This is a genomic window from Achromobacter sp. D7-1, from assembly GCF_059760445.1.
Map to the genome: position 1 here is coordinate 1 of NZ_JCBAMT010000038.1, position 54,854 is coordinate 54,854.

55 protein-coding genes (1 of these 55 running past the window's edge) are annotated in these 54,854 nt (G+C 67.0%); 37 read left to right on the top strand and 18 right to left on the bottom strand.

What is annotated here, in order from left to right:
• The first annotated feature begins 129 nt into the window (after window positions 1-129).
• Window positions 130-1,233, top strand: a complete 1,104-nt coding sequence (locus tag AC6LKD_RS17260) for a hypothetical protein (protein WP_013393457.1) — start codon at window positions 130-132, stop codon at window positions 1,231-1,233.
• A gap of 37 nt (window positions 1,234-1,270) precedes the next feature.
• Here the strand turns inward: AC6LKD_RS17260 and AC6LKD_RS17265 are convergent, their stop codons facing one another.
• Complete coding sequence (locus AC6LKD_RS17265) at window positions 1,271-2,113, bottom strand: bifunctional transcriptional activator/DNA repair enzyme AdaA (RefSeq protein WP_013393458.1); 843 nt, start codon at window positions 2,111-2,113, stop codon at window positions 1,271-1,273.
• A gap of 102 nt (window positions 2,114-2,215) precedes the next feature.
• The gene (locus AC6LKD_RS17270) at window positions 2,216-2,953 is read right to left on the bottom strand and encodes a glutamine amidotransferase (RefSeq protein ID WP_013393459.1); all 738 of its coding nucleotides are present in this window, start codon (window positions 2,951-2,953) and stop codon (window positions 2,216-2,218) included.
• Between the two features lie 169 nt (window positions 2,954-3,122).
• Here AC6LKD_RS17270 and AC6LKD_RS17275 point away from each other — a divergent pair, with 169 nt between their 5' ends.
• From AC6LKD_RS17275 to AC6LKD_RS17285, 3 genes are all read left to right on the top strand, one after another.
• Entirely contained in the window at window positions 3,123-3,557 is a 435-nt protein-coding gene (locus tag AC6LKD_RS17275; protein ID WP_013393460.1) for an NfeD family protein, read from the top strand.
• A gap of 99 nt (window positions 3,558-3,656) precedes the next feature.
• Window positions 3,657-4,583, top strand: coding sequence for an SPFH domain-containing protein (locus AC6LKD_RS17280; protein WP_041655510.1), 927 nt, complete (start codon window positions 3,657-3,659; stop codon window positions 4,581-4,583).
• 25 nt (window positions 4,584-4,608) lie between these two features.
• Entirely contained in the window at window positions 4,609-5,796 is a 1,188-nt protein-coding gene (locus AC6LKD_RS17285) for a GGDEF domain-containing protein (RefSeq protein WP_013393462.1), read from the top strand.
• Window position 5,797: 1 nt separating this feature from the next.
• Here AC6LKD_RS17285 and smpB read toward each other — a convergent pair whose 3' ends face one another.
• Window positions 5,798-6,271, bottom strand: a complete 474-nt coding sequence (gene smpB / locus AC6LKD_RS17290) for an SsrA-binding protein SmpB (RefSeq protein WP_013393463.1) — start codon at window positions 6,269-6,271, stop codon at window positions 5,798-5,800.
• 104 nt (window positions 6,272-6,375) lie between these two features.
• On the opposite strand from smpB, the gene AC6LKD_RS17295 reads away from it, so the two are divergent.
• From AC6LKD_RS17295 to AC6LKD_RS17325, 7 genes are all read left to right on the top strand, one after another.
• Window positions 6,376-6,810 carry a type II toxin-antitoxin system RatA family toxin gene (locus AC6LKD_RS17295; RefSeq protein WP_006223413.1) on the top strand — a complete coding sequence of 145 codons (435 nt, stop codon included), beginning with the start codon at window positions 6,376-6,378 and terminating at the stop codon, window positions 6,808-6,810.
• Entirely contained in the window at window positions 6,800-7,144 is a 345-nt protein-coding gene (locus AC6LKD_RS17300) for an RnfH family protein (RefSeq protein WP_013393464.1), read from the top strand. The genes AC6LKD_RS17295 and AC6LKD_RS17300 overlap by 11 nt, the downstream gene beginning before the upstream one ends.
• Window positions 7,145-7,339: 195 nt before the next feature.
• Window positions 7,340-8,494 carry an acyl-CoA dehydrogenase family protein gene (locus tag AC6LKD_RS17305; protein ID WP_013393465.1) on the top strand — a complete coding sequence of 385 codons (1,155 nt, stop codon included), beginning with the start codon at window positions 7,340-7,342 and terminating at the stop codon, window positions 8,492-8,494.
• Entirely contained in the window at window positions 8,491-9,666 is a 1,176-nt protein-coding gene (locus tag AC6LKD_RS17310) for an enoyl-CoA hydratase/isomerase family protein (protein WP_013393466.1), read from the top strand. Before AC6LKD_RS17305 ends, AC6LKD_RS17310 begins: the two co-directional genes overlap by 4 nt.
• 15 nt (window positions 9,667-9,681) lie before the next feature.
• Entirely contained in the window at window positions 9,682-10,653 is a 972-nt protein-coding gene (gene mmsB / locus AC6LKD_RS17315; RefSeq protein ID WP_158307676.1) for a 3-hydroxyisobutyrate dehydrogenase, read from the top strand.
• Window position 10,654: 1 nt separating this feature from the next.
• The gene (locus AC6LKD_RS17320; protein ID WP_013393468.1) at window positions 10,655-11,092 is read left to right on the top strand and encodes a PaaI family thioesterase; all 438 of its coding nucleotides are present in this window, start codon (window positions 10,655-10,657) and stop codon (window positions 11,090-11,092) included.
• Between the two features lie 75 nt (window positions 11,093-11,167).
• Window positions 11,168-11,857, top strand: a complete 690-nt coding sequence (locus AC6LKD_RS17325) for a VIT1/CCC1 transporter family protein (protein WP_013393469.1) — start codon at window positions 11,168-11,170, stop codon at window positions 11,855-11,857.
• Between the two features lie 84 nt (window positions 11,858-11,941).
• On the opposite strand, the gene ygfZ is transcribed toward AC6LKD_RS17325, so the two are convergent.
• Complete coding sequence (ygfZ, locus tag AC6LKD_RS17330) at window positions 11,942-12,943, bottom strand: CAF17-like 4Fe-4S cluster assembly/insertion protein YgfZ (RefSeq protein ID WP_013393470.1); 1,002 nt, start codon at window positions 12,941-12,943, stop codon at window positions 11,942-11,944.
• 152 nt (window positions 12,944-13,095) lie between these two features.
• Between ygfZ and mltG the strand changes: the two genes are divergently transcribed.
• The 5 genes from mltG to AC6LKD_RS17355 all read left to right on the top strand — a co-directional run bounded on the left by mltG (window position 13,096) and on the right by AC6LKD_RS17355 (window position 17,750).
• A complete protein-coding gene (gene mltG / locus AC6LKD_RS17335) occupies window positions 13,096-14,265 on the top strand; it encodes an endolytic transglycosylase MltG (protein ID WP_498116922.1) in 1,170 nt (389 codons plus the stop codon).
• The gene (gene tmk / locus AC6LKD_RS17340) at window positions 14,262-14,885 is read left to right on the top strand and encodes a dTMP kinase (RefSeq protein ID WP_498116923.1); all 624 of its coding nucleotides are present in this window, start codon (window positions 14,262-14,264) and stop codon (window positions 14,883-14,885) included. The genes mltG and tmk overlap by 4 nt, the downstream gene beginning before the upstream one ends.
• On the top strand, window positions 14,882-15,973 hold the full coding sequence (holB, locus tag AC6LKD_RS17345; RefSeq protein ID WP_498116924.1) for a DNA polymerase III subunit delta': 1,092 nt from the start codon (window positions 14,882-14,884) through the stop codon (window positions 15,971-15,973). Before tmk ends, holB begins: the two co-directional genes overlap by 4 nt.
• A 68-nt stretch (window positions 15,974-16,041) precedes the next feature.
• The gene (locus AC6LKD_RS17350) at window positions 16,042-16,812 is read left to right on the top strand and encodes a TatD family hydrolase (protein WP_498116925.1); all 771 of its coding nucleotides are present in this window, start codon (window positions 16,042-16,044) and stop codon (window positions 16,810-16,812) included.
• A 38-nt stretch (window positions 16,813-16,850) separates the two neighbouring features.
• Window positions 16,851-17,750 (top strand): ankyrin repeat domain-containing protein, encoded by a 900-nt coding sequence (locus tag AC6LKD_RS17355; protein ID WP_498116926.1) that lies wholly within the window; start codon window positions 16,851-16,853, stop codon window positions 17,748-17,750.
• 44 nt (window positions 17,751-17,794) lie between these two features.
• Here AC6LKD_RS17355 and AC6LKD_RS17360 read toward each other — a convergent pair whose 3' ends face one another.
• A complete protein-coding gene (locus AC6LKD_RS17360) occupies window positions 17,795-18,493 on the bottom strand; it encodes a GntR family transcriptional regulator (RefSeq protein WP_498116927.1) in 699 nt (232 codons plus the stop codon).
• Window positions 18,494-18,658: 165 nt separating this feature from the next.
• On the opposite strand from AC6LKD_RS17360, the gene gabT reads away from it, so the two are divergent.
• The 17 genes from gabT (at window position 18,659) to AC6LKD_RS17445 (ending at window position 36,378) form a co-directional block, all read left to right on the top strand.
• The gene (gene gabT / locus AC6LKD_RS17365) at window positions 18,659-20,017 is read left to right on the top strand and encodes a 4-aminobutyrate--2-oxoglutarate transaminase (protein ID WP_498116928.1); all 1,359 of its coding nucleotides are present in this window, start codon (window positions 18,659-18,661) and stop codon (window positions 20,015-20,017) included.
• Between the two features lie 10 nt (window positions 20,018-20,027).
• A complete protein-coding gene (locus AC6LKD_RS17370; RefSeq protein WP_498116929.1) occupies window positions 20,028-21,008 on the top strand; it encodes an aminopeptidase in 981 nt (326 codons plus the stop codon).
• On the top strand, window positions 21,005-21,778 hold the full coding sequence (locus AC6LKD_RS17375) for an enoyl-CoA hydratase/isomerase family protein (RefSeq protein WP_013393479.1): 774 nt from the start codon (window positions 21,005-21,007) through the stop codon (window positions 21,776-21,778). Before AC6LKD_RS17370 ends, AC6LKD_RS17375 begins: the two co-directional genes overlap by 4 nt.
• A gap of 29 nt (window positions 21,779-21,807) precedes the next feature.
• Complete coding sequence (locus tag AC6LKD_RS17380; protein ID WP_498116930.1) at window positions 21,808-23,007, top strand: CaiB/BaiF CoA transferase family protein; 1,200 nt, start codon at window positions 21,808-21,810, stop codon at window positions 23,005-23,007.
• Between the two features lie 119 nt (window positions 23,008-23,126).
• Entirely contained in the window at window positions 23,127-24,362 is a 1,236-nt protein-coding gene (locus AC6LKD_RS17385) for an ABC transporter substrate-binding protein (RefSeq protein WP_498116931.1), read from the top strand.
• Between the two features lie 27 nt (window positions 24,363-24,389).
• Window positions 24,390-25,265, top strand: coding sequence for a branched-chain amino acid ABC transporter permease (locus tag AC6LKD_RS17390; RefSeq protein ID WP_498116933.1), 876 nt, complete (start codon window positions 24,390-24,392; stop codon window positions 25,263-25,265).
• A gap of 3 nt (window positions 25,266-25,268) precedes the next feature.
• On the top strand, window positions 25,269-26,165 hold the full coding sequence (locus AC6LKD_RS17395; RefSeq protein ID WP_013393483.1) for a branched-chain amino acid ABC transporter permease: 897 nt from the start codon (window positions 25,269-25,271) through the stop codon (window positions 26,163-26,165).
• Between the two features lie 3 nt (window positions 26,166-26,168).
• Window positions 26,169-26,930, top strand: coding sequence for an ABC transporter ATP-binding protein (locus AC6LKD_RS17400; protein WP_013393484.1), 762 nt, complete (start codon window positions 26,169-26,171; stop codon window positions 26,928-26,930).
• Window positions 26,927-27,688, top strand: coding sequence for an ABC transporter ATP-binding protein (locus tag AC6LKD_RS17405; protein WP_013393485.1), 762 nt, complete (start codon window positions 26,927-26,929; stop codon window positions 27,686-27,688). Before AC6LKD_RS17400 ends, AC6LKD_RS17405 begins: the two co-directional genes overlap by 4 nt.
• A gap of 81 nt (window positions 27,689-27,769) precedes the next feature.
• Complete coding sequence (locus AC6LKD_RS17410; protein WP_498116935.1) at window positions 27,770-29,134, top strand: amidase; 1,365 nt, start codon at window positions 27,770-27,772, stop codon at window positions 29,132-29,134.
• A gap of 183 nt (window positions 29,135-29,317) precedes the next feature.
• On the top strand, window positions 29,318-30,064 hold the full coding sequence (locus tag AC6LKD_RS17415; RefSeq protein ID WP_498116936.1) for an IclR family transcriptional regulator: 747 nt from the start codon (window positions 29,318-29,320) through the stop codon (window positions 30,062-30,064).
• A 71-nt stretch (window positions 30,065-30,135) separates the two neighbouring features.
• Complete coding sequence (locus tag AC6LKD_RS17420) at window positions 30,136-30,879, top strand: transporter substrate-binding domain-containing protein (RefSeq protein ID WP_013393488.1); 744 nt, start codon at window positions 30,136-30,138, stop codon at window positions 30,877-30,879.
• Complete coding sequence (locus tag AC6LKD_RS17425) at window positions 30,876-31,544, top strand: amino acid ABC transporter permease (RefSeq protein WP_013393489.1); 669 nt, start codon at window positions 30,876-30,878, stop codon at window positions 31,542-31,544. Before AC6LKD_RS17420 ends, AC6LKD_RS17425 begins: the two co-directional genes overlap by 4 nt.
• Before the next feature lie 47 nt (window positions 31,545-31,591).
• The gene (locus AC6LKD_RS17430; RefSeq protein WP_162470892.1) at window positions 31,592-32,350 is read left to right on the top strand and encodes an amino acid ABC transporter ATP-binding protein; all 759 of its coding nucleotides are present in this window, start codon (window positions 31,592-31,594) and stop codon (window positions 32,348-32,350) included.
• Window positions 32,347-33,294, top strand: coding sequence for a formimidoylglutamase (gene hutG / locus AC6LKD_RS17435; protein WP_498116938.1), 948 nt, complete (start codon window positions 32,347-32,349; stop codon window positions 33,292-33,294). Before AC6LKD_RS17430 ends, hutG begins: the two co-directional genes overlap by 4 nt.
• Before the next feature lie 298 nt (window positions 33,295-33,592).
• Window positions 33,593-34,882, top strand: a complete 1,290-nt coding sequence (locus tag AC6LKD_RS17440; protein WP_013393492.1) for a Glu/Leu/Phe/Val family dehydrogenase — start codon at window positions 33,593-33,595, stop codon at window positions 34,880-34,882.
• Window positions 34,883-35,268: 386 nt separating this feature from the next.
• A complete protein-coding gene (locus tag AC6LKD_RS17445) occupies window positions 35,269-36,378 on the top strand; it encodes a porin (protein WP_013393493.1) in 1,110 nt (369 codons plus the stop codon).
• 197 nt (window positions 36,379-36,575) lie between these two features.
• On the opposite strand, the gene AC6LKD_RS17450 is transcribed toward AC6LKD_RS17445, so the two are convergent.
• From AC6LKD_RS17450 to AC6LKD_RS17475, 6 genes are all read right to left on the bottom strand, one after another.
• A complete protein-coding gene (locus AC6LKD_RS17450; protein WP_207467550.1) occupies window positions 36,576-37,394 on the bottom strand; it encodes an RsiV family protein in 819 nt (272 codons plus the stop codon).
• A 34-nt stretch (window positions 37,395-37,428) separates the two neighbouring features.
• The gene (locus tag AC6LKD_RS17455; RefSeq protein WP_498116939.1) at window positions 37,429-38,205 is read right to left on the bottom strand and encodes a lipoate--protein ligase family protein; all 777 of its coding nucleotides are present in this window, start codon (window positions 38,203-38,205) and stop codon (window positions 37,429-37,431) included.
• On the bottom strand, window positions 38,202-38,477 hold the full coding sequence (gene lplB, locus AC6LKD_RS17460; RefSeq protein WP_013393496.1) for a lipoate-protein ligase small subunit: 276 nt from the start codon (window positions 38,475-38,477) through the stop codon (window positions 38,202-38,204). Before lplB ends, AC6LKD_RS17455 begins: the two co-directional genes overlap by 4 nt.
• Window positions 38,478-38,507: 30 nt before the next feature.
• A complete protein-coding gene (locus tag AC6LKD_RS17465) occupies window positions 38,508-38,972 on the bottom strand; it encodes a GNAT family N-acetyltransferase (protein WP_498116940.1) in 465 nt (154 codons plus the stop codon).
• 10 nt (window positions 38,973-38,982) lie between these two features.
• Window positions 38,983-39,684, bottom strand: a complete 702-nt coding sequence (locus tag AC6LKD_RS17470) for a glutathione binding-like protein (RefSeq protein ID WP_013393498.1) — start codon at window positions 39,682-39,684, stop codon at window positions 38,983-38,985.
• A gap of 140 nt (window positions 39,685-39,824) precedes the next feature.
• Entirely contained in the window at window positions 39,825-40,730 is a 906-nt protein-coding gene (locus AC6LKD_RS17475; RefSeq protein ID WP_498116941.1) for a DMT family transporter, read from the bottom strand.
• Window positions 40,731-40,853: 123 nt separating this feature from the next.
• Between AC6LKD_RS17475 and AC6LKD_RS17480 the strand changes: the two genes are divergently transcribed.
• The gene (locus AC6LKD_RS17480; protein ID WP_498116942.1) at window positions 40,854-41,321 is read left to right on the top strand and encodes an Lrp/AsnC family transcriptional regulator; all 468 of its coding nucleotides are present in this window, start codon (window positions 40,854-40,856) and stop codon (window positions 41,319-41,321) included.
• A gap of 7 nt (window positions 41,322-41,328) precedes the next feature.
• Here the strand turns inward: AC6LKD_RS17480 and AC6LKD_RS17485 are convergent, their stop codons facing one another.
• Both AC6LKD_RS17485 and AC6LKD_RS17490 read right to left on the bottom strand, forming a co-directional pair.
• Entirely contained in the window at window positions 41,329-41,820 is a 492-nt protein-coding gene (locus AC6LKD_RS17485) for a glutathione peroxidase (RefSeq protein WP_498116943.1), read from the bottom strand.
• Window positions 41,821-41,834: 14 nt separating this feature from the next.
• Window positions 41,835-43,040 carry an MFS transporter gene (locus AC6LKD_RS17490; RefSeq protein ID WP_498116945.1) on the bottom strand — a complete coding sequence of 402 codons (1,206 nt, stop codon included), beginning with the start codon at window positions 43,038-43,040 and terminating at the stop codon, window positions 41,835-41,837.
• 272 nt (window positions 43,041-43,312) lie between these two features.
• Here AC6LKD_RS17490 and AC6LKD_RS17495 point away from each other — a divergent pair, with 272 nt between their 5' ends.
• The gene (locus tag AC6LKD_RS17495) at window positions 43,313-43,645 is read left to right on the top strand and encodes a tetratricopeptide repeat protein (RefSeq protein ID WP_013393503.1); all 333 of its coding nucleotides are present in this window, start codon (window positions 43,313-43,315) and stop codon (window positions 43,643-43,645) included.
• Between the two features lie 48 nt (window positions 43,646-43,693).
• On the opposite strand, the gene AC6LKD_RS17500 is transcribed toward AC6LKD_RS17495, so the two are convergent.
• A complete protein-coding gene (locus AC6LKD_RS17500) occupies window positions 43,694-44,665 on the bottom strand; it encodes a PAS domain-containing protein (protein WP_498116946.1) in 972 nt (323 codons plus the stop codon).
• Window positions 44,666-44,808: 143 nt separating this feature from the next.
• Window positions 44,809-46,227, bottom strand: coding sequence for a deoxyribodipyrimidine photo-lyase (phrB, locus tag AC6LKD_RS17505; protein ID WP_498116947.1), 1,419 nt, complete (start codon window positions 46,225-46,227; stop codon window positions 44,809-44,811).
• A 282-nt stretch (window positions 46,228-46,509) separates the two neighbouring features.
• Here phrB and AC6LKD_RS17510 point away from each other — a divergent pair, with 282 nt between their 5' ends.
• Window positions 46,510-47,958: a CoA transferase gene (locus tag AC6LKD_RS17510; protein WP_041653478.1), complete on the top strand. Its 1,449-nt coding sequence runs from the start codon at window positions 46,510-46,512 to the stop codon at window positions 47,956-47,958.
• 325 nt (window positions 47,959-48,283) lie between these two features.
• On the opposite strand, the gene AC6LKD_RS17515 is transcribed toward AC6LKD_RS17510, so the two are convergent.
• On the bottom strand, window positions 48,284-48,523 hold the full coding sequence (locus AC6LKD_RS17515; protein ID WP_498116948.1) for a hypothetical protein: 240 nt from the start codon (window positions 48,521-48,523) through the stop codon (window positions 48,284-48,286).
• 97 nt (window positions 48,524-48,620) lie between these two features.
• Between AC6LKD_RS17515 and AC6LKD_RS17520 the strand changes: the two genes are divergently transcribed.
• A complete protein-coding gene (locus tag AC6LKD_RS17520) occupies window positions 48,621-52,907 on the top strand; it encodes an Ig-like domain-containing protein (RefSeq protein ID WP_498116949.1) in 4,287 nt (1,428 codons plus the stop codon).
• Window positions 52,908-52,985: 78 nt separating this feature from the next.
• On the opposite strand, the gene AC6LKD_RS17525 is transcribed toward AC6LKD_RS17520, so the two are convergent.
• Window positions 52,986-53,522, bottom strand: a complete 537-nt coding sequence (locus AC6LKD_RS17525; protein ID WP_013393508.1) for a peroxiredoxin — start codon at window positions 53,520-53,522, stop codon at window positions 52,986-52,988.
• A gap of 98 nt (window positions 53,523-53,620) precedes the next feature.
• Window positions 53,621-54,854: the 3' portion of an adenylate cyclase gene (locus AC6LKD_RS17530; protein ID WP_498116950.1), read on the bottom strand. Its footprint extends 68 nt past the window's final position; only the last 1,234 of its 1,302 coding nucleotides appear in the window; its start codon lies beyond the right edge, outside the window; its stop codon occupies window positions 53,621-53,623.

A 54,854-nucleotide genomic window follows, 5' to 3' on the forward strand; every position in this document is an offset into this window, starting at 1 on the left:
CCCCGCGTCCGAGAGGACGCGGGGTTTTTTTATTCGGGTTTTTGCTGGCTCACATGGGGCTTGGCAAGCCCGAGTCCGGGTAGGACAATCTTTGCCATTACCGGCTTGCGCAGTCCGCCGGATCCGTAAATGCTGAATTTGGCCGTGGCAATGCCACGAAAAGGGGAAAGCATGAAAACGGCATCTGTAGTTGCTGCGCTTTGCCTGGGAGCGTCGCTGCTGGGGGACTCTGCCTTGGCAGCCGATGTTTCAGGGGGCGCGACCATCGTGCCCATTGCTGGCGGCCTGCCGGCGGGATCTTTCGATATCAAGACCGATGCGGCGTCAATCTTCCTGGAGCGTGCCGTCCTGTTCAAGGAAAACGGATGGTTCACCAAGGACAAAGAGGTGGCCATTACGGCGAAGATGAGCATAAATTCCAGGAAACGGAATAGTTCATCCACGACGCTGACCATTAGCCGCGTCTACAAATTCGACGTTAAGACCTATGACGATGGACGGGTCGAAATCCCGATCAAGAGTCTCCCTCTGTTGGATACTTTCAACTTGAGCGGGGAAGATTATCTGGTGACCAGCATCGTGATGGATCTCTTTCTCAGCAAGAAAAAGGAAAAGACCGATTTCACCAAGACGCTGGAAACCGTTATTGAGGTCAGCAAGAGAATCCCCATTCCTGTCAATCCGTACGCGGAGTACGCATCTGTCTTCGGCGATTCATTCAGTCAAGTCGTCGAGCGCGCAATTCAGGAGGGAGCGGATACGGTGCCGTTCGCGAGTTTCGGGTTGCGCTTTCTGCAGGGAAGCACATCCGCTGCCTATACTGAAAAACCGGGTATTCATGCCATCGTGATTGCGGGCAAGGCGCAGGAGCCGGGGGTGCTGCCGCTGGAAAAACTCGACGGCAAGAGCCTGGCTTACGACGAGATCGCCGGATTGTCCTACGCAGGAAATCGGGTCAAGAATAATCACATCATCGTCAGGGTCACGGCCAGCACCGACCCCTGGAAATCCCTGGCGTCTTCCAAAGACACATTGGAACGGCTGTATGCCGAAGGCAAAGGCGCGCTCGATTTCTCGAAAGCGCAGGGCATATCGGCACCGAATCTGGCGGCGATCATCAAACGCCAGGACGCGTCGGACACTTTCATACTGTCCTCGGCCGAGACGGCGCAGTTCGAATCCGCGATCAAGGAATTCAACAACATTCGTGCATCTTCGGTCTTTCAGTTTTGACGACTGTCGCCAAGGATGCCGAGGGCGCTGGCAGGCTTTATGCCGCCAGCGCTTCGCGCGCAATCAGTTCGCGCTTGCGGTCTATGCCCCAGCGGTAGCCGGCCAGCGAGCCGTCGGTGCGGACCACGCGGTGGCAGGGGATGGCCAGCGCGATGTTGTTGGTGGCGCAGGCGCGCGCCACGGCCCGCACGGCGCGTGGCGAGCCTATGCGTTCGGCGATGTCGGTGTAGGTGGCGGTCTCGCCCACGGGGATCTCGCGCAGCGCTTGCCACACCTGGCGCTGGAAGGCGGTGCCGCGCACGTCCAGCGGCAGGTCCAGGCCACGCGAGGGATCTTCGACGAAGCCGACCACGGCCGCGACCCAGCCTTCGAACTGCGCGTCGGCGCCGATCAGGCGGGCGGCCTTGAAGCGGTCCTGCAGGTTGCGCACCAGTTGCTCGGGATCTTCATGCAGGGCGATCTCGCAGATGCCGGTGTCGCTGGCCGCCACCAGCAGTGCGCCCAGGGAGCATTGCGCCACCGCGAAGCGGATCTCCACGCCCTGACCGTTCTTGCGGAAGGCGGTGGGGGTCATGCCCAGGATGGCGGGGGCGGCTTCGTAGAAGCGGCCGCTGGAATTGAAGCCGGCGTCGTACATGGCGTCGGTGACACTGGCGCTCTGCTTGAGCTGCTGCCGGGTACGGCCGGCGCGCAGGGCGTCGGCGTAGGCCTTGGGGGTGATGCCGGTGGCCGCCTTGAAGACGCGGTGGAAATGGAAGCGGCTCATGCCGGCCTGCTCGGCCAGCGTGGACAGGTCCGGCGGCTGCTCGGCTTCCAGGGCGCGGCAGGCGCGTTCGATGGCGGCGGCGTGCTGTTTGCTCAGGGCGGCGGCTTGGTTCATGGAAAAGCTCCTGTTGCGCGTGGATTTGCGCGCTTGGACTTATCGTCTCAAAAGCCTGCCGCCGCCGCACTCCGTATATTGCGCGGCGGCCGCGCGGGGCGGCTACGCGGGCGCGTAGGCGTCGAGGAAGCGCCGCAACAGGCCGCCGGCCACGGGGGTGGCGCGGACATTGGCGGACAGCCCCGGGACGTCCAGGTTTTCAGCCGCGTAGCGGCGGCCGAAGCGTTCCAGGTGGGCGCGGATGAAGTCAGGACCGAATTCGGGGTGGAACTGGGTCGAGAACACGTTGCGGCCGATGCGGATCATCTGGTGCTCGTCCAGGTCCGAGCGCGCCAGTACGGCGGCGCCGGGGGGCGGTTGCAGCACGGTCTGCGCGTGCAGCATCTGGGCGGGAAAGGTGGGCGGCAGTCCGGCCAGCAGCTTGTCGCCGGCGGCGGGCGGCAGCAGTTCGACCGTCTGGGTGCCGACCTCGCGTCCGGCGGGGTTGTAGCCGACCTTGCCGCCCAGGGCGTAGGCCAGGAGCTGGTGGCCGTAGCACACGCCGAACATGGGCAGGCCGGCCGCGGCGGCTTCGCGCAGCCAGGCGGCGGTGTCCTCGCTCCAGGGTTCCTTGTCGGTCACCATGGCGGGCGAGCCCGTGATCAGGGCGGCGCGATAGCGGGCGGGGGCCTGCGGCCGCTTGCCTTCGTGCACGGGCACGATTTCCATGGCCTCGGCGCTCAGGCCGGCGGCCTGCGCGAGTTGTTCGGCATAGCCGCCGAACTGGCTTTTGAGCGTATCGTCCGGATCGCCGGTGTGCAGGATCAGGACGGGTAGAGCGGAGGGTATTGCAGCGGTCATTGGAGGCTTGTGCGTAAAGGATGCGGGCGCCGGGTTCCACAGGGATTTCCACCGCCAGCGCACATCATAATCCAGCGCTCCGGTCCGCGACTCAAGCGCCTTTCCCGTTCCGTCCCGGAAATACGTACAATTCCGCTCACATACTCATCCTTTCGGGCGAACAAAGACTATGTGGATCTGGCTGGGACTGGCCGCGCTGGCCCTGATCGGGGAACTGGCGACGGGGACTTTCTATCTGCTGCTGGTGGCCCTGGGCCTGGCGGCAGGCGGCGTGGCCGCATGGTTGGGCGCGGGCCTGGAGTGGCAACTGGTGGGCTGCGGCATCGTGCTGCTGCTGGGCCTGCTGGTCCTGCGCAAGACGCGCGTGCTGAAAAAGCGCGAGGTCGATTCCGCCCGCAATGCCGATGTGAACCTGGACATCGGCCAGACCGTGTCGGTCGAGGCCTGGTCCGACCAGGGCACCGCGCGCGTCTGGTACCGCGGCGCGCACTGGCAGGCGGAGCTGGCCCAGGGCCAGGCGCCGGTGGCTGGCGAACAAACCATCATCGAAATGCGCGGCTCGATTCTGGTGCTGGCCCCCAGGGGCACGCCGGGATCGGCCTGATCAGCGCCGACCCGCCGCGGGCGGGGCCGGCAGCGGGCGTCCGTGTTTTCGGGCTATTCCCGCGAGTGTATTTACCAGAAGGAGAGGCTCCGAATCATGATGATCGATACATCCACCATCGTCCTGCTTGTCATCGTCGCGTTGGCGATACTGATAGTCATCAAGGCCATCGCCATCGTGCCCCAGCAGCACGCCTGGGTGGTCGAGCGCCTGGGCAAGTTCGACCGGGTCTTGTCGCCCGGCGCGGGCTTTGTCATCCCGTTCATCGAGCGCGTGTCGTACAAGCATTCGCTCAAGGAAATCCCGCTGGACGTGCCCAGCCAGGTTTGCATCACGCGCGACAACACGCAGCTGCAGGTCGACGGCGTGCTGTACTTCCAGGTGACCGACCCGATGCGCGCCTCCTACGGTTCGTCGAACTACATCTCGGCCATCACGCAGCTGGCGCAGACGACCCTGCGTTCGGTCATCGGCAAGATGGAGCTGGACCGCACCTTCGAAGAGCGCGATTCCATCAACAGCAACATCGTCGCTTCGCTGGACGAGGCGGCGCTGAACTGGGGCGTGAAGGTGCTGCGCTACGAGATCAAGGACTTGACCCCGCCCAACGAGATCTTGCGTTCGATGCAGGCCCAGATCACCGCCGAGCGTGAAAAACGCGCCCTGATCGCGGCCTCCGAAGGCCGCCGCCAGGAGCAGATCAACATCGCCACCGGCGAGCGCGAAGCCGCGATTGCCCGTTCCGAAGGCGAAAAGCAGGCGCAGATCAACCAGGCGCAGGGCGAGGCCGCTGCGGTGTTGGCGATTGCCGAGGCCACCGCCAAGGCCATCACCCAGGTGGCCGACGCCGTGCGCCAGCCCGGCGGCATGGAAGCCGTGAACCTGAAGGTCGCCGAGCGCTACGTCGAGGCGTTCGGTAACGTCGCCAAGGAAGGCAACACGCTGATTCTGCCGGCGAACCTGGCGGATGTGGGCGGCATGATTGCTTCCGCCATGACCATCGTGAAGTCCACCCGCAACAGCTGATAACCGCGTCTGGCGGCGCCTGGCGATGATCGCTCCCGTTAACTTGCTTTTGATAGCGGCATTGGCGGGAGTGCTTGCGCTGTGCGTGCTGGGGTCCCTGGCCCGCAGCGGCATGGCGGGCATCAAGGAGGCGATACGCGCCAACCTGCTGACGCTGGCGGCGTTCGGGCTCTATGCCTTCCAGGTCACCGAGGCGCCGTTGTGGGTGTCGGTGATCGCCAGCAATACCGCCGTGGTCCTGGCGCTATGCGCGTATTACACGGGATTGCGCCGGCTGGTGGGCCTTACCGTGCCCAGGCGCCTCATGGCGCTGGCTTCCAGCGCAACGTTGCTGGTGCTGGCGTTCTACACCTACATCGAACCCGAGGTCGGACCTCGCATGGTGGTCATGTCCGGGCTGATGTTCGGGTTCATGGCGGCCATCGCCATGACGGTCAAGCGCGGCATGCCGATGAACCGGTCCCGCTACAGCTACCATTTCGTGCGCGTGGTGGCGCTGGTGTCCGCGGCGGTGTGCGCGGCGCGCGCCGCCGTCTACCTGTTCGATATCGCGACGGCGCAGGCCCTGCTGCAGCCCACGGCGTGGAACATCGCGTTCATGACGCTGGGCGTGCTGACGATGCCATGCCTGACCCTGGGCACCATCATGATCATCCACGACCGGATGCTGGCGGACCGCGAACAGGAGGCCAGCACGGATTTCCTGACGGGCCTGATGTCGCGCAAGGCGTGGTGGCTGCAGGCCGAGCGCTATTGCGCCCAGGCCTTGCGCACGCGGCGGCCGCTGACGCTGCTGTTGCTGGACATCGACTATTTCAAACGCATCAATGATACTCACGGCCATGCGGCCGGCGACGCGGTGCTGCGGCATTTCGGCCTGCTGGCCACCGCCACGCTGCGCACCGGCGACCACGTCGGGCGGGTCGGCGGCGAGGAATTCGCGGTGCTGTTTCCCGACATGCGCAGCGATGCGGTGATGGACGTGGCGGAGCGCCTGCTGGATTCGGTGCGGCGCACGCCCTGTGCGCACGGTGGCAGCACTATTTCCTATACCTTCAGCGCCGGCGTGGCGGACTGGATGCCCGGGGAGAGCCTGCAGGCATTTTTCGAACGTGCCGACCGCAAGCTGTATGCGGCCAAGGCTGCAGGGCGCAACCGCATCACGGGCCCGGGGCAGGAGGCTGAGCGCCAGCCGTTGCCCGAGGCCGCCTGAATCAATCGTCCTTGCTCTTGCGCGGGGCGCGGGTGTCGTGCTTCATGATGCGTTCCTTTTCGCGCTGCCAGTCTTTTTCGCGCGCGGTGTCGCGCTTGTCGAACATCTTCTTGCCGCGGCCCAGCGCGAAGTCCAGCTTGATGCGCCCGTTCTTGTAATGCAGGTTGAGCGGCACCAGCGTGTAGCCGCGCTGCTCGACCTTGCCGATGAGCTTGCTGATTTCCTCGGCCTTGAGCAGCAGCTTGCGCGTGCGCATGGCATCGGGGTGGATATGGGTGGAGGCCGTGGGCAGGGGGCTGACGTGCATGCCCAGCAGGTACAGCTCGCCGTCGCGCACGATGACGTAGCTTTCCTTGAGCTGCACGCGGCCATCGCGGATCGCCTTGACTTCCCAGCCTTGCAGCACCAGGCCGGCCTCGTAGCGGTCTTCGATGAAATAGTCGTGCGTGGCCTTGCGATTGTCGATAATGCTCATAAAGCCCTTGTGCCTGGGTGCCGCAGCCTGCCGCGAGGCGTGTTCTGGCCCCAGGTCGTGTTGTGCCGGTAAAATCGTGCCATTCTAGCCATTTGCGATAGTCGATGCACAAAGTACAACGATCCGTCCTGGTGCCTTACAGCGCCGCCCAGATGTTCGATCTGGTCGCCGACGTGGAGAAGTACCCCGAGTTCATGCCCTGGTGCGGCGGCGCCGAGGTGCAGACCCGCGACGAGCACGGCATGCAGGCCTCCATCCTGATCAGCTTCGCGGGCATGAAGCAACGCTTCACCACCCGCAACACCCATGTCTATCCCGACCGGATCGACCTGGAGTTGGTCGATGGGCCGTTCTCCAGCCTGGTGGGGCACTGGGAGTTCCAGCCCCTGGCCGAAGACGCCTGCAAGGTCCTGTTCACCATGGAGTACGCGTTTTCCAACCGGGCGTTGGAAATGGTGGTGGGGCCGGTCTTCAACCGCATCGCCACCAGCTTCATCGATTCCTTCACCAAGCGCGCGCAGGCCAAGTATGGCGAATGAGCCGTCCGTGGCGCAGATCGGCGTCAGCGTCTGTTATGCCTTGCCGGGCCACGTCTGGCTGCGTGAATTGCGCCTGCCCGATGGCGCCACCGTGGCCGATGCGCTGGCGGCCAGCGGCTTTGCCCAGGCCTTTCCGGTGGTGCAACCCTGGACCCGGGGCGTGGGCATTTTCGGCCACGCCACCGAGCCGCAGGCCAGGCTGGCCGACGGCGACCGCGTGGAAATCTACCGCGGCCTGAGTTTCGATCCCAAGGAATCGCGCCGCCGCCGCGCCGAACACCGCCGCGCCAAGACGGCGAAGAACGGCAGGGTCCGCCCGGCCGGGCTGCTGTAGGGCAGCGCTCCGAGGGGCGGCGTGCCGCCCCGCACAATGTCGCAAATAGGACAAATTCTGCTGCCGCTTCCGGCGTAACATAAGCATCGTCACGCATTTACGTTTACGTCAACGTCATGTCAAAATCGACGGGCTGGCGTTCACGAGACGGCAGCAACGCCAACAGACAATACTCAGTACAACAGGAGACAGGCTGTGGACTTGGAACTGACCGACGAGCAACGCGCTTTTGCGCAGGCGGCGCGCGACTACGCCGAGGGCGAACTGGCGCCCAACGCGGCGCGCTGGGACGCCGAGGGCATCTTCCCGCGTGAAGCCTTCGCGCGGGCGGGCGAGATGGGCTTTTGCGCCATCTACGCCAGCGAGGACATCGGCGGCCTGGGGCTGCCGCGCCTGGACGCCACCTTGGTATTCGAGGAAATGGCGGCGGTGGACCCGTCGACCACGGCCTTCCTCACCATCCACAACATGGCTACCTGGATGGTCGGCAACTGGGGCCAGCCCGCGCTGCGCGAGGCTTGGGGACCCTTGCTGGCCAGCGGCCAGAAGCTGGCCTCCTACTGCCTGACCGAGCCGGGCGCGGGTTCGGACGCCGCGTCCCTGTCGACCCGGGCGCAGCGCCAGGGCGATGACTACATCCTCAACGGCGCCAAGGCCTTCATTTCTGGCGGTGGCGACACCGACCTGCTGGTGGTCATGGCGCGCACCGGCGGCGAGGGCGCGGGCGGCATCAGCGCCTTCGCCGTTCCGGCCGACAGCGAGGGCATAGGCTACGGGCGCAAGGAAGAGAAGATGGGCTGGAACAGCCAGTCCACCCGTCCCATCACCTTTGAAAACGTGCGCGTGCCGGCGGCCAACATGCTGGGCCAGGAAGGCGAGGGCTTCAAGATCGCCATGAAGGGCCTGGACGGTGGCCGCATCAATATCGCCACCTGCTCGGTGGGCGCGGCGCAGGGCGCGCTGGACGCCGCCCGGCGCTACATGGACGAGCGGCGCCAGTTCAACCGCCGCCTGGCCGAGTTCCAGGCCCTGCAGTTCAAGCTGGCCGACATGGCGACGCACCTGGTGGCGGCGCGCCAGATGGTGCGCCTGGCGGCCTGCAAGCTGGACGCCGGGGCGCCCGACGCGGCGACCTACTGCGCCATGGCCAAGCGCTTCGCCACCGACATGGGTTTCCAGATCTGCCTGGATGCGCAACAAATCCACGGTGGCTACGGATACCTGCGGGACTATCCCTTGGAGCGTCTGGTGCGCGATACTCGCGTTCATCAGATTCTGGAAGGGACCAACGAGATCATGCGCGTGATCATCGCCCGCCAATTGTTGGAAAAAGGAGCCGACATAAGATGAATGCACCGGTGCTGTTCGAAGAAAAAACCGCTGCCAATGGAGTACGGTTCGGGATCGCGACGCTGAATTCGCCGCAGACCCTGAACGGCCTGTCGCTGGAAATGGTGGACCTACTGGCCGAGCGGCTGGATGCCTGGGCACGCGATCCCGGCGTGGCCCTGGTGGTGCTGCAGGGCGCGGGCGAAAAGGCCTTCTGCGCGGGCGGCGACCTGCACGGCCTGTACCGCAGCATGACTGAAAACGCCGGCAAGCCGGGCTGGAACAACGCCTACGCGCGCCGCTTCTTCGAGCACGAGTACCGCCTGGACTACCGCATCCACACCTATCCCAAGCCGGTGCTGTGCTGGGGCCATGGCATCGTCATGGGCGGGGGCATCGGCCTGATGATGGGCGCCAGCCACCGCGTGGTCAGCGAAGCCTCCCGGCTGGCGATGCCGGAGGTCACCATCGGCCTGTTCCCGGACGTGGGCGGCAGCTGGCTGCTGAACCGCATGTCGGGCCGCCTCGGCCTGTTCCTGGCGCTGACCGGCGCGCAGTTGGGCACGTCGGACGCGATTTTCGCCGGTCTGGCGGACTTCCGCCTGGACCACGCGGATTGGCCCAAGCTGCTGGCCTCGCTCGAGGAGCAGCCCTGGGCTGGCCAGGGGGCGGACGCGGCGGAGGACGCCATTCCCCCGCGCGCGATCAACGACGGCCTGCTGCGCCGCGCCCTGACGGCGCTGGAACCCAAGACGCCGCTGGCGCCGGGCAGCCTGCGTCATCACTCGTTCCTGATCAACAGTCTGTGCAACGGCAACCGCCTGGACGACATCTACGAAGAACTGGCCGCGCTGAAGGACCACGAGGATCCGTGGCTGGCGCGCGCGGCGCAGACCATGCTGGCCGGCTCGCCCGGATCGGTGCGCCTGTCGTTTGCGCTGCAGCAGCGGCTGCGCCTGCGTTCGCTGGACGACGTGTTCCGCGCCGAATACATCGCGGCGCTGGCCTGCACCGGCCATGGCGACTTCGCCGAAGGCATCCGCGCCTTGCTGATCGACAAGGACAAGAAGCCGCGCTGGAATCCCGCCGTGATCGACATGGCGACCGACGCCTGGGTGCAGAAATTCTTTGACGAGCCCTGGCCCGAGGGCGAACCCCATCCGCTGGCGGACCTGGGACAGGAAGGGCGCTAGGGCCCGCGGCGGCGGATCCGCCGCCGCCCGCCGGCACGGCAACGCAGTACACGATGGTTTCACACCTATAGCAATAGCAACAGGAGACAAGACATCATGAGCAGCATCGCGTTTATCGGTTTGGGCAATATGGGCGCGCCCATGGCATTGAATCTGGTCAAGGCCGGCCATAGTGTGACGGTCTTCGACCTGATGCCGGCGGCCGTGAAGATCCTGACGGACGCCGGCGCCAAGGCCGCCGCGTCCGCTTCGGAAGCGGTCAAGGGCGCCGAGGTGGTGGTCTCGATGCTGCCGGCCAGCAAGCACGTCGAAGGGCTGTACCTGGGCGAGGACCTGCTGGGCAAGATCCCGTCGAGCGCGCTGGTCATCGAGTGCAGCACCATCGCGCCGGACTCGGCGCGCAAGGTCGCGCAGGCAGCCGAGGTACGCGGCATCGCCATGATCGACGCCCCGGTTTCCGGCGGCACCGGTGGCGCGGCCGCGGGCACGCTGACCTTCATCGTCGGCGGCCAGGCCGCGGCGCTGGAGCGCGCCCGTCCCGTCCTCGAAAAGATGGGCAAGAACATTTTCCACGCGGGTCCGGCCGGCGCCGGCCAGGTGGCCAAGATCTGCAACAACATGCTGTTGGGCATCCTGATGGCGGGCACCTCCGAAGCGCTGGCGCTGGGCGTGGCCAACGGCCTGGATCCCAAGGTGCTGTCGGACATCATCGCCAAGAGCTCCGGGCGCAACTGGGCCACGGAACTCTACAACCCCTGGCCCGGCGTGATGGAGCATGCGCCGGCCTCCAAGGGCTATGCGGGCGGTTTCGGCGTGGACCTGATGCTGAAGGACCTGGGCCTGGCGGCCGAGGCCGCCTTGTCGGCGCGGGCCTCGATCCCGCTGGGCGAACTGGCGCGCAATCTGTATTCGCTGCACAGTTCCGGCGGTTCGGGCAAGCTGGACTTCTCCAGCATCGTCAACCTGGTCAAGCGCGAGCAGGACTGACATGGCGCCATCGCAAGCGCAGCTGGACCCGGCCGCGCGGGTCCAGGAGAGCTTCGCCCGGCAGAGCATCATGACCTTGCTGGGCGCGGCGCTGGACGTGGTCGAGCCGGGCAGGGTGGACATCGTGCTGCCTTACCGCGCCGACCTGTGCCAGCAGAATGGCTTTCTGCATGCGGGCATTTCCACGACCATTGCCGACAGCGCCGGCGGCTATGCTGCCTATACCCTGTTCGCGCCGGGCGAGGACGTGCTGACCTCGGAGTTCAAGATGAACTTCCTGGCGCCCGCCAAGGGTAGCCGCTACGTCGCCAGCGGCCGCGTGGTCAAGCCTGGCAAGCGCCTGTCGGTCTGCCAGGTCGAGGTGCATGCCTACGACGGCGAGCAGGCCACGCTTTGCGTGATAGGCTTGCTCACCGCGGTGCGCGTGACGCCGCGTTGAATTCCGCGCGCTGCGGGTCCCGCCTGGTCGGCGGATCCGCGGCGCGTTCATCGCGCGGTGCATGGGTTTCTGGCAATGCCTCCAAAAGAACATCATCGGATTTTCCGCAGCAACTGGCTGCGCGCGGCCGTGCTGGGCGCAAACGACGGCATCGTGTCCACCGCCAGCCTGATTACCGGCGTGGCGGCGGCCCAGGCTACGCATGATGCCATCCTGACTTCGGGCGTGGCCGGCCTGGTGGCCGGGGCGCTGTCGATGGCGGCGGGCGAGTACGTGTCGGTGCGGTCGCAGGCCGATACCGAGGCCGCGGACCTGCGCCTGGAGCAGCGCTCACTCAAGCGCAATTCCAGCGAAGAACTGGCCGAACTCATCGACATCTACGTGGCGCGCGGCCTGACCCGCGAGCTGGCCGAACAGGTGGCGCGGCAATTGACCAGCCACGATGCGCTGGATGCGCATGCTCGCGACGAGCTGGGCATATCAATGCATAACCGCGCCCGCCCGGTGCAGGCCGCCGTGGCGTCGGCGGCATCGTTCGCCGGCGGCGCGGCGCTGCCGCTGGCAGTGGCGGCGACGGCGCCCATGCCGCAATTGATCGTCTGGGTCATTGGCGCGTCGGTCGCCTGTCTGGCCGGCCTGGGCGCCCTGGCGGCGGGCGCGGGCGGCGCGCCCAAGGGACCGGCCGCGTTGCGGGTGACGATCCTGGGCGGTCTGGCGATGGCGGCGACGGCGGGCGTGGGCGCGCTGTTCGGCGTGGCGGTCTAGTACCAGCCAGCGCGAGCGCGCGCCGGCAGGGGCGCGCCGCGACGGCTTGGGAACCGCGCCAGCGCGGCCTCGCGGACCGTGGGCTTACGGCGTGATGGAATAGGGCAGCGGAACCGCCCCAATGCGCGGACCGTCCGCGGCGCCCAGGCGCAGGTCGCCTTCGGGCAGCGCCGCCAGCGTGGTTTCGAACAGCACCGATACAAGGCCGTGTTCGCCGGCCGCGTCCACGACGCGTCCGATGGGCTCGCCGGGCTGCGTGGCGTCATAGACGTCCACGCCGGCCAGCGCCTGATCCTGGACGGCAGTATCCGCGATGGTGCCGTAAGCCATGCGCCGCTTGACCGTGCCGCGATAGTGGCTGCGCGCCACCACTTCCTGGCCCGGATAACAGCCCTTGGTGAAGCTGACGCCCTGGATCAGGTCCAGGTTGACCGTTTGCGGGATGAATATGTCCTGCGTGGCCGCTGTGATCCACGGGATGCCCGCGGCCAGGTCGGCGGTATGCCATTGCGCGGCTGGCGCCAGGCCGAGCGCGCCGGCCAGTGCGGCCGACTGGGCCAATTGTTCGTCGGAGGCGATCCACCACCAGCGCAGGCGCGCATCGGCGGACGGCGCGGCGATCCAGGTGCCGGACGGCAGATCGACGCGTTGCCAGGGCGCACGCGGCAGCGCGCCGGCCGCGGCTTCCAGCGCGGCGGCTTCGGCGGCCGAGGCCGTCACGCCCGCCACATGCAGCGGCGTGGCGGCGAGCTTGGCCTTGGCGCGCAGCACGAACATCGACAGACGCTTGAGCAGCGCCTGGGACAAGTCCTGGCGCACCAGGCCGTAGAGTTGGGGCGCATCGTCCGCGCCGCCGGGGGCGCCGCGCCACATCACCAGGGTGGCCAGCAGGCGGCCCTTGGCGGTGCAGTAGCCGGCCAGGCGGGCGGCGTCCTGGGGCAGCCCGGTGACGTCCTGCGTGAGCTGGCCGTGCAGGAAAGTGAGCGCGTCCGCGCCGGTAGCCGCGAAGATCAGGAAATCGTCCAGCGGCGCGACTTGCGCGCAACCTTCCGCGCGGGCGGGAATCGAAGAATGGAAAGCGTGCATGGAGGCGGTGTTATCGCGTCATCAAAGTGCTGATGATAGCCGTGTTCCCCTCCGGGCTGGGCCATGTCCCCGCCGCGCGCAGGGGCGCGCACGACGTTCTGCCCCTCTTTAGCCGCGACAGGTCCGCGCGATCAATTAAACTTCCGACACTTATGAAGAAGCGACTCTTTTTTTTCGTCCTGTGGTTCTCCCTGTTGATCGCGCTGGCTGCCGCCGCAGCCGTGGGCGGCGCCTGGTATTGGGCGCACAAGCCCATGCAGCTGAAAGCCGACAGGATAGATTTCGTGGTGGATCCGGGCAGCAGCCCGCGCACGGTCGCGCGGGCGCTGAACGAGGCCGGCGTGCCGGTCTGGGAACCCGGTTTCATCTGGATGGCGCGCCTGTCCGAACGCGACAAGCAGATGAAGGCCGGCGGCTACCAGGCCATCAATGGCGACTCGCCCTGGCAGCTGCTGGAACGCCTGGCGCGCGGCGACATGACGCAGCGGCAGATCACCTTCCTGGAGGGCTGGACCTACCGCCAGATCCGCCAGGCGCTGCGCGCGAATCCCGACGTCAAGCAGACGCTGGGCGAGACCACCGATGAAGAATTGATGGAACGCCTGGGTTCCGACATCAAGCAGCCGGAAGGGCTGTTCTTCCCGGATACCTACATTTTCACGCCGGGCAGCACCGATTACGACCTGTTGCGCCGCGCCTACCAGGAAGGCCAGCGTATCCTGCAGGACACCTGGGCCAAGCGCCAGCCGGACCTGCCGGTGACCACGCCCTACGAGGCCCTGGTGCTGGCTTCCATCGTCGAAAAGGAAACCGGCCACGGCCCGGACCGCCGCCGCGTGGCCGGCGTGTTCACCAACCGCCTCAAGATCGGCATGCTGCTGCAGACCGATCCGACGGTGATCTACGGCATGGGCGACGCCTACCAGGGCCGCATCCGCAAGCGCGACCTGCAGACCGACACGCCCTGGAACACCTACACGCGGCCGGGCCTGCCGCCCACGCCGATCGCGGCGCCGGGCCGCGCGGCGCTGCTGGCGGCGGTGCAGCCCGAGACGCACAAGTTTCTCTTTTTCGTTTCCCGCGGCAACGGCACCAGCGAGTTCTCGGTCAATCTGAACGAGCACAACCGCAACGTTTCCCGCTATATCCTGGGCCAGGGCCAGAACGCCGCGCCCAGCCCGGCATCGGGCCGCGGCGCAGCCAATGGCAATCCGGCCAACGGCACGCCCGCAGCCGCGCCGAGCGCAAGCCCGGCGCCGACGCCGGAAGCCGCGCCCGAGCCGGACCAGGGACAGGCACAAGCACAAGGACAAGACCAATGACCACGCGCGGACGCTTTATCACGCTGGAAGGCGTGGACGGCGCGGGCAAAAGCACGCATACCGTCTGGATCGCCGATTTCCTGCGCGCGCAGGGGCTGGACGTGGTGTCCACCCGCGAACCCGGCGGCACGCCCTTGGGCGAGAAGTTGCGCGGCTTGCTGCTGACCGACCCCATGGGGCTGGACACCGAGACGCTGTTGATGTTCGCCGCCCGTTGCGAACACCTGCATCAAGTCATCGAACCGGCGCTGGCGCGTGGCGCGTGGGTGGTCTGCGACCGTTACACCGACGCCACCTACGCCTACCAGGGCGGCGGCCGCGGCCTGGGCGCCTCGCGCGTGGCCGCGCTAGAAGACTGGATGCAGGCCGGCCAGCCCGACCGCACCTGGCTGTTCGACGTGCCGCTGGAAGTCGCGCGCGCCCGGCTGGCCGACGCGCGCGAACCTGACCGCTTCGAGCGCGAGGGGGCGGCTTTCTTCGAACGTACCCGCGAGGCCTACCATGCGCGCGCCGCGACTGATCCGAAGCGCATCCGCATCGTCGATTCGACCCAATCCATCGCCCAGATCCGCGTGGAACTCGAGGCGGGGCTGCTGGAACTTCTAGGGCAGCAGGCATGAACGCGACCCGCGCCGCCAAAGAGGAGGACGCCACGGCGTCCAACGCGCCGCAATTCCTGCCTTGGCAGGCCGAGACGGCGCGCACCTGGCTGGGCAACCGCGACCGCTTCGCCCACGCCTGGCTGATTCACGGACTGGCCGGCATCGGCAAGCTGGACTTCGCGGTCGCCGCGGCAGCCAGCCTGTTGTGCGAGACCCCGGACAACGGCCTGGCCTGCGGCCGTTGCGCCGCCTGTGCCTGGTTCGCCAGCGGCAACCATCCCGACCTGCGCCGCATTCGGCCCGAAGCCGTGGCCGTGGAGGAAGGGGCGGACGCCGCCGAACCGTCGGAAGACGCCGAGCCGGCCACGGGCACGGCCAAGCGCGCGCCGTCCAAGGAAATCCGCATAGACCAGATCCGCTCGCTGGAATCCTGGTTCAACACCGCCACGCACCGCGGCGGCTGGCGCGTGGCGTTGCTGTATCCGGCCCATGCGCTGAACGTGGTCTCGTCCAACGCCTTGCTCAAGGTGCTGGAGGAACCGCCGCCACACACGGTCTTCTTGTTGGTCGCGGACGCGCCGGACCGCCTGCTGCCCACCCTGGTGTCGCGCTGCCGCCGCCTGCCGCTGCCGGCGCCGGATCCCGACACCGCGCTGCAATGGCTGCGCGGACAGAACGTGGAGCCGGCCCGCGAATGGCTGGCCGCCGCGGGCGGCGCGCCGCTGGCGGCGCTGCGGCTGGCGCAGTCGGGCGAAGCCGCTTGTCCGCCCTGGCTGACCCAGCTGGTCGGGCCGCTGTCCCAGGGGCAGTCGCCCGACGTGGGCACCTTGGCCGAGGCTCTGGAAAAGGTGGCGGCCACTGAGTGGATCGACGCCTTGCAGCGCCTGTACACCGACCTGATGCTGGCCAGCGCGGGCGCGCCCGCGCGCTATTTCCCGGCCCTGGGCGGCGCGGTCGCGCAGGTCGCCGCGCGCATGAACCCGGCCAAGGTGGCCGAGGCCGCGCGCTGGCTGACGCGTCAGCGCGCGCTGGCCACCCATCCCCTGAACGCCAAGCTCTTCGCCCACGCGACCTTGCAGCGCGTGGTGCTATCCTGCCTGGCGTAAGCCCTTGATCCGGCGGCGCTTCATCCGGCAACGGGTGCAGCGCCGCGGCACTTGTATCCAGACTCATCATGTACGTCGATTCCCACTGCCATTTGAACTTTCCGGAACTGGCCGCCGATCTGCCGGCCATTCTTGACCGGATGGCCGCCAACCAGGTCACGCACGCGCTGGTCGTCAGCGTCAACATGCCGGAATGGCCCGGCCTGATGTCCCTGGTCGAACCACAGGCCAATCTGTGGGCCTCGGTCGGCGTGCACCCCGATTACGAAGACACGCCCGACCCCACGCCCGAAGAGCTGGCGCGCCTGTCCGAGCACCCCAAGGTCGTGGCGATCGGCGAGACCGGGCTGGACTATTACCGCCTGTCCGAACCGCTGGACTGGCAGCGCGAACGCTTTCGCCGCCACATCCGCGCCGCGCGCGACACGGGCCTGCCCCTGATCGTGCACACGCGCTCGTCCGCCGAGGACACCGTGCGCATGCTGCGCGAAGAGCAGGCGGCCGAGGTCGGCGGCGTGATGCATTGCTTTACCGAAAGCTGGGAAGTGGCACAGGCCGCGCTGGACCAGAACTTCTATATTTCGCTGTCCGGCATCGTGACCTTCAAGAATGCCCAGGTCGTGCATGAAGTGGCCGCCAAGGTGCCGCTGGATCGTCTGTTGATCGAGACCGACTCGCCGTATCTGGCGCCGGTGCCGTATCGTGGCAAGCTGAACGACCCGTCCAAGGTGATCCATGTCGCGGAGAAGATTGCGGATCTCAGGGGTATACCGGTGGCCGATGTGGCCAAAGCATCTACGGATAATTTCTTCCGTCTTTTCAATAAGATAAAGAAATAATCTAATCTAATTTATTTAAAGTAATTTATAGGAAATCCATGGCCGCCCGCAACGCTTCCGTCCAGAACACCCTCTTGTCGTGTTGCCGTGGAGCGCTGCTGGCGCTGGCCATCGGTGTGGCGGTTCCGGCCGCGGCGCAGGCGGCCAACCCCGGAGATTGGTGGGTCTATGTCGCCAACGACTATCCGGACGACATCAAGGAACTGCTGGCGCGCGGTGAGGATCCCAACGTGCGCTACAAGAATGGCCAACCGGCGTTGATGCGCGCGGTGGTCGACGGCGCCTGGAAGGTATTCGACGTGATTGCCGCCGACAAGCGCACCGACGTCAACGCCGAGAACCCGGCAGGCGAGACGCCGTTGATGTACCTGGCCATTGCCGGCCAGACCGAGCGCGCCAAGAAGCTGATCGCCCGCGGTGCCCAGGTCAACCGCCTGGGCTGGACGCCGCTGCACTACGCGGCGTCGAAGGGGCAGCTGGAAATGGCGCGCTTGCTGCTGGCGCACCAGGCCATGGTCAACGCACCCGCGCCCAATGGCGAAACGCCGCTGATGATGGCGGCGCTGTCGGGCCGCAAGCCCATGGTGGACCTGCTGCTCAAGGCGGGGGCGGACGTCGGCTCGCGCGATACCAAGGGCCAGACCCCGGCCGATTGGGCCAGGACGGGCAAGTCCACGGCGGTGGCGGCCGAATTGGACAAGCTGATTGCGCAGCAGGAGGAGTCCCGCCGCAAGCTGCGCGCGTCGCGTCCAGCCGAGGAAGGCGTTGAGGCGGGAGCAGGGGCGGGCGCCGCAGCAACGGTGCCGGCGGCTCCGGACCAGGGCGCGCCAGCGGCACAGGCTCCGGTCGCCGAAAAGAAAGCCCCGGCCGCGTCGTCCGCGGTCCAGGGCGTTTCGGGCGTGAAGCTCAACAACTACGACGAGCCCGCCGCGCCCTGAGGCGCGGGCTTGCCCGAGGCCGGCCCGCAAGGGGCCGGCCCGATTCAGATCACGTAGTTCTTGTAGCGCTCGATGTAGTCGCGGGCGCTGCCGTTCAATTCGCGCACGCAGCGCTCGGCCTCGTCGGCGTCGCCGCGGACCATTGCGTCCAGCAGGGCGCGATACTGCTTGATCCCCATCTCTGAACGACCCGGCAACAGGGCCACGCGGCGCATCGACACGCGGGTGCGGTCGTAGATGCGCTCGATCATGTCGCTCAGTACCGGATTGCGCGCCAGTTCCTTGATGTGGTTGCGGAACTGCTCGATCGTGGCCACGTGGGCCTCGATGTCGCCGCTCTTCAGGCTGTGCTCGAAGGGCTCTCCCAGCAGGGCCTGCATCGCTTCCCAATCGGCGGGCGTGGCATTGGCGATGGCCAGGCGCACGGCCAGGCCGTCCAGTGCCTCGCGCACCTGGTACAGCCGATAGGTCGTTTCCATGTCCACCAGGGCCACGACGGCGCCCTTGTTGGGCACCCGTTCCACCAGCGCGCGGTCTTCCAGCGTCGCCAGCACTTCGCGCGCCTTGGCGCGAGGGATGTCGTAGGCCTGGGCCAGGTCTTCTTCCGGCACGCGGGTGCCGGGCAGCAAGGCCTGCGACGCAATACGTTCCCGCATATCCAGTATGACTTCGTGGGTGGAAGCCGCCTTGCGTGTTTCCTTGGCGGCGGCGTCAGCTGAGGCAGTCGCGCGTTTATTGGGCATGTAGGCACCTGGGTTGAATGGCGGGAAGCATAGCATTTTTTTGAACTCAAGATTGTGCACAATTTAGAATGCATAGTTGTAAATCAGCATTGACACAATAAAACGCACAAGAATATAGTGGCTGCACTTCGTCGCCGTACCCACGCATCCAAGGAGCCCAGGGCAATGAAAGACGCCGCGCAGTCCCCTCAACTTCCCGGTCCGCAGTGCCAGGCATACCTGGCCCGGCGCAACGCCGCCGTCGCCCTGGGCGTGGCCAACGGGCCCCCGGTATTCGCGGCCGCTGCCCGCGGCGCCACGCTGACCGACCTGGACGGGCATGCCTACATTGATTTCGCCGGCGGCATCGGTACCCTGAACGTCGGCCATGCGCATCCCGAGGTGGTGGTCGCCGTCCAGGCGCAGGCCGCGCGCTATCTGCACACCTGCTTCAACATCGTCATGTATCCGGAGTACATCGAACTGGCCGAAGCGCTGGTCGAGCTGGTGCCCGGATCCTGGCCCAAGAAGGCCATGCTGCAGACCACCGGCGCCGAGGCCGTGGAAAATGCCATCAAGGTGGCGCGCCGCGCCACCGGCCGGCAAGCGGTGGTGGCGTTCGAGAACGCCTTCCACGGCCGTACCTACATGGCGCTGTCGCTGACCGCCAAGGCGCCCGCGTACAAGACTGGCTTTGGCCCCTTCGCTTCCGAGGTCTACCGCGCGCCTTTTCCGGTGCGCTACCGCTCGGGGCTGACCGAGGCCGAATGTGCCGAGGCGGCCTTCAGTGAATTCCGCCGCCTGGTCGAAACCGAGATCAACGCGGAGCAGGTCGCCGCGGTGATCATCGAGCCGGTGCAGGGCGAGGGCGGCTTCCATGCCGCGTCGCCCGCCTTCCTGCAGGCGCTGCGCGCCTACTGCACCCAACACGGCATCGTGCTGATCGCCGACGAGATCCAGTCGGGCTTCTGCCGCACCGGGGAATGGTTCGCCACCCAGCATGCCGGCATCGAGGCCGACCTCTACACCCTGGCCAAGTCCATGGGCGGCGGCTTGCCGATAGCGGCGCTGGTGGGGCGCGCCGACTTGATGGACGCGCCCGCCGTGGGCGGCCTGGGCGGCACCTATGGCGGCAACCCGCTGGCCTGCGCCGCAGCGCTCGCGACCATCGCGGTCATGCGGCGCGAGGACTACGCGGCGCGCGCCCGCGATCTCGGCGCCAGCGTGCGCGAACGCTTTACTGCCTGGGCCGGACAGTACGGCATCGTCGGCGACGTGCGCGGCCTGGGCGCGATGGTGGCCTTTGAGGTCGTGCGCGGCAACGGCGACGACAGTCCCGCCGGCGATCTGGCGGCCCACATCGTGCAGGCCGCCTACCAGGGCGGACTGGTGCTGGTGAAGGCGGGCTTTTACGGCAACGTGATCCGCTTCCTGGCGCCCCTGTCCATTACCGACGAGGAATTGGCCTGCGGCCTGGACATCCTCGGGTGCGCGGTGGCGGACGCCCAGCGCATCGCCGACGCCCGCGCGTCGCAAACGGCTTGAGGAGCGCTGCATGCATACGCTGTTGAAACTGAAGAACGCCCGCAAAGTGGTCAGCCAGCTGGGCGCGGCCAAACCGGGCATGGAAGTGCTGGTGCTGTATGACCTGCACACCCACCACAACGTCGAGCCCCTGGCCATCGCGGTGGACGAGGCGGGCGCCGGCCTGCACCTGCTGCAGATCGCGGGTTCCGCGCGCCACGGCCGGCAGTTGTCGCCGGTGGTGGCCCAGGCCATGCAGGCGGCCGACCTGGTCATCGCCCTGACGCGGGCCAACGCCGCGCATACCGATGCGCGCCAGCAGGCCACGCGCGCCGGGGTCGGCGTGATCGTGCTGCCCGAATCCCATCTGCCCGATTTCTTCCTGGCCGAAGGCTGGGACTGCGACTTCGACGCGCTGCGTCCGCAGATCCAGGGCCTGGCCGACGCGCTGACCCGCGCCGACACGGCCCGCGTCACCAGCGAACTCGGCACCGACGTGACCATGAGCATCGCCGGCCGCCAGGGCCGCGCGCTGCACGGCTTTGCCAACACCACCGACATTTCGGCGGGTTATTGCCTGGAGTCCAGCCTGGCGCCGGTGGAAGGCACGGCCGAAGGCGTGATCGTGGTCAACGCCAGCATCCCCGGCGTCTCGCTGATCCGCGATGAACCCGTGCGCATCCATATGGAAAAAGGCATGGCGGTGGCGATCGAGGGCGGGGCGGTGGCGCGGCAGTTCCGCGACCTGCTGGCCAGCTTCAACGATCCCCTGGTCTACAACCTGGGCGAACTGGGCGTGGGCATGAACCCGCGCTGCCAATTGGACGGCACCATGCTGTCCGATGAATCGGTCTACGGCTCGATCCAGCTGGCGCTGGGCACCAGCGCCTACATCGGCGGCACCGTCAAGGCTGCGGCCCATTACGACACCATCGTCACCGACGCAACGCTGGAACTGGACGGCAGGGTGGTGCTCAAGGGCACTGAACTGCGCCTGGAGGAAGCGGCATGAGCATAGACCTGAGCCGCGACGCCGACGGCGTGGCCACCGTGCTGATGAACCGCCCGGAAAAGCGCAACGCGTTCACGCTGGACATGTACCGGGAGTTCGGCCGGGTCATGCGCGAACTCGACGCCGACGACGCGGTGCGCTGCGTGGTGCTGCGCGGCGCCGGCGGCGCCTTCTGCGCCGGCAGCGACATCGGCGGCTTCGAGGAAGACCGCGATGGCGCGGCGCAGGCGGCCGAGTACGCGCTCTTCACCTTGTCCATGACCGACACGCTCAAGCATCTGCGCCATCCCACGGTGGCCTGCATCGAAGGCGTGTGCGTGGGCGGCGGGCTGGAACTGGCCGCCTTGTGCGACATCCGCATCGGCGGGCGCAACAGCCGCTACGGCATCCCGGTGAACCGCATCGGGCTGACCGTGGACCACCAGGAACTGGCCGATCTGATCCGTGTGGTCGGCGCCGCGCGGGTGCTGGAAATCCTGCTGGAAGGGAACATATTCGGCGCCGACGAAGCCATGTCCAAGGGCCTCTTGAGCCGCGTGGTGGACGACGAGCGCGTGGCCGAGCAGGCCTACGCCACGGCCCGCCGCATCGCCGCGGCCGCGCCCTTGGTCAACCGCTGGCACAAACGCTTCGTAGGCCAGCTGCGGGAAGGGCGCGCGTTAAGCGCGCAAGAGCGCAGCGAAGCCTATGAATGCTTCGGCACCGAGGACTACCGGCGCGGCCGCGCAGCCTTCGCCGCCAAGCGCATCCCCGAATTCATCGGCCGCTAAAGCGGCCACCGACCCGAGACGGACTGCATATGACGCAAGCTGCATCCCCCCTGGCAGGCATCAAGATCCTGGACCTTTCGCAGATCATGGCCGGGCCGTACTGCACCATGGTGCTGGCCGACCTGGGCGCCGAGGTCATCAAGGTCGAGAAGACCGGCGCCGGCGACGACTCCCGCGAAATGGGCCCCTATGTGAACGGCGAGTCCACCTGTTTCGCCCAGATCAACCGCAACAAGCAGGGCGTGGCGCTGAACCTGAAGGACCCCGAGGCCCGCGAGGTGCTGTACGAGCTGGCGCGCTGGGCCGACGTGGTGGTGGAGAACTACCGCGTCGGCGTGACCAAGTCGCTGGGCGTGGACTACGAAACGCTGTCGCGCATCAATCCGCGCCTGGTGTATTGCTCGATCTCGGGTTACGGCCATACCGGCCCCTACGCGGGCAAGGGCGGCTTCGACCTGGTAGCCCAGGGCATGAGCGGCATCATGAGCATGACCGGCGAACCCGGCGGACGGCCCTTGAAGTCGGGCATCGCCATCTATGACGTGGGGGCGGGCCTGACAGCGGTCTACGCCATCCTGGCCGCCTGCATCCACCAGATGAAGACGGGCGAGGGCCAGCACATCGACATCGCGCTGGCCGAATGTGGATTGCCCTGGTTCGTCTGGGAGGCCGCTGCCTACTTCGCCGACGGCACGGTGCCGGAAGGCACCGGCAGCCGCCACCGGGTGTCGGCCCCGTACCAGGCCTTCGGCACGCGCCAGGGCTTCATCATGATAGGCGCGGCCAATCAGCGCACCTGGGAGCGCCTGTGCGCCGACGTGCTGGAGCGCCCCGAACTCATCACCGATCCGCGCTTCATCACCAACTCTGACCGGCTGGCCAATATCGCCGAACTGGAACCCTTGCTGGAAGCGGAGTTCGCGCGCGCCGACGCGGCCGAATGGATAGCGCGCTGCGAAAAGGCCTCCGTGCCCTGCGGCCCGATCAACGACTTCGGCCAGGCCATGCAGGACCCGCATTACCTGGCGCGCGGCATGGTGCAGGAACTGGACCATCCCGCGCTGGGCAAGATGAAGACCATCGGCATCCCGACCAAGTTTTCCAGGACGCCTGGCGCCTTGCGCACGGCCGCGCCGCTGATGGGCCAGCACACGGACGAGGTGCTGCGCCGCTTCGGGGTGGCGGAGGACAGCATTGCAGGCATGCGCGCCCGAGGAGTCATCGCGTAACAGACAAACCGCAGCAGGCAGTATCGAAGTCGCATCCAAGCTACAAGGGGACGCCGGCGTCACGCGCGCCGGCGGCTATTCGAAGTTGAACAAAGATGTTCACGCCGCAAGGAACCTTCATGACACAGCCCATCCATCTTTCCCGCCGCGGCTTCATCGCGGCCAGCGCCGCGCTGGCCGCTTGCGGCGCCATTCCCTCCCTGGTTCGGGCGCAATCGGCCCAGCCGTTCCGGCTGGGGGCGCTCAATTCCATCACCGGCGTCGGCGGCCCCTATGGCCCGGCCATGCTGGAAGCCATCAAGATCGCCATCGACGAGGTCAACGCCGCCGGTGGCGCTGCCGGCCGCAAGATCCAGCTTTATGCCGAGGACGACCAGACCAAGCCCGACGCCGCCGTGCTGGCGGTGAAGAAGCTGATCGAGATCAACAAGGTCGAGGCGGTGGTCGGCATCTGGCCGTCGTCGGTGGGCCTGGCCGCCATGCCCATCACCAATGCCGCGGGCCTCATCACCATGAACACCTGCGGCGCGCCGGAAATGCTGACCGAGAACAAGCAGGGGCTGGCCTGGATGTTCCAGGCCTCCAACGCGGTGTTCGGCCGCGCTTTCGCCGAAGTGGCGCGGCAGCGCGGCTTCAAGCGGCCGGCGGTCATGGCCTTCAACAACTCCACCTTCGTAGGGCAGGCCAACTACTTCCGTGATGCCTGGCAGGAGAAGGGCGGCAAGGTCAGCGCCTTCACCATCTACGAGCCCAACCAGACCACCTACCGCACCGAACTGACCAAGGTGCTGGCCTCCAAGCCCGACGTGATTTCGCTGAGCGCTTACCGGCCCGACGCCACCATCATCCTCAAGGAATGGTTCCAGACCGGCCAGGACTGCAAGTTCATCATGCCGGGCTGGACCGCCAACGAAGACCTGGTGAAGGCGCTGGGCAAGGAAGCCACCGAGGGCATCATCTCGATCTCCAACGTGGCCGCCCACGAGCACCAGGCCTACAAGACCTTCGCCGCCGAGTTCCGCAAACGCACCAAGCGCGAGCCGGACATCTTCGCTTCGCAGTCCTATGACATGGTGATCACGCTGGCGCTCGCCATCGAGGCGGCCGGGCCGACCGCGGACGTGGCCGCCATCAACGGCAAGATCCGCGCCGTGACCGCGCAGGGCGGCGGCGAAAAGGTCAACGGCTTCGCGCAAGGCCAGGCGCTGCTGCGCGCCGGCAAGCCGGTGGACTACGACGGCGCGTCCTCGCGCCTGGACTTCGGCAAGCAGGGCGAGACCGTGCCGGACTTCGGCGTCTTCGACATCCGCGACGGCAAGCTGGTGCTGAATGAAGTCATCGCCGGCCAGGTCTGACGATAAAAACACTAGGGGAACACAAGTATGGATGGAATCACCGTCATCAACGCCGCGATCAACGGCGTTGTGATCGGGATGCTGCTGGCCTTGCCGGCACTGGCGATCACGCTGGTGTTCGGCATCGCCCGCTTTCCCAACGCCGCCAGCGGCGACTACATGACGTTGGGCGCTTATGCCGCCGTCTTCACCCAGGCGCTGGCCGGCGGCTCGATGCTGGCGGGCGGCTTGGCGGCTGTCATCGGCACCACCCTGGTCAGCCTGTTTTTCTATGCCTGGGTGTTCCGGCCGCTGGAGTCGCGCTCCAACGTGTCGCGCCTGATCGCGTCCATCGGCGTGGCCTTCGCGCTGCGCAGCACGATCACCTTCTTCGCCGGGCAGGATCAGTACACCTTCGACATGCCCTTGACGCGCGCCTGGAATTTCGGCGGCGTGCGCATCCTGCCCACCGACCTGTACATCGTCGGCACGGCGGTGGCGGCGCTGGCGCTGGTGTTCGCGCTGATGCACATGACCCCCACCGGGCGGCGCATGCGGGCGGTGGCGGACAACCCCGAGCTGGCCGCGGCCAGCGGCATCCGCGGACGGCGCGTGATGATCACGCTGTGGAGCATCGCCGGCGCGTATTGCGGGCTGGGCGGCGTGCTGCTGGGCATCAAGGCGGTGGTGATCCCCGAACTGGGCTGGGAACTGCTGATGCCCATGTTCGCGGCCGTGATCCTGGGCGGCATCGGCAATCCGGTGGGCGCCATCGTCGGGATCATGGTGTTCAGCATTGCGCAGGAAGTCGCCAGCCTGGTGGTCGGGCCGGCCTACAAGATCGTATTCGCCTTCGCGGTGCTGCTGTGCGTGCTGCTGCTGCGTCCCCAGGGTATCTTCGGCCGTCCGATGGCGGCGAGGTGAGTCATGGAAGCCTATCTGATTGCTATCGCCATCGGGATCCTGATCTACATGCTGCTGGCCTTCGGCCTGTCGCTGCACTACGGGTTCACCGGACTGATCAACTTCGGCCACGTCGGCTTCTTCGCCATCGGCGCCTACACCTCGGCGCTGCTGTCGCTCAAGGGGGTGCCGATACCGATATCCATGGTGGCAGCCGCCGCAGTCGCTGCCTTGGCGGCCTGGCCGCTGGGCATGATCGCCTTGCGATTGGGCAGTGACTACCTGGCCATCGTGACCTTGGGCTTCTCGGAGTCGGTGCGCATGATGCTGCAGACCGAGGAATGGCTGACGCGTGGGATGCACGGCCTGCCGGGCATCCCGCGGTTGTTCGCGGGCTGGGCCTCGCCGCAGACCGTGGACCTGTGGATCATGCTGCTGCTGGTGGCGGTCAACGCCGGGGCGCTGCTGCTGATCCATCTGGTGATACGCAGCCCGTTCGGGCGCGTGATCGAAGCGGTGCGGGACAACGAGGTGGCGGTGCGGGCGCTGGGCAAGGACCCGGCCCGCTTCAAGACCCGTTCGCTGATGCTGGGCGCGGGGCTGGCCGGCCTGGCGGGCGCCTTCCAGGCGCACTACCTGACCTTCATCAGCCCCGAGCAGTTCGTGCCGTTGATCACCTTCTACATCTGGATTGCCATCATCCTGGGCGGAGTGGGGCGGTTGAGCGGCGTGGTGGCGGGCACGGTGCTGCTGGTCGGCTTTCTGGAAGGATCGCGTTTCGTGCGCGACTTCGTCGGCGGCATCTCGGAGGTACAGATGGCCAGCGTGCGCATCGGCGTCATCGGCCTGGCGCTCATTTGCGTGGTGCTGTACCGGCCTCAGGGCATTTTCGGCAACACCTCGGCCACGCGCAGGAGATAAGGGATGACGCTGCTTTCCATCAAAGGGCTGAGCGCCAGCTTCGGCGGTTTCAAGGCGCTGGACGACGTGTCGCTGGAAGTGCGCAAGGGCGAAATGGTCGGGGTGATCGGCACCAACGGCGCGGGCAAGAGCACGCTGTTTTCGGTGGTCACGGGCTACATCCCGCCCAGTTCCGGGTCCGTGCGTTTTGCGGACGAGGACATCACGGGCGTGGCCGTGCACCAGCGCGTGCGTCGGGGCCTGGCCCGCACGTTCCAGGTGCCGCGCGAGTTCAGCCAGCTGACGGTCTTCGACAACATGATGGCCGCCGCGCCGGACCAGCGCGGCGAAAAGCTGGCGGCGCTGGTGTTCGCCCGCCGCGAGGTGGCGCGCGAGGAAGCGCGCAACGCCGAACGCGTGCACGAATTGCTGGCGTTCCTGAACCTGACCCGCGTGGCCGATGAGCCGGCCGGGAAACTGTCGGGTGGCCAGAAGAAGCTGCTGGAACTGGGGCGGCTGCTGATGCTGGAGCCGCGCTGCATCCTGCTGGACGAACCGTTCGCGGGCGTCAATCCGGTGCTGATCGAAGAACTGTCGGCGCGCATCGTGGAGCTGAACCAGCGCGGCCTGACCGTCGCCATCATCGAGCACAACCTGGAAGAGCTGTCGCGCATCGTGCCGCGCATGTACGTCATGGACCGCGGCCGCGTCATCGCCGAAGGGACGCCCGACAGCGTCCTGGCCAATGAACAGGTGCGCGAAGCGTACATGGGGGGAGTGATATGAGCCAACTCGTCATGCAAGGCCTGTCCGGCGGCTACGGCGAGGTCGATATCGTCAGCGGCATCGACATGCACGTCGCACCGCGCGAGATCGTCACCATCGCCGGCACCAATGGCGCGGGCAAGTCGACGCTGGTCAAGGCGGTGATGGGGCTGTTGCCGCGCATCGCCGGCACCATGACCTTCGACGGCCGCGACCTGCTCGCGCTGCCGGTCGAGGAGCGGGTGCGCATCGGCATTTCCTACGTGCCGCAGGTACGCAATGTGTTCGGCGCGCTGACCGTGCTGGAGAACCTGCAAGTGGTCGAACACGTGCAGGCGCGCGAAAAGCGCATCCGCGACATGTTCGAGCTGTTTCCCGCGCTGGCCGGGCGGCGCAAGACGCATGCGGAGAACCTGTCCGGCGGCGAGCGCCAGCAGCTGGCTTTCGCCCGCGCGCTGATGTCCTCGCCGCGCCTGATGGTGCTGGACGAGCCCTCGGCCGCCTTGTCGCCGGCGCTGACCGAGCAGGTGTTCGCCGAAGTGCGGCGCCTGCCGCAGATCGGCGTGGGCGTGCTGATGGTGGAGCAGCGCGCGCGCCAGGCGCTGGCGTTCAGCGACCGCGGCTACATCCTGGATTCCGGCCGTATCGTGCTGACCGATACGGGGCAGGCGCTGCTGGCCAACCAGCATATGAGCGATCTGTATATCGGGCGGGGAGGGCATGCGGGGGGCGGCCACGCTGGGGGCGCTCGTTCGTCCGCTGGCAATGCTCCCGCCTGAAACCGATTGGACCGTCCCGCCGGCGGCTGCTGGCGCGGATGGCAAGTCTACTTTTCCATGATTCTTTGCAGGAGCCGTACTTTGCCTACTTCCTTGCCTACTTCCGAAACCATGGTTTCCCCGGCATCCGCTGCGCGCCGCCCCGCGCCCGGCGCCATCGCCGCCCTTACCGCCACCGAGGGCCTGGCCGCGCTGGAGCAGGGCAAACTGACCTGCGAGGCCTGGGCGCGCGCCTGCCTGGACCGCATCGAGGAACGCAACGGCGGCGTCAAGGCCTGGGTCCGGGTGGACGCCGAAGGCGCGCTGGCCCGCGCCCGCGAATGGGACCGCCATGGCCGGCGGCGGGCGCTGGACGGCGTGCCGCTGGGCATCAAGGACACCATCGACACGGCGGCCATGCCGACCGAACTGGGCGACCCCGAAATCTTTCCGGGCCGCCAGCCCGAGGCCGACGCGCCCGTGGTGACGCAGGCGCAGGAGTTGGGCTTCAACCTGCTGGGCAAGAACACCGTGTCGCGCCACGCCATCATGTTGCCCGGTCCGGCGCGCAATCCTCACGACCTGAGCCGCACGCCGGCCGCGTCCTCGGCGGGGTCGGCGGCCGCCGTGGCCGACTTCATGGCGCCGCTGTCCATCGGCACGCAGACGGCGGGCTCCATCCTGCGGCCGTCGGCCTTTTGCGGGGCGGTGGGCTTCAAGCCCACGCTGGACGCCATCCCCTACGTGTCGATCCGGCGCTATTCGCGGGTATTGGACGTGATCGGACCGATCTCGCGCTCGGTCGCCGACGCGGCGCTATTCATGCGCGCCTTCACGGGTGATCCCCGTTTTGATCCTGCGTCTTCGCTGCGCAGCGATTTCCGCCTGGGCGTGTGGCGTCCCAAGGACTGGGCGGACACGGAGCCCTGCATGCGCGAGAGCTTCGAAGCCAATCTGCGCGCACTGTCGGCCGCCGGCGTGAAGGTGACTGAACTGGCCATGCCGCCGGCCTTCGACACCATGGGCGAGGCGCAGGACGTGATCATGGCCTACGACCTGGCGCGCGAGTACGCCGCCATCAAGCGCGACCACGCGGCGCTGTGCGATCCGGGCCTGATCGAGTACCTGACCATGGGCGAAGGGCTGTCCGCGGCCGATTACGCGGGGGCGCTGGACGCCGCCGACGCCTGCCGCCGCGCCTTCTACGACGTCGCGCGCGAAGTCGACGCGGTGGCCATGCCTTCCACGCTGGGCGAAGCGCCGCCGGCCAGCTCCACCGGCAGTTCGGCTTTCATCCGCATCTGGTCGTTGCTGCACAACCCGTCCATCACCTTGCCCGTGGCGCGCGGCCCCAACGGCCTGCCGCTGGGCTTCCAGATGGTCGGTTTCGTCAAGGAGGACGCGCGCCTGCTGTACTGGGCGCGTTGCGCGGAGCGCATCCTTGGGTCCACCGCGCACCAGGCCTGACCGGGCTCTCGCCGGGTTTGATCCGCTGCGCGCCGCCGGGGCGCGGCGGATTCTTCGGCGCCTTCGGGCGCCTTTTTTGCGTCTGCGCTCTGGGGTTTTCCCGAGTAATTCTCAATATTCGGGAATAAAAAGCAGTGAAAGAACCATAAATTGATAATCTGCGCTCCGTTAGCTTGGAGCCAAATGTTGAAAGCGGATCACTCAGTCGGGGCAGGTGCGGATCGCGTGCTGTATGTGCTGGCCACCCTGGCCAGGCATGACGGCCCCCTCAGCATCGCCGCTTTGGCCGAGCAGACCGGCCTGGCGCAAAGCACTCTGTACCGCCAGGTGGCGCTGCTCAAGCGCTGGGGCTTCGTCGCCGAGCATGACGGCGAATACGGCCCCGGCCCGCTGTGCGTGCAACTGGCCTGGGGCTTTGACCAGTCCTCGTTCCTGATCCACGAAGCGCAGCCCGACATGGCCGCGCTGGCCGCCGCCTCCGGCGAAACCATAGGCTTGCTGGTGGCGGTCAAGGACCAGGCGGTGTGCCTGGACATGATCGAAAGCCAGCATCCGCTGCGCTGCTCCTTCACCAAGGGGCGCGGCCTGCCGCTGGCGCGCGGAGCCTCCGCCAAGTCGCTGCTGGCCTTCATGCCGTTGGCCCGCCTGCAGGCCGCGCTGGCCTATCTGGCGGCCGAGGCCGGCGTGGACGCCGATCGACTCGGACACGAGCTGGAAACCATCCGCGCCCAGGGCTACGCCATGACCGACAGCGAGGTCGACGCCGGCGTCTGGGGCGTGAGCGTGCCGATCTTTCAACGCGCCAATCAGGCCGTGGCCTCGATCACGCTGATGGCCCCTTCGACCCGGGCCGCGCAGCGGCCCGAGGCATTGACCGAAATGACCGTGGCCGCGGCCCGGCGCATCTCGGCGAAGTTGCAGGCTCATTGAGAGCACTTTTTTTCTTCCACGCTCCACCGTACCCACCGACCGCCGTACCCACATTCCTTAGAGGACCCACCATGACCACTCGCCGCACACTGCTGACCGCCGCCCTGACGCTGGGCCTCGCCTGGAGCGCCGGTCCGGCGTTCGCCCAGGAAACCATCCGCGCCGTGACCGACGCGACTTTCCCGCCGATGGAGTTCGTCAAGGACGGCAAGCGCACCGGCTTCGACATCGAACTGGTGGAAGCCTTGGCCGGCGCCATGGGCAAGAAGGTCGAATGGATCGACATCGACTTCAAGGGCCTGATTCCCGCCCTGCAGGCCGGCCGCGCCGACATCGCCGTGTCCGCCATCTACATCACGCCTGAGCGCGCCAAGGTCGTGGACTTCACCGATCCGTACTACGCGGGCGGCCTGGTCGTGATGACCAAGAAGGACGGCCCGGTCAAGACGCTGAAGGACCTGGACGGCCGCAAGGTGTCGGTGCAGGTGGGCACCAAGTCGGTCAACTACCTGAAGGAACACTACCCGGCGGTGCAGCGCGTGGAAGTCGAGAAGAACCAGGAGATGTTCAACCTGGTGCAGATCGGCCGCGCCGAAGCCGCGGTGACGGGCAAGCCCGCCGCCAAGCTGTTCGCCCAGAGCACGCCGGACCTGACGGTGCTGAACGACCAGATCACCACCGAGGACTACGGCATCGCCGTGCCGAAGAACAAGCCCGAGCTGACCCGTGAGCTGAACGCGGCGCTGCAGAAGCTCAAGGCCGACGGCAGCTACCAGGCCATCGTCAACAAGTGGTTCGAGGCTCCTGCGAAATGAACCTGGATTTTTCTCCCGTCTTTGCCGACTTCGGCGCGCTGATCAATGGCGCCGTGGTTACCGTCGAGGTGACCGCGGGCGCCTTGCTGCTGGCCTGCGTCATCGGCCTGCTGGTGGGCGTGGGGCGCCTCAACCCGAAGCGCTACGTCATCTACAACCTGTGCAGCGTCTATCTGCTGCTGTTCCGCGGCACGCCCTTGCTGGTGCAGCTGTTCATCTGGTTCTTCGGCCTGCCGCATTTCGGCATTACCTTGCCGGCGTTCGCCTGCGGCGTGCTGGGCCTGGGCATGTACTCCGGCGCCTACGTGTCGGAAATCGTGCGCGGCGCGATCCAGTCGGTGGACCGCGGCCAGACCGAGGCGGCGCGCTCGCTCGGCATGTCGTCCGGCCAGGCCATGCGCATCATCGTGCTGCCGCAGGCAGTGGTGCGCATGATCCCGCCGCTGGGCAACGAATTCATCGCGCTGATCAAGAACTCGGCCCTGGTGTCGCTCTTGACGATCCACGACCTGATGCATGAAGGCCAGAAGATCATCAGCGTGTCCTATCGCTCGCTGGAAACCTATCTGGTGGTGGCGCTGATTTATCTGATCCTGACCACGGCCACCATGCTGGTGCTGCGCAAGGTTGAACACCGCCTGCGCGCGGGGGGGATGGTGCAATGAACTCCGCAATGAACTCCGCTGCGGCCCGGGCCGCGGACCCGCAAGAAATGATCCGCATCCGCGGCCTGCGCAAATCCTACGGCGACCACGAGGTCCTGAGCGGCATCGACTTCGACGTGCTGCCGTCCCAGGTGGTGGTGGTGATCGGGCCCAGCGGCTCGGGCAAGAGCACCTTGCTGCGCTGCTGCAACGGCCTGGAAGTGGCGCAAGCCGGCACCATCGACATCTGCGGCCAGACCTTGCTGGACCACGGCAAGCTGTTGCCCGAAGCCGAACTCAACCAGCTGCGCATGCAGGTGGGCATGGTGTTCCAGGGCTTCAACCTGTTCCCGCACCTGTCGGTGCTGGACAACGTCACGGTCGGTCCGCGCAAGCTGCGCGGCATGGGCCGCGAAGAAGCCCATGCCCTGGCCGCGGACCTGTTGGACAAGGTTGGCCTGGGCCAGAAGATGTCGGCCATGCCGGCCAGCCTGTCGGGCGGGCAGAAGCAGCGTGTGGCCATCGCCCGCGCCCTGGCCATGCAGCCCAAGGTCATGCTGTTCGACGAGCCGACCTCGGCGCTGGACCCGGAGCTGGTGGGCGAAGTGCTGCAGGTCATGAAGCTGCTGGCCAAGGAAGGCATGACCATGATGGTGGTCACGCACGAAATGGGCTTTGCCCGCGACGTGGCCGACATGGTGGCGGTGATGGACGGCGGTGTGATCCTGGAGTCCGGTTCGCCCGACGTGATCTTCACCCAGCCGCGCGAGGCGCGCACCCGCGAGTTCCTGCAAGCGGTGCTGAGCGCGGGGCAGGGGGCTGCATGAACGCCGCGCAATTCGACAAAAGCCTGTGGAAGGCCCGCGACGACAGCGCCGAGCAAGGCGACACGCGCCGCCTGGCGCATATCGTCGAAGCGGCTGCCGGCCAGGTCCGCAAGGGCGAGGCGGTGCTGCTGGGCTTTGCCTGTGACGCCGGCGTGGCCCGCAACCAGGGCCGCATCGGCGCGGCCGAAGGCCCGGCGGCCATCCGCAAGTTCCTGGCCGGCCTGCCGGCGCACGGCCTTGCGCGCCTGCTGGACGCCGGCGACGTGGCCTGCGAGGGCGACCGGCTCGAGGACGCCCAGGAGCAGCTGGGCCTGCGCGTGGCGGAACTGATGGAGCAGGGCGCCCGGCCGCTGGTGCTGGGCGGCGGCCATGAGATCGCCTGGGGCAGTTTCCAGGGCCTGGCGCGGTGGCTGGATGCCCGCGGCGACACGGAACCGGTGCTGGTGCTGAACCTGGACGCGCACTTCGACCTGCGCACCGGGCGGCCCGGCAGTTCCGGCACGCCGTTCGACCAGATCTCGCGTTTTTGCGAGGAACGCGGCCGGGCCCTGCAATACGCCTGCCTGGGCGTATCGCGGCTGGCCAACACGCCGGCGCTGTACGCGCGCGCCGCCGAAGTCGGCGCCATCTGGGTCGAGGACCGCGACATGCAGGAGCGCCATCTGGCGGCGCGCCTGGCCAACGTCGACGCCTTGCTGGCGCGGGCGCGGCACGTCTATCTGACCATAGACCTGGATGTGCTGCCCGCGGCGGTCATGCCCGGCGTGTCGGCGCCGGCTCCCTATGGGGTGCCGCTGACGGTGATCGAGGAAATCGTGCTGCGGGTCAAGGCCAGCGGCAAGTTGCGACTGGCCGACATGGCCGAGTTCAATCCGCGCTACGACCAGGACGGCCATGGCGCACGGGCGGCGGCGCGCCTGGCGTGGCAGTTGTTGAGCGATTGAGCGGACCCGCCTTCATCCTTCGGGTGGGGGGGCAGGATCAGGCGGGGCGGTTTCCTGGCAGGAAACCGCTCCGTTTTTCATCCCCCTTATGGCGGGCGGCAGGGCTTGCCGCTTATGGCTGGCAGGCTGGACGCTGCCGGCTTGGCGGCTTAGGATAAGGGCAGCATCAGGCTTCGGTTTGCGGCCCGTTCAATAGCCGCAACAGTTATATGTCCCTAATTAAAATATTTTTGTTTTAAATGGGGACGTTATAACTTTCGTGGATAAAATGGCGCAACTTTGTCAGGAGAGCCAGCTCATGTCTCAAACTCCCACCCACGCATTGCCGTCTTATCTGAACGCCGAGGACCTCGGCCCCTGGGGCAACTACCTGCAGCAAGTCGACCGGGTCACCCCGTATCTTGGTTCGCTGGCGCGTTGGGTCGAGACCCTGAAGCGCCCGAAGCGCTCGCTGATCGTCGACGTGCCGATCGAACTCGACAACGGCAGCATCGCCCACTTCGAGGGCTACCGCGTCCAGCACAACACCTCGCGCGGTCCCGGCAAGGGCGGCGTGCGCTTCCACCAGGACGTCACGTTGTCCGAAGTGATGGCGCTGGCGGCCTGGATGTCGATCAAGAACGCCGCGGTGAACCTGCCCTACGGCGGCGCCAAGGGCGGCGTGCGGGTCGACCCGCGCAAGCTGTCCGCTTCCGAACTCGAGCGCATGACGCGCCGCTACACCTCGGAAATCGGTGTCATCATCGGACCCTCCAAGGACATCCCGGCGCCTGACGTGAACACCAACGCCCAGACCATGGCCTGGATGATGGACACGTACTCCATGAATGAAGGCGCCACCGCCACCGGCGTGGTCACCGGCAAGCCGATCGCGCTGGGCGGCAGCCTGGGTCGCGTCGAGGCCACCGGCCGCGGCGTGTTCGTGGTGGGCTGCGAAGCCGCGCGCGACCTGAACATCGACGTGTCCAAGGCGCGCGTGGTGGTGCAGGGTTTCGGTAACGTGGGCGGCACCGCCGCCCGCCTGTTCCATGAAGCCGGCGCCAAGGTCATCGCCGCGCAGGACCACACCGGCACCGTCCACAACGCCGAAGGGCTGGACGTGCACAAGCTGCTCTCCTACGTGTCGCAGCATGGCGGCGTGGGCGGCTTCTCCGGCGGCCAGGCCATGGACAAGGCTGAGTTCTGGACCCTGGAAACCGAGTTCCTGATCCCGGCCGCCCTGGAAAGCCAGATCACCGCCGCCAACGCCGCCAAGGTGCGCGCGAAGATCGTGGTGGAAGGCGCCAACGGCCCGACCACCCCCGAAGCCGACGACATCCTGGCCGAACACGGCGTGTACGTGGTGCCGGACGTGCTGGCCAACGCCGGCGGCGTGACCGTCAGCTACTTTGAATGGGTGCAGGACTTCTCCAGCTTCTTCTGGAGCGAGGACGAAATCAACCAGCGCCTGGAGCGCCTCATGCGCGAAGCCTACGCGGCGGTGTCGCAAGTGGCCAAGGAGCACAAGGTCACGCTGCGCACGGCGGCGTTCATCGTCGCTTGCACGCGCATTCTGCAAGCGCGCCAGGTGCGCGGCCTGTACCCCTGATACCCGATACGGCGAGGCGTTCTTGGACGCCGCGCCGAGGAGGGCAGGGAGACAAGAACCGCCCCGGCCGCGCCTGTCCGGCATGGCCGGTGGCAAAAACGGAGATCGCCCCGCAAGGGGCGATTTCCATTTGCGCGTCCGTGCGCGCACCGCGCATGAATAGCACATCGACGTTGCAGGCCTGCGCGGGCCGCGCCCGCGCTTGCGGGTTGTCGGCAAGGCGCGACATTCCGCGCCTTTTTCACGGCCTAGGGAATTTCCCAGCTTGCGTAACCAGAACTGACACATTGCGTCCCTAGAATTCGTTCCTGCCATGCGCCAGGCGCGCTGCACGCGATGCGTGCCAGCCCGGATGCGCATGTCTGTTCAATCAATGGGAATTTGCAATGAAAAAGACTTTGTTCGTCACCGCCATGCTGGCCGCGTTCGGCGCAACGGCGCAGGCGGAAACCTCGGTGACGCTGTACGGCTTGATCGACACCGGTATCGGCTACCAGCGCATCAAGGGCGATGGCTACCATGAGTCCAAGGTTGGCATGGTCAACGGCGTGTCCAGCGGTTCGCGTTGGGGCCTGCGCGGCGCCGAGGACCTGGGCGATGGCCTGAGCGCCGTGTTCACGCTGGAAAGCGGCTTCAACTCGGCCAACGGCACGTCGGGCCAGAGCAGCCGCCTGTTCGGCCGCCAAGCCACCATCGGCCTGAAGAGCACCTCGTGGGGCCTGTTGGAACTGGGCCGTCAGACCAACATCGCTTCGAAGTACTTCGCCGCGATCGATCCGTTCGGCGGCAGCTACGGCCAGGCCAACATTGGCGTGGCCTTCAGCGCCGCCAACACGGTCCGCTACGACAACATGGTGCAGTACTCGACGCCGTCGTTCAGCGGCGTGCAGTTCGGCATCGGCTACTCGTTCAACGCTGCCGACACGACCACCGCGCAAACCGGCTTCAAGACCGCCGACAACACCCGCGCCATCACGGCCGGCCTGCGCTATGTCAGCGGCCCGGTGAACGTGGCGCTGACCTATGACCAGTTGAACCCCGCGAACCAGTTGAACAACGACGCCACGCCCAAGTCGTGGATGATCGGCGGCTCGTACGACTTCGAAGTGCTGAAGCTGGCGCTGGCCTACGGCCAGACGCGCGACGGCTGGTTCACCGGCCAGGGCGCCAACGCCTTCGGCAGCGGCAGCCCCGAAGCCAAGGGCTTCGGCACCAACGTGGCGGTGTCGGGCTTCAAGGCCAATTCCTACCTGGTGGGCTTGAGCGTGCCGATCGGCGGCGCCAGCAACATCCTGGCTTCGTGGCAGCGTGCCGATACGGATAGCACCAAGCTGACCGGCGACGACGCCACCATGAACATCTACAGCCTGGGTTACACCTACAACCTGTCCAAGCGTACCAATCTGTACGCCTTGGGTTCGTATGCCACCAACTTCGCGTTCACCGACGGCGTGAAGAGCACCGTGGCCATGGTGGGCGTGCGTCACCGCTTCTAAGACGCAAGGCGCGCAAGGGCGGCGCGTCAGCGTCGCCCTGCCGCCGCGGTTGCACTGAGCGGACTGGGCGTCTTACCCGGCCACAGACGCGAAAAAAGCGGCCACCTCCCTAGCTCCATCCTCAGTCCGCTCAACCGAACCCCGGTTTGATGCCGTACCGAACGCCCGCGTAGACCGCGGGCGTTCCCGCATGCGGCTTATGCGGCAGGCAGCAGTTCAGGCTTCAGGATCCCGCGCAGTTCCGAATAGGGAATGCTCAGCTCGGGTTCGCCATGCGAGTACGGCGCGATGGAATAGGCGTCGTACTTGACCACGATGCCGTCGCGCGTCAGCGCGTAGTTGTCGCTTTCCTGGAACGGCCACATCTTGTTGTAGGCCGCCGGATCGCGGCGCGCATCGGGATTGCTGGCCAGCCATTTGGCATGCGCCTGCCGCAACGCCGCCACGTATTGCGCATGGCGACCCGGTATCAGCGCTTCTTCCAGGCTCATCACGCGGCCATGGCTGCGCTCCCAGTTCAGGTACTGGGTGGCGGGGATGCCATGCGCGGCGCCGGTCAGGAACTGTTCGGTATGTAGTTCGACCGCCACGATGTCGCCCACCGTGTCCTTCACGCTGGCCTTGAAATAGGTGGCGTCGCGCGCGCGCGCCACCGACCAGAAGTACTGCGTGTACTCGGACAGCGTGTCGTAGGGGCCGCGGCGGTTGGCATCGGTGCCGGTCATGTAGGCCAGCACGTGGTCCACCAGCGCGGTGAGCTTGGGGATGCCCGGGAAGGCGACGCTGTCGATTTCGATGCGCGGGCAGTCGCCCTCGCAGCCCGGTTTGCTAGACGCCCACTTGATGCGCTCGGTGGACAGGTCGCCGACTTTTTCCGGCGTGGACGCCGAGGCCGGGCCCTGCGTGGCCAGCGTGATGTCGGCCGGCGGCGTGCTGCTGCAGCCCGCCAGCGCCAGCAGGGCTGCGCCCAGGATGAGACCGCTTATCGCGCCTTGCGGCGTGAATGTGCGACGCATTGAAACTACCTCCAGAAAATCGGTGCCGGGCGGTTCAAGGCACCACGCCGGTCCATTCGGGCGTGGCGAACTTCTCGGCCGCCTGCGCCTGCGCGCGGGCCAGGGTGTCGCTGCCTATCTGCCCCGGGGTGAGACGGTGCAGGCCGGCAAAAGTTTCCACCATGCGGCCGATGATGACTTCGCGCGACAGCCCGGTCTGGGTGCGCAAAGGGTCCACGCGCTTCTTGGCGCTGGTGGTGCCTTTGTCCGACAGCTTCTCGCGGCCGATGCGCAGGACTTCGACCATTTTATCCGCGTCGATGTCGTAGGACATGGTGACGTGATGCAGCACCGCGCCGCCGCGGCGGGCTTGCGCAGCGCCGCCGATCTTGCCGCTGTCGGAGGCAATGTCGTTGAGCGGCTGGTACCAGGCCTTGATGCCCAGTCCCTGCAAGGCGGTCAGCACCCAGGCGTCCAGGAAGGCGTAGGACTCCTGGAAGCTCATGCCGTGCACCAGCGCCTGAGGCGCGCTGAGCGAATAGGTGATGGAGTTGCCGGGTTCCATGAACATGGCGCCGCCGCCGCTGACGCGGCGCACGACCTGGATGCCGTGGCGGTGCGCGCCTTCGGGGTCGACTTCGTTCTTGAGCGATTGAAAGCGGCCGATCACGACCGCGGGCGCGGCCCATTCCCAGATGCGCAGGGTGGGCGGGCGCAGGCCGGCGCCGACTTCATCAGTGATGACGGCGTCCAGCGCCATGTGCAGCACCGGGTCTTGCGGCCCTTCATGGATCAGTTGCCAGTCGTAGTCGTTCCAGTCGGTGCGCGTCATGCCAGCGCCCTCCGCAGCACCACGGCGACGGCTTCGGCCGAGAAGCCGAACATTTCGGCATCGGCGGGCAGGGCCGATTGCACGGCCAGCGCCAGTTCCAGTTCGCCGGCGTCGGCCGGCAGGCCGTTCAGGCCGCTATTGATGGCGTCCAGGGCCTCGGGGGGCTCAAGAAAAAAATCGCCGCTGATGCGCACGTCGGCCAGGCGGCCATCGCGCACTTCCAGATCCGCGACGACCAGTTTGCCGCCGGGGACTTTGTATTCGCCATGCATGGGCGCTCCTTGCTGTATCAGTGCCAAAAACTACAGGCTGAGCTTCATGCCGTCGTGGCTGGCCTTGAAGCCCAGGCTTTCATAGAACCTGCGCGCATCGGGCCGGGCGCGGTCGGTGGTCAGTTGCACCAGGCTGCAGCCCTGGATGCGGCATTGCTCGATCGCCCATTCGAACATCTTGCGTCCGAGGCCGGCGCCGCGCGACGACGAGGCGATGCGCACGCTCTCGATCTGCCCGCGCCACTGGCCCAGCCGCGACAGGCCGGGTATGAACGATAACTGCAAACAGCCGACCAGGTCAGAACCCTGTTCGACCACGGCCAGGAATTGATTGGAATCCTGGCCGATTGCGGCAAAGGCGGCAGCATAGCGCGGGTCCAGCGGCAGCGCGGGATTCTCGCGCGTGGCGCCGAGTTCGTCGTCGGCCAGCAGGGCGACGATGCCAGGCAGATCCCCCAGTCGCGCGCGGCGGAAAACCAGTTGCGGTTCGGGCATGGCGGCTCCTTCAGCGCGCGACGTTCTGGGCGGTCTGGCCGAACAGGATGCGGCGCGATTCATCGTCGCTGATGGACGGGGCGGTATTGATGGTGTCGGCCAGCGCATAGGCGCGCTGCGTGGCGGGGCGCGCCGCGATGGCGTCGAACCAGCGCTTCAGGTGCGGGAAGTCGTTCAGGTCCTGGCCCTGCTTGGCGTGCGGCACGATCCAGGGATAGGCCGCCATGTCGGCGATGGAATAGTCGCCGGCGACGAACTCGCGGTCCGCCAGGCGCTTGTTCAGCACGCCGTAGAGGCGGTTGGTTTCCTTGACGTAGCGGTCGATGGCGTAGGCGATGCGCTCCTGCGCATAGCCCGAGAAATGGTGGTTCTGGCCGGCCATGGGGCCCAGGCCGCCCATCTGCCAGAAGAGCCACTGCGACACTTCGGCGCGGCCGCGCAGGTCGGCGGGCAGAAAGCGGCCGGTCTTCTCGGCGAGATACAGCAGGATGGCGCCCGACTCGAACAAAGAAATCGGCGCGCCGCCGCCAGCGGGCGCCTGGTCGACGATGGCCGGAATGCGGTTGTTGGGGGCGATGGCCAGGAACTCGGGCTTGAACTGATCGCCGCGGCCGATGTTCACCGGATGGATCTTGTAGGGCAGGCCGGTTTCTTCGAGGAACAGCGTGATCTTGTGGCCGTTGGGGGTGGTCCAGTAATAGAGATCGATCATGGGATGTCCTGTGCGTTGCGCCGGCGGCGGCCGGCGCAGGGAAAAGCCATGATAGCGGGGCCGGGTTCGCGCCGGCCCCAATAACCGGGGGGCGGGTACGGATTTGTCCCTTGGGCGTCCCCCGACCTGTCAGCCGATTTTCAGGCCGCGCCGGCGCGCGGCCGGCCAGGCATGCGCCAGGTCCAGTTCAGGCTGACGCCCGCCGCCGCTACGAAGATCATGGCCACGCCGGCGATCTGCGTGGCGTCCATGCGGTGCCCGTAGACCACGAAGTCCAGCAGGATGGCCACGGCAGGATAGATGAAGCTCAATGCGGCGGTGGACGTGGTCGGCAGCTTCTGGATGGCCGAGTACATGAGGATGTACATCAGGCAGGTATGGATCAGCCCCAGCGCAACCAGATAGCCCCATTGCAGCGGCGCGGCGGGCAGGGCGTTGAAGTCCGCCATGGGCAGCAGCATCACGGCGCCCAGCGTGACCTGCACCAGCGCCAACACCTGCGGCGGAATGTGCTTGAGCCGCTTGACGATGATGGCGGTGACGCCATACAGCGCCGCCGCGCCCAGCCCCAACATCAGTCCCGACAAATAGGCGCGGCCGTCCGCGCCGCCGGCTTCGGACAGGCGCAACACCAGCATCAGGCCGGCAAAGGCCAGCACCGACCAGGCCAGCTTGCCGCGCGTGGGCCGTTCGCCCAGGAACAGCACGCCCAGGCCGATCAGGAAGAAGGGCTGCACGTTGTAGACCGCGGTGGCCAGCGAAATGGACGCCAGCCGGTAGGCGGAAAACAGCAGCACCCAGTTCAGCACCAGCGCGGCGCCGGCCGCCAGGGCCAGTGCCAGCGTGTGGACGGTGAACAGGCCGGGCTTGAGCAGGCCGCGCGCCCAGCAATACAGGAACAGCGACAGGGCGCCGAACACGCAGCGGAAGAAAACCACGTTCCAGGCGCTCTGGCCCGACTCCAGCACGAACACCCCGAGGGTGCCGGACAAGGTCATCGCGGCGGCCATCTGGGCCAGGCCCACGCGTTCTGATGAGGGGTTCATGAGGGTTCTCCAGGGGCCTCGCGGCCACGATATTCGATGGAGAAATTATCCCAGGCGGATCAAGCTGGTTATATGATCATGATGTGGTGAATCGATTCCGAAACCTTTGTTTAGGTGGAATTTATGCAAAACGACCTAAAAAGTGAAAACCCGGTCCTGGATGGTATCGATCGTCGTCTGGTGGAGACGCTGACGGCCAACGCGCGCACCACCACGGCCGACCTGGCGCGCCAGGTCGGGATGTCCGCGCCCAGTGTGGCGGACCGCCTGCGCAGGCTTGAAGAATCGGGGGTGATTCGCGCCTACACCTTGGACGTGGACCCGGTGGCGCTGGGCTACACGCTGGAGGCCATCGTCCGCATCCGTCCCTTGCCCGGGCAGTTGCACCACGTGGAAGGCCTGATCCAGCAGATTCCGGAATTCGTCGAGTGCGACAAAGTCACGGGCGACGACTGCTTCATCGCCCGGGTGGTGCTGCGCTCGATCTCGCACCTGGACGGCATCCTGGAGCGCGTGACCGAGTTCGCGGAAACCAACACCGCCATCGTCAAGGCGCACACGGTGCGCCGCCGGCTGCCGCCGCTGCGATGAAGCCCGCTCAGACCGGCGCGGACAGCGCTTTTTCGATGTCGTCCCGGATGCCGGCCGGCGTGTCGGTGGGCGCGTAGCGTTTGATGACCTGGCCGTCGCGGCCCACCAGGAACTTGGTGAAGTTCCACTTGATGCCCTCGGTGCCGAAGACGCCGGGCTTTTCGCCCTTGAGCCAGCGGTACAGCGGATGGGCGCCGTCGCCGTTGACGTCGATCTTGGCGTAGAGCGGGAAGGTGATGTCGTACTGCGTGCTGCAGAAATTGCGGATCTCGGCTTCGTCGCCGGGTTCCTGATGGCCGAACTGGTCGCAGGGAAAGCCCAGCACGGCGAAGCCGTCGTCGTGGAACGAGCGGTAGAGCTCTTCCAGGCCGGTGTATTGCGGTGTGAAGCCGCACTTGGAGGCCACGTTCACCACCAGCAGCACGCGGCCGCGGTAGGTGTCCAAGGACTGTTCCGCGCCGTCGATGGCGCGGGCGGAGAAATCGTAGAGGGTGCTCATGCGTGCTCCTTGGATCAGGCGTCCGAACGCGAGGGCGTCAGCGCGCCGGCTTGTTGTCCAGCGAGTGTAGCCCCGGCGCCGCGGCCGTAGTAGCGCGTGCCCCACAAGGTCAGCAGCAGGACGGCGGCGGTGATGCCGGCCGACATCCAGGGCAGGTCCGTCAGCGGCAGGCCATGGCCCAGCGCCACGCTGCCCAGCCAGGCGCCGCCCGCATTGCCGAGGTTGAACGCGCCCTGGTTCAGGGTCGAGGCCAGATTGGGCGCGTCGGCTGCTTGGTCCACAATCAGCATCTGCAGCAACGGCACCACGGCAAAGCCCAGCACGCCCCAGATGAAGGTCACGGCCAGCATGGGCGCCAAGGCGTGGATGGCCTGGCTCAGCGCCAGGAACACCAGCAGCAGGCCGAGGAAGATGCGGCGCAGCGACACTTCCAGGTTGCGATCACCCAGCTTGCCGCCCAAGGTGCTGCCCACCGTCAGCGCCACGCCGAAGAGCAGCAGTACGCCGGTGACGCCGCGCTCGGACACGCCGGTCACTTCGCGCAAGAGCGGCGCGATGTAGGTGAGCACACAGAACAGCGCGGCGGACGCCAGCACGCTGGCGGCCAGCGGCCAGACCACGCGCACGTCGCGCAGCACCTTGAATTCGCGCAGGATGTTGCCGGGCTGCATGGGGATGCGCGCCGGCAGCCAGGCGGCCAGCGCCGCCACGGCCGCCAAGCCGATGCCGCTGACCACCCAGAAGGTCGAGCGCCATCCGGCCACCTGGCCCAGCGCCGTGCCCAACGGCACGCCCAGCACGTTGGCCAGCGTCAGCCCCGTGAACATCAGCGCGATGGCGCTGGCGCGCTGGTTGCGCGGCACCAGGTCCGCGGCCACCACGGCGCCCAGGCCGAAGAAGGCGCCATGGCAGAACGCCGTGAACACGCGCGCGGCCATCAGCAGTCCGTAGTTCGGCGCCAGCGCGCACAGCAGGTTGCCCACCACGAAGGTGCTGGCCAGCCCGATTAGCGTGGCCTTGCGCGGCAGCCTGGCGGTGATGATGGCCATGATGGGCGCGCCTATCACCACGCCCATGGCGTAACCGGTGATCAGCAGGCCGGCGACGTCGATGCTGACCTGCAAGTCCGCGGCGACGTTGGGCAGGAGGCCCATGATGACGAACTCGCTGGTGCCGATGCCGAAAGCGGCAGCGGCAAGTGCGATGAGGTGCAGGGGCATGGGAGAGGAGGCCGGCAATTGGGGGAAGGTCCGGCGGCAAAGAAGAGGCAAGGGCGGAATTCTAGGACAGCGTGGCGCGGGCGCTTGCGGAAGGCCCTATTGCAAATAAGGGTATACCCCGGGGTTTTGGGGCGCCGTCGGGGCCATGTCCTGCGCCGGCTGCCGCGCCGCCAAGGGCTTGCGCCGCACGGGGCCATTGCCCGGATTCGCAAGCGACCGTCCTATCATGTGGCATCGGATCGAAATGCGCGCGCCTGTAGGAGAGATTGGCAATGGAAGGAATGATCGAACGCCTGGAAGCGATGCTGGCCAAGGGCACGGACAATATGCTGCTGCGTTTCTCCTTGGGCAAGGCCTATGCGGAGCAGGATTGTTTCGCCGACGCCGAGCCTCATCTGCGCGCGGCGCTGGCGTTCGATCCTGCCTATTCGGTGGCCTGGAAATGGCTGGGCAAGGCCTGCCTGGGGCAGGGCGACAAGAGCGGCGCGCGCGCCGCCTGGGAGTCGGGCCTGCAGGCCGCGCAGGCGCGCGGCGATCAACAGGTGGTGAAGGAATTGCAGGTGTTCATCAAGCGCCTGGACAAGGAAGCCGCGGCCGGCGGCTGAAAGCGCACGGCGCGGCAAACGTTGCGCGGGGCCATTCCCGCAACAGGCCTAGGTGGCCTGACGCGCGGGCAGCGGCTGGGTGCGCGCGAGTCGGAATACTTCGATGGCGTGGCGCAGATCCTCGGTCCCGGCGGGCTGCAGGCCGCGCTCCGCCGCCGTTTCCGGCGCGTCCGCAATGCCGCTGTGCACATCGCGGGCCAGGCCGACCAGGTTCCTGCGCGTGGCCTCCAGCGAAAACCGCAGCGCGCCGGTTTCATCATCGGGATTGCCGGGCGCCAGCGGCGTGCCCAGATTGCCGGCGGCGATCTGCCGCGTGAAGTCGGTGGCGGTGGCCAACAGGCCGGAAAGCGTGCGGGCGTAGGCCCAGCCCGATGCGAAGATCAGGCTGGCGCCGCCGGCCAGCACGGCGGCCGCCAGGGCCAGTTGCTCGGCGTCCAGGTTGGCCGCCAAGCCATGCAGCGCGAAGCCGCCTGCGGCCAGGAACAACGCGGACGACAGCCCAGCCCAAGCCAGCATGCGAGTGCGTATGCCGGCCGCCGGCCAGTGGCGCAGGCGCGCCAGCAGGCCTCCCGGAAGAATCCGCCCCGCGCTCAGCCGCAAGCCGCCGGTAATGCCGGTGCGCAGGCGCCGGTAGGCGCTGTCGGCGGTCTCGATCTGGGCGCGCGTCGGCTTGACGCGCACGCAGGCATAGCAGACGGTCACACCCCGTTCCACCACGGGAGTGATGCTGGCCAGCGACCAATAGTGGCCGCCATGCTTGCGCCGGTTCTTGATCACGCCCGTCCAGGACTTACCGCGTTGTATGGTGCGCCACAGGTCGTCGTAGGCGGCCAGCGGCATGTCGGGATGGCGCATGGTGTCATGGCCTTTGCCCATCAGGTCCGCTTGCGTGTAGCCGCTGACCTCCAGGAACGCGGGGTTGGCATAGATGATGCGGCCGCGCGCGTCGGTGCGCGTGATGAGGCACTGCTCGTCGTGCAGCGTGTATTCCTGGTCGTGGACCTGCGGATGGTCGCGCATGCTGTGTCGTCCTGCGATCGGCGTTGGCGGGGAGTCGCAGACCGATCATCCGGGACGCGGCAGGAATCGGCGTTGACCTAGGTCAAGCGGCGCCCAAGCCGTTCCCGCGTGCCGCCGCGGCCGGGCGCCTAAGGCGGAGCGCCTCAGGCGGGGGGCAATCCGCCAAACGCCTCCAGCGCGCGCAACCGGCTCTGGGCCAGATCGACGATGGCCAGCGGATAGCCGGCCTGCGCGCGCTCCATCGGACTGGGATCGTGGATGGCGCGGCTGTCCAGATGCGCCAGTTCCGGCAGCCATTCGCGCAGGAACACGCCGTCGGGGTCGAATTTGCGCGACTGCGACAGCGGATTGAAGATGCGGAAGTAGGGCACCGCGTCCGCGCCCGTGGACGCGCTCCATTGCCAGCCGCCGTTGTTGGCGGCGAGGTCGCCGTCCACCAGCTGCGCCATGAACCAGGCTTCCCCCAGCCGCCAGTCGATCAGCAGGTTCTTGGACAGGAACATGGCCGTCACCATGCGCAGGCGGTTGTGCATCCAGCCCAGCGCCAGCAATTGCCGCATCGCGGCGTCGACGATGGGAATGCCGGTCTGGCCTTGCTGCCAGGCGCGCAGGTCGTCCGGCGCGTCGCGCCAGGGCACGGCGACGGTCTCCGGCTTCATGGGCTGGTGCATCGACAGGCTGGGGTGGGCGGCCAGCAGATGCTGGTAGAACTCGCGCCACAGCAGTTCGTTGATCCAGGTGGCCGCGCCGCGCTTGCCGCCGTCCACCTCGCCGTGATTGGCGGCCAGCGCCGCGCGCAAGGCCTGGCCCGGCGACAGCACGCCCGCCGCCAGATAGGGCGACAGGCAACTGGTGGCGGGCAGCGAGGGAAAGTCGCGTTGCTCCTGGTAGGCATCGATGACGCCATCGGCAAAGGCTTCGAGCCGTTCGCTGGCCGCGTCCTCGCCAGCGGGCCACAGCGCGCGCACGGGGTCGGCGGGCGCCTCGAAACCCTCGAAAGCCGCGGGCAGCGGGTCCGCCGGCCATGGCGGCGGCGTCTGGGCGCGTGGCGCGGGCAGTGCCCGCAGCGGCGCCGTGCGCAGGCGTTCGCGGCAGGCCCGCGCGTACGGCGTATAGACGCGGTAGCACTCGCCCTTGCCGGTCAGCACGGTGCCGGGCCGCAGCAGCGAGGCGCCATGATGCAGCGTCCAGTCCACGCCCAGGGCCTGCAGGCGGGCGGCGACCGCGGCATCGCGGCGGCGTTCGTTGACGGCCCATTCGGCATTGGCGTGGACCTGGCCGATGGCGTGGCTGCGGCAGAAATCGGCCAGCGCGTCCGGCGCGTTGCTCCAGTCAGGCACGCTCAACAGCCGCAGCGGAATACCCAGGCGGCCGAGTTCCCGCGATAGTTCGCGCAGATTGCGCAGCCAGAAATCGACCTTGGCCGGGGCGTCGCCGTGCAGCCGCCATTGGCCAGGCGCGGCCAGAAACAGGGCGGTGACCGTGCCGGCTTCGGCAGCCGCAGCCAGGGCGGGATTGTCGTGCGCGCGCAGGTCGGTGCGCAGCCAGAGCAACGTGTTCATGGGCGGTCCAGGGCAGGGGGCGGCGAGGCTGGCATTCTATATTGCGTCCGCTGCGCGGGCGCACGGACGGCGCGGGCTTGGAAGACGATGTAAAAACTACGAGTAGATGTGTCCTTGCCTGCACAGGCCCGCGCAGCGGGCCTCGCAGGGGAATTCGCGCGGCGCGGCCCAATCGGGGCGCTTTGCGGTCAAACCATGAAACACGCTGGCGCGTCGGGCATATTGACGCGGCCTGGGCCCCGCCATGTAATTCAAATAAACGACTAGAGCAAGATGAACGCTATGGGAAATCTGATGGACCTACGCCCGTCTTTTCTGAGGGGCCGCACACCCGCAGGCAATGCGTCCCGCGACGTTTTGCAAAAGCTCTGGCGCTCGGTGGATCTGCCCGATGAATCGCTGGACCACGTGGTGTTGACTGGCGCCGACCCGGTACTTCCCTCGTCTTTCGCCGTTGGCACGGCGGCGCAGACCAGCATGGCTGCGGCCGCGCTGGCCGCGGCCGAAATCTGGAATTTGCGCGGCGGCGCCAGGCAGCAAGTCGGCGTCGACATGCTGCATGCGGCGCAGGAGTGCCGCAGCCACTACACCATCAACGGCGTTACCCCCAATCCCTGGGACCCCATCACCGGCCTGTACCGCTGCGGCGACGGCGGCTGGGTCCGCATACACGCCAATTTCGCCCATCACCGCGATGGCGCCCTGGCGCTTTTGGGCTGTCCTGTCGGTGAAGACACCTCCCGCGCAACGGTGGAGCGCGCCCTGAGCCGTTGGAAGGCCCTGGACTTCGAACAGGTGGCTGCCGATGCGGGCTTGCCGGTGGCGGCCATGCGCAGCTTCGACGAATGGGACCGCCATCCGCAAGCCACGGCGGTGGCCGCGCAACCCTTGCTGACCATCGAGCGCATCGGCGAGGCCGATCCTCGGCCCTTGCCCAAGTACGGCAATGGCGCCCGGCCGCTCAAGGACATCCGCGTGCTGGACCTGACCCGCATCATCGCCGGTCCCGTATGCGGACGGGCGCTGGCCGCGTACGGCGCCGACGTGATGCTGCTGAACTCGCCGCACCTGCCCAACATCGACAACATCATCGACACCAGCCGCGGCAAGCTGTCCGTGCAGGCTGACCTGGACACGGCCGACGGTCGCATCGCGCTGGGCAACCTGTTGCGCAGTGCGCACGTGTTTGTACAGGGCTACCGCCCCGGCGCCATGGCCGCGCTGGGCTTCGGCCCGCAGGACGCGGCGCGCATCCGCCCTGGCATTGTCTACGTGTCGCTGTCGGCCTATGGCGACAAAGGTCCCTGGGCCGGTCGCCGCGGTTTCGATTCCTTGGTGCAGACCGCCACCGGCTTCAATCATGCCGAGGCGCAGGCTGCGGGCCAGGACGAGCCCAAGCCCATGCCCTTGCAGATCCTGGATCACGTCTCGGGCTACCTGATGGCCTTCGGCGCGCAGGTCGCGCTGGCGCGGCAGGCGACCGAAGGCGGCAGCTGGCATGTGCGCGTGTCGCTGGCGCAAACCGCGCATTGGCTGCGCGGCCTGGGCCGGGTCGAGGGCGGCCTGGCCTGTCCGATGCCGGGCTTCGAAGGCTTGCTGGAAACCGAGCCCTCCGGTTTCGGTGAGCTGGTGGCATTGCGCCACGCCGCGCAGTTTTCGGAAACCCCGGCCCGGTGGACGCGTCCATCCAGCCCGCCGGGCACCCATCCCCCGGTCTGGCCGTTCAACTAGGGCCACGGGCGCGCGTCAGCGCGCCATGAGGCGCTTGCCCCGGGGGCGGGCGGCCTCTTCGGACCGTGGATGTTTCTGCGGTTCCGTCCCACTTTGATCCAAGCGCCGCAACACGGCCCGCTGGGCGTTGTCTGTTCGACACGGCCCGCGTTTCCAGCGTTCAGCCACGCCTGAACCGCCTCCATCGCGTTTTCCCCGCCAGTCCTGTCTGGCTTCCGTTGTACGCGGATTGATCTGGTATTCAGGTTTTCTGTTGGCGATTCAATAAATTACATATTGATATCAACAGTCATATAAATAGCATGTCGTCATATTTTGTCATTTTTTAAATAACTATACGAATCCCTCGGGCAAGGCTCGCTGCGAGCGCGCATGTAATTCCGTCCTGGATCTGAACCAGAACGGATTCGCCGATGCCGCCATTCAGTAGCTTGGCGACTTTGTCCGGCCGGCGCACCCCGGCCCGCGGGATTCTTTGAGACAAGGTCATGACGATGCTGAAACCAACCAAGTCATTTGCTTGGCGGAGATCGGCTGCAGGCCAAGCCAGAAGGGCGTTTTGCATCGCGCTTTCGGTTTTCCTGCTGTTCCAGGGATGCGCAGCGCCGCTAGCCGGCGAGCTGCGCAAGCCGCTACCCAGTTCCGAACGCAACGCTCCACCCATGACGGCCAGGGCCGAAGCCGCCGGCGAAACGCCGGACCCGGATGCCGCGCAGGCGCGGAGCCGGGCCGCGGGCACGCTGGATCCCGCGCCCGATCTGGAAGGCCGTCCCTTGCCGGCCAATCCCAATCAAATGGCGAGTGCCGACGCCAGATCGCTGGCCAGCGGCAAGGCCACCGGCGTAGCAAAGCGGGCGGCCGAAAGCTGGCTGGGCCAGTTCGGCACCGCCAGGCTGGACCTGCTGGGCAGCTTCCATGGGGGCGCCCTGGACATGCTGTTCCCGCTACACGATGCCGGGACCGGTCTGATTTTTTCGCAGTTCGGCGCGCGCCGGACCAACCTGCTGCAAGAGTCCTATCGGACCACGGTCAACCTTGGCCTGGGATACCGCCATTTCGCCGACGGCTTCATGGTGGGCGGCAACGCCTTCCTGGATCAGGACGTTTCGCGCGGCCATCGGCGGCTGGGCCTGGGCGGTGAATGGTGGGCGGATTATCTCAAGCTCAGCCTGAACGGCTACTTCCGCCTGAGCGACTGGAAGCGTTCGCCCGATGAGCGCGGCTACCAGGAACGCCCGGCCAGCGGTTGGGATATCAGGACCGAAGGCTATTTGCCTTGGTATCCGCAGTTGGGCGGCAAGCTGATGTTCGAGAAGTACTACGGCGATGATGTCGGCCTGTTCGGCGCCAGCAACCGGCAGAAGAATCCCCGTGCCTGGACCCTGGGCGTGTCGTATACGCCGGCGCCGGCCGTCACCTTGGGATTGGACCATCGCATGGGGCAGGGCGGAAAGTCCGACACGAGCTTCAAGCTGGGCGTGAAGTACGCGATAGGCGTGCCCTTGGCCAAGCAGCTGGAGCCGGGCGGCGTCGCGAGCAGCCGCCAATTGGCTGGCATGCACATGGACTTGGTCGAGCGCAATAACGAAATCGTCCTGGAATACAAGAAAAACGCCCCGCTGACGATCCAGCTGCCAGCGGCCACCAGAGGCTATCCGCAGACGGTGCTCAGTTTTCCGGTGACCATCGTGGGGGCCGGGGAGGCACCCACGGTCGAATGGTCCGGTTCGGCGGCGGCTTTTACCATGCCCTATGGCGGCGGCGCGTCAGGGGCGATGACGCTGCCTGCCTACAACATCGGCGGCGTCAACACCTATCGCCTGACGGCAACGGCCATCGATGCGCACGGACGGAAAATCAGTTCGAACGTCATGGAGGTAAGCGTCAATCCGCTCAGCCTCAGCGTCGCGCGCTCGAAAGCCGTGGCCCTGGCCGACGGCATGGACAGCGTCAGGTTTACGGCCCAGGTCCGCGGCGTCCAGGCGGAACCCATGGGCGGACGCGCCATTGCATGGACCTTGCGCGGGCCCGGCGCCATCAAGGAATCTTCGGACCGGACCGATGCGGACGGACTGGCGTTCGTCATGGTCAGCAGCCAGGTCGCCGCCATGGTCGAAGTCGAGGCAACGGAAGCTCAAGGCTTCAAGGGCCGCAGCGAGGCCGAATTCCTTGCAGCGCCAAGTTCGGCGAACGTCGCGCAGCTCGATGTGACTCCAGCGTCCATCCTTGCAAACGGCCGGGACAAGACCGTGCTGGCGGCGACAGTCAAGGATGGCAAGGGCAACGCGGTAGGCGCGGGGGTGGCGGTCAATTGGACGGCCACCGGCGGCCGGCTTTCCAGCGGCAGCAGCAATACCGATGCGAGCGGCGTGGCGGTGGCGGAACTGCTTTCCGCCACCGTTCCGGGCACCTCGGACATCACCGCCAAGGCTGGGGTCGATGATCCGGGGAAGACGAGGTCCGTGGATTTCCTGCTCGACGCATCCGATGCGAAGGTCGTGCTGCTCACGTCCGCCAAGACCACAGCCCTGGCCAACGGTATTGACACCGTGACTCTCACAGCCACCGTTGCCGACGGCCGGGGCAATCCGGTGGGCGCGGGCATCGCCGTCAATTGGGGCGCCAGCCTCGGCACACTGAGCGCGGCCTCCAGCAGCACCGATGCAAACAGCCAGGCCATGATCGTGCTGACAGCGCCCACCGTGGCGGGCGTGGCGGCCGTCAGCGCCAGGGGCGCAAGCGGCGATGCGGGCAAGGCTGCTGCGATCGCCTTCGTGGTGGATCCCTCAAGCGCCCGTGTGGTCCTGCTTGCGCCCAGCGAGACCAGTGGCGTGGCCAATGGCACGGATGCCCTGGTTTTCACGGCCACGGTTGAAGATGGCCGTGGTAATCCGGTCGGCGCCGGCGTCACCGTCAATTGGACCGCCAATCTGGGTGTCATCGCCTCCGCCAGCGTCACCAACGTCAATAGTCAGGCAACGGTGCTGCTGACCGCGCCCATCGTCCCCGGCATGGCGACCATTACTGCCAAGGCTGCGGATGGCGATGCTGGCAAGACGGCCTCGGCTGTCTTCGCGGCCGACGTGCTGAGGGCGCGCGTGGCCGTCCTGACGCCAAGCAAGACCAGCGGATTGGCCAATGGCACCGACACCGTCACGCTCACGGCCACAGTCGATGATGGCCGCGGCAGTCCGGTAGGGGCGGGCGTCGCCGTCAATTGGACCACCGACCGGGGCACCATTGCCGCCGCCAGCGTCACCAACGCCAGCAGCCAGGCTACGGTCGTCCTGACGGCGCCGACCATGATTGGTCAGGCGACCGTCACCGCCAAGTGCGCGCCTGTCCGGCAGGGGAGGAGCCTGGGCAGCGATCCTGGCAAGACCGCCGCCATCGCCTTCACCGTCGACACGTCCAGCGCGCACGTCATCGAACTCAGCCCGAGCAAGACCACCGGCGTGGCCAACGGCAGGGATACCGTGACGTTCACGGCCACGGTTACGGACGCGGGGGGCAATCCGGTGGGCGCGGGCGTCGCGGTCAACTGGGGCGCCACCATGGGTGCCCTCGCGGGCGCGACCAGCGTGACCAACGCCAGCAGCCAGGCCACGATCGTGCTGACCGCGCCGACGGCGGCCGGCGTGGCGTCCATCCTTGCCAAGGCGGCAAGCGGGGATGCCGGCAAGACCGCCTCCGTCACCTTCACGGCCGATGTGTCCACCGCCCGCGTGGTTTCGCTCCTTCCCTTGCGCAGCACCAGCACCACCTTTCCGGCTGGCGTTTGGGTCAATCTGAGAGCGACCGTGCAAGACGCCTATGGCAATCCTGTCGGCGCGGGTGTCACCATCACTTGGAGCAGCGACGCCGCCACTTTCGATCAGGCTACCAGCACGACTTCTCAGGACGGAACGGCTACCAACACCGTAACGCATTTCTCGGCCGGCGCAGTCTTGGTGAAGGCCCAGGCCGTAGCGGGGGATCCGGGCAAGACCCTAGTCATGAACTACGTGGCGGACCCGTCCCGGGATTACGTCAATATCTTGAACGCCAACAAGAATACGGGCGTGGCCGACGGCATCGGCACCACTATCTTCACGGCTGTCGTGCGCAACCAGTTTAACGACCCGGTGGGCGCCGGCATCACCGTGCACTGGACGACGACGGGAGGTACCTTGGCCGCGCCCACGAGCATGACCGATGCCGCCGGCGCAGCCCGCATCGTGCTGACCGCGCCGACCGTGGCGGGCGAGGTGTCGGTGAGCGCCAAGGCGGGAGCCAAGGATGAGAACAACAGTTTCGCCGTGGTGACTTTCAAACACAGCCCATCCTCTCCTCGCGTCGGCAGTGCTGCCACCAGCAAGACCCGCATCGTGGCCAATGGCCGCGACTCCGTGATCTTCACGGCGATGGTGCAGGACGGCAATGGCAATCCTTGGGGCGAGGGCCTCGTCGTCAATTGGAGTTCCGACCTCGGCACCCTGGATGGTGCTACCAGCAAAACCAACGCCAACGGCGCAGCCACGGCCGTGCTGACGGCAGGGACCGTCGCCGGCCTGGCCTCGGTGACCGCCACGGCGGGAGCGGGGGATTCGGGCGCGACCGTTAGCGTGACGCTGACGGCCGACCCGCTATCCCCCGGGGTTGCCTCCCTGACCGCCAGCAAGAACTCCGGGCGGGCCAACGGGACTGATACCGTGACCCTCATTGCGACCGTGAAGGATGCCAACGGCAATCTGGAGGATGCGGGCATCATCGTCAACTGGACGACCAACCGCGGCACCCTGGCCGCGGCCACCAGCAGCACCAATGCTCGCGGTATGGTCACGGTTCAACTGCGCGCGCCTACTTCCGCCGGTACTGCGGTGCTGACCGCCAGGACAGTGGCGGCGGATCCGGGCAAGACCGTCCGCGTGAAATTCGCGTCACGCGCCATCACCCCGCCGCAGCCATGACGGCCAAGACAGTCACGTAGGCTCTGGCCAGGCTGGTCCCGGCGTATGCCTTGGCGCCGCGCTGCCTGCCGGCGCCGCCTACTGCCTGGCCTTCCAGTCGCGCAGGGCGCGCATGGTGTTGGCCACGTGGGAATCCGGATTCATGTCGGTGTATTCGTACAGGATCTTGCCTTGCGGCGAGATCACGTAGGAGATGCGTTGCGCGTATTCCGGGCGCTTGTCGTGGACGGCGTCGTAGGCCTTCATGATCTTGCCGTCGCCGTCGGCCGCCACCGCGAATTTGCCGCGGCACTCGCTGACCGAGAACTTGTTCAGCGTATCAATGTTGTCGGTCGACACGCCGATGACGGTGGCGCCCAGGGACTTGTATTCGTCCGTGGCTTCGGCGAAGTTGTGCGCTTCTATCGTGCAGCCCTGGGTGAATGCGGCGGGAAAGAAATACAGGACCACCGGACCTTGCTTGAGCGCCTCGCTCAACGAGAACGTATAGACCTTGCCGCCCAGCGAAGCCTCGGTGCTGAATTCCGGCGCAGGGGCGCCCACGTCCAGCGCGGCCTGGGCCGTAGGGCCGGCCAGCAGGCCGCAGAGCAGTAACCAGGGGGCAATGCGCTTCATCGGAATCTCCAGAGTTTCAGGGGCCGGGCGGCAACAGGCCTACTGTAGCCCTGTGAGCGGCGAGGGTCCAGCGCGCGGCCTGGCGGCCGCGGCCGGGGCTAGTCACGCCCGGGCCCGCCGCGGCCATTGCCGTTTCCATCCCCGCGCGGCTGGTCGCGCTGCTGTTGCTGACGCGCCTGCTGCTGTGCCTGCTGGTCGCGCTGCTGTTGCTGACGCGCCTGCTGCTGTGCCTGCTGGTCGCGCTGCTGTTGCTGGCGCGCTTGCTGCTGTGCCTGTTGATCGCGTTGCTGTTGCTGACGCGCCTGCTGCTGTGTCTGTTGATCACGCTGCTGTTGCTGACGCGCCTGCTGCTGGGCCTGTTGATCACGCTGCTGTTGCTGACGCGCCTGCTGCTGAGCTTGTTGATCACGCTGCTGTTGCTGACGCGTCTGCTGAGCCTGTTGATCGCGTTGCTGTTGCTCGCGCACCTGTTGTGCCTGCGGCGGCTGTGGGCGGCCTTGCTGCCCGGGCGTCATATCGCGTCCGCGCTGCATATCCCCGCGATCCGGGCTGCGGTCGCCGCCGCCACGGTTGTCGCGCCCGTTGTTGTCCCGGCCGTCGCGTCCATTCCCCGGACGCTGGCCTTCAGGCGGCCTGCCGTTGGATTGATGGTCCACGTACGCCTGGGGCGGACGACCCTTGTTGTGGTCATAGAACTGCGCCCGGTTGTTCCCGGCATCGCGCACATAGCCGCGCTGCATATCGGTCTGCTGGGAATGCCGGTCCTTGCGCGCGGCGAGTTCGCGCGGGTCCGCGTCGCGCCGGATGCCCGACGGGCCGCCGTGGTAGCTGACGCGGCGGTTGTCGACGTTGTTCACGACCACTGTGTGGTTGTAGACGTTGGTCACGCGCGTGATGTTCACGTTCGTGACGGAGCGGTTGTAGTAGAAGCGGTCGCGTTTCCAGTAGCCGCCCACGTAGCCCAGGCCGGTGTAGCCGAAGCCGTAGTTGATGCCGCCATAGAAGCCCACGTGGGGGCCCCAGTAGCCCGCGTTCCACAGGTACACGCCGTTCACGAAGCCCCAGTATCCCGGTGTCCAGAGGGCGCCGGGATAGGGCGCCAGCACCCACGCGCCGGGGACCCAGAAGAAGCCGTAGCGATTGCGGCTCCAGTAGCCGGGTACCCACATATAGCCGTCTGCGGGCGCGGCCGGCTGCACATACACGGGCAGCGCAGGCGGCGGTTCCGGACTGCGGTCCACCAGCGCCAGGTTGGCGTTGGCCGGATCGCCATCGTCATAGACGGGCGCGGCGGGCGCGGGCGGCGGCGCATAGGTCTGCGCCGTGGCGCTG

What these genes read in the sequence shown, in the direction of transcription:
- AC6LKD_RS17260 (WP_013393457.1), top strand. Translation starts at nt 130, where the DNA reads ATGCTGAATTTGGCCGTGGCAATGCCACGAAAAGGGGAAAGCATGAAA.
- AC6LKD_RS17265 (WP_013393458.1), bottom strand. Translation starts at nt 2,113, where the DNA reads ATGAACCAAGCCGCCGCCCTGAGCAAACAGCACGCCGCCGCCATCGAA.
- AC6LKD_RS17270 (WP_013393459.1), bottom strand. Translation starts at nt 2,953, where the DNA reads ATGACCGCTGCAATACCCTCCGCTCTACCCGTCCTGATCCTGCACACC.
- AC6LKD_RS17275 (WP_013393460.1), top strand. Translation starts at nt 3,123, where the DNA reads ATGTGGATCTGGCTGGGACTGGCCGCGCTGGCCCTGATCGGGGAACTG.
- AC6LKD_RS17280 (WP_041655510.1), top strand. Translation starts at nt 3,657, where the DNA reads ATGATCGATACATCCACCATCGTCCTGCTTGTCATCGTCGCGTTGGCG.
- AC6LKD_RS17285 (WP_013393462.1), top strand. Translation starts at nt 4,609, where the DNA reads ATGATCGCTCCCGTTAACTTGCTTTTGATAGCGGCATTGGCGGGAGTG.
- smpB (WP_013393463.1), bottom strand. Translation starts at nt 6,271, where the DNA reads ATGAGCATTATCGACAATCGCAAGGCCACGCACGACTATTTCATCGAA.
- AC6LKD_RS17295 (WP_006223413.1), top strand. Translation starts at nt 6,376, where the DNA reads ATGCACAAAGTACAACGATCCGTCCTGGTGCCTTACAGCGCCGCCCAG.
- AC6LKD_RS17300 (WP_013393464.1), top strand. Translation starts at nt 6,800, where the DNA reads ATGGCGAATGAGCCGTCCGTGGCGCAGATCGGCGTCAGCGTCTGTTAT.
- AC6LKD_RS17310 (WP_013393466.1), top strand. Translation starts at nt 8,491, where the DNA reads ATGAATGCACCGGTGCTGTTCGAAGAAAAAACCGCTGCCAATGGAGTA.
- AC6LKD_RS17320 (WP_013393468.1), top strand. Translation starts at nt 10,655, where the DNA reads ATGGCGCCATCGCAAGCGCAGCTGGACCCGGCCGCGCGGGTCCAGGAG.
- AC6LKD_RS17325 (WP_013393469.1), top strand. Translation starts at nt 11,168, where the DNA reads ATGCCTCCAAAAGAACATCATCGGATTTTCCGCAGCAACTGGCTGCGC.
- ygfZ (WP_013393470.1), bottom strand. Translation starts at nt 12,943, where the DNA reads ATGCACGCTTTCCATTCTTCGATTCCCGCCCGCGCGGAAGGTTGCGCG.
- mltG (WP_498116922.1), top strand. Translation starts at nt 13,096, where the DNA reads ATGAAGAAGCGACTCTTTTTTTTCGTCCTGTGGTTCTCCCTGTTGATC.
- tmk (WP_498116923.1), top strand. Translation starts at nt 14,262, where the DNA reads ATGACCACGCGCGGACGCTTTATCACGCTGGAAGGCGTGGACGGCGCG.
- holB (WP_498116924.1), top strand. Translation starts at nt 14,882, where the DNA reads ATGAACGCGACCCGCGCCGCCAAAGAGGAGGACGCCACGGCGTCCAAC.
- AC6LKD_RS17350 (WP_498116925.1), top strand. Translation starts at nt 16,042, where the DNA reads ATGTACGTCGATTCCCACTGCCATTTGAACTTTCCGGAACTGGCCGCC.
- AC6LKD_RS17355 (WP_498116926.1), top strand. Translation starts at nt 16,851, where the DNA reads ATGGCCGCCCGCAACGCTTCCGTCCAGAACACCCTCTTGTCGTGTTGC.
- AC6LKD_RS17360 (WP_498116927.1), bottom strand. Translation starts at nt 18,493, where the DNA reads ATGCCCAATAAACGCGCGACTGCCTCAGCTGACGCCGCCGCCAAGGAA.
- gabT (WP_498116928.1), top strand. Translation starts at nt 18,659, where the DNA reads ATGAAAGACGCCGCGCAGTCCCCTCAACTTCCCGGTCCGCAGTGCCAG.
- AC6LKD_RS17370 (WP_498116929.1), top strand. Translation starts at nt 20,028, where the DNA reads ATGCATACGCTGTTGAAACTGAAGAACGCCCGCAAAGTGGTCAGCCAG.
- AC6LKD_RS17375 (WP_013393479.1), top strand. Translation starts at nt 21,005, where the DNA reads ATGAGCATAGACCTGAGCCGCGACGCCGACGGCGTGGCCACCGTGCTG.
- AC6LKD_RS17380 (WP_498116930.1), top strand. Translation starts at nt 21,808, where the DNA reads ATGACGCAAGCTGCATCCCCCCTGGCAGGCATCAAGATCCTGGACCTT.
- AC6LKD_RS17385 (WP_498116931.1), top strand. Translation starts at nt 23,127, where the DNA reads ATGACACAGCCCATCCATCTTTCCCGCCGCGGCTTCATCGCGGCCAGC.
- AC6LKD_RS17390 (WP_498116933.1), top strand. Translation starts at nt 24,390, where the DNA reads ATGGATGGAATCACCGTCATCAACGCCGCGATCAACGGCGTTGTGATC.
- AC6LKD_RS17395 (WP_013393483.1), top strand. Translation starts at nt 25,269, where the DNA reads ATGGAAGCCTATCTGATTGCTATCGCCATCGGGATCCTGATCTACATG.
- AC6LKD_RS17400 (WP_013393484.1), top strand. Translation starts at nt 26,169, where the DNA reads ATGACGCTGCTTTCCATCAAAGGGCTGAGCGCCAGCTTCGGCGGTTTC.
- AC6LKD_RS17405 (WP_013393485.1), top strand. Translation starts at nt 26,927, where the DNA reads ATGAGCCAACTCGTCATGCAAGGCCTGTCCGGCGGCTACGGCGAGGTC.
- AC6LKD_RS17415 (WP_498116936.1), top strand. Translation starts at nt 29,318, where the DNA reads ATGTTGAAAGCGGATCACTCAGTCGGGGCAGGTGCGGATCGCGTGCTG.
- AC6LKD_RS17420 (WP_013393488.1), top strand. Translation starts at nt 30,136, where the DNA reads ATGACCACTCGCCGCACACTGCTGACCGCCGCCCTGACGCTGGGCCTC.
- AC6LKD_RS17425 (WP_013393489.1), top strand. Translation starts at nt 30,876, where the DNA reads ATGAACCTGGATTTTTCTCCCGTCTTTGCCGACTTCGGCGCGCTGATC.
- AC6LKD_RS17430 (WP_162470892.1), top strand. Translation starts at nt 31,592, where the DNA reads ATGATCCGCATCCGCGGCCTGCGCAAATCCTACGGCGACCACGAGGTC.
- hutG (WP_498116938.1), top strand. Translation starts at nt 32,347, where the DNA reads ATGAACGCCGCGCAATTCGACAAAAGCCTGTGGAAGGCCCGCGACGAC.
- AC6LKD_RS17440 (WP_013393492.1), top strand. Translation starts at nt 33,593, where the DNA reads ATGTCTCAAACTCCCACCCACGCATTGCCGTCTTATCTGAACGCCGAG.
- AC6LKD_RS17445 (WP_013393493.1), top strand. Translation starts at nt 35,269, where the DNA reads ATGAAAAAGACTTTGTTCGTCACCGCCATGCTGGCCGCGTTCGGCGCA.
- AC6LKD_RS17450 (WP_207467550.1), bottom strand. Translation starts at nt 37,394, where the DNA reads ATGCGTCGCACATTCACGCCGCAAGGCGCGATAAGCGGTCTCATCCTG.
- AC6LKD_RS17455 (WP_498116939.1), bottom strand. Translation starts at nt 38,205, where the DNA reads ATGACGCGCACCGACTGGAACGACTACGACTGGCAACTGATCCATGAA.
- lplB (WP_013393496.1), bottom strand. Translation starts at nt 38,477, where the DNA reads ATGCATGGCGAATACAAAGTCCCCGGCGGCAAACTGGTCGTCGCGGAT.
- AC6LKD_RS17465 (WP_498116940.1), bottom strand. Translation starts at nt 38,972, where the DNA reads ATGCCCGAACCGCAACTGGTTTTCCGCCGCGCGCGACTGGGGGATCTG.
- AC6LKD_RS17470 (WP_013393498.1), bottom strand. Translation starts at nt 39,684, where the DNA reads ATGATCGATCTCTATTACTGGACCACCCCCAACGGCCACAAGATCACG.
- AC6LKD_RS17475 (WP_498116941.1), bottom strand. Translation starts at nt 40,730, where the DNA reads ATGAACCCCTCATCAGAACGCGTGGGCCTGGCCCAGATGGCCGCCGCG.
- AC6LKD_RS17480 (WP_498116942.1), top strand. Translation starts at nt 40,854, where the DNA reads ATGCAAAACGACCTAAAAAGTGAAAACCCGGTCCTGGATGGTATCGAT.
- AC6LKD_RS17485 (WP_498116943.1), bottom strand. Translation starts at nt 41,820, where the DNA reads ATGAGCACCCTCTACGATTTCTCCGCCCGCGCCATCGACGGCGCGGAA.
- AC6LKD_RS17490 (WP_498116945.1), bottom strand. Translation starts at nt 43,040, where the DNA reads ATGCCCCTGCACCTCATCGCACTTGCCGCTGCCGCTTTCGGCATCGGC.
- AC6LKD_RS17495 (WP_013393503.1), top strand. Translation starts at nt 43,313, where the DNA reads ATGGAAGGAATGATCGAACGCCTGGAAGCGATGCTGGCCAAGGGCACG.
- AC6LKD_RS17500 (WP_498116946.1), bottom strand. Translation starts at nt 44,665, where the DNA reads ATGCGCGACCATCCGCAGGTCCACGACCAGGAATACACGCTGCACGAC.
- phrB (WP_498116947.1), bottom strand. Translation starts at nt 46,227, where the DNA reads ATGAACACGTTGCTCTGGCTGCGCACCGACCTGCGCGCGCACGACAAT.
- AC6LKD_RS17510 (WP_041653478.1), top strand. Translation starts at nt 46,510, where the DNA reads ATGGGAAATCTGATGGACCTACGCCCGTCTTTTCTGAGGGGCCGCACA.
- AC6LKD_RS17515 (WP_498116948.1), bottom strand. Translation starts at nt 48,523, where the DNA reads ATGCAAAACGCCCTTCTGGCTTGGCCTGCAGCCGATCTCCGCCAAGCA.
- AC6LKD_RS17520 (WP_498116949.1), top strand. Translation starts at nt 48,621, where the DNA reads ATGACGGCCAGGGCCGAAGCCGCCGGCGAAACGCCGGACCCGGATGCC.
- AC6LKD_RS17525 (WP_013393508.1), bottom strand. Translation starts at nt 53,522, where the DNA reads ATGAAGCGCATTGCCCCCTGGTTACTGCTCTGCGGCCTGCTGGCCGGC.